Below are 47,295 nucleotides of genomic sequence, written 5' to 3'. Positions count from 1 at the left end.
GTTTGGGGGGCGGGGGGGGGGCGGCTGGGCGGGCCCCCCCAACCCGCTCGGGCCGGCCCCCCCCGGGGGGGCGCGTATTCCGCGGCCCCGGCCACCCCGCCCCCCCCCGTCGCCGCTCCCGGCGCGAAGGTCGGTGGCCATGCCTGGGCCGGCTACATCACGATCAGCTACGGCTCGGCGCACGGCCTGGACCCCGCGCGCACCACGGTCATCACCCAGGACACCCCCGGTGTGCCCGGCGACTCCGGCGACAACCAGGTCTTCGGCTACGCGATGATCTCCCGCGACCTGGACGGCGACGGTCTGACCGACCTGGCGGTGGTGGCCCGCGGTCACCGACCGGAGAACAACGTCAGCGGATCGGTGATCGTCCTGTGGGGCCGGAAGAGCGGCATCTCCGGCCAGGACGCCGTCCGCGTCGACGCACCGGCGAACGCGCAGGTCGGCGACGACATCACCGCGGGCGACTTCGACGGTGACGGGCACACGGACCTGTTCATGCGCAACGGCGAGGACTACGACTACCACGACGTGCTCTACGGCCCCTTCGGCCGCGACGGCGTCCCCGCCCGCGAGCAGCAGGTGAAGGTTTACAGCACCGACAACTTCATCAACTCGACTGCCACAGGCGACTTCAACGGCGACGGCATCGAGGATCTCGCGACCTTTTACGTGTACGAGAACCACGCCGAGGGCGGCAAGCTGTGGCTCGGCACCAAGACCGGCCTCTCCACCGTTCGGCAGCGCCTGAACTCCTCATCCAGCACCGCCGTCGCCGACTTCGATCAGGACGGCTACGCGGACCTCGCCACTCGGATCTTCCCGAACGGTGACACCGAGGGCACCGAGGAGGACCCCGGCACCGTCAAGGTCTACTACGGTTCGCCGTCAGGACCCAGCCAGACGCGTACGCAGACGATCACGCAGAACACGGCGGGCGTGCCCGGGGCGAACGAGAAGGGCGACCAGTTCGGCGGACGTCTTGGCGCAGGCGACGCGAACGGCGACGGATACCCCGACCTTGCCGTCGGCGTCCCCGGAGAAGCGATCGGCTCGAAGGCGAAAGCCGGCGCCGTGGTGCTGCTCAAGGGCGCCAAGGGCGGTCTCACCGGTAAGGGCTCCCAGGCGTTCCACCAGGACACGGCAGGCGTGCCGGGTGTCGCGGAGTCCGGCGACGTGTTCGGCGGGTCGGTACGCCTGCTCGACGTGACGGGTGACGGCAGGGCGGACCTGGTCGCGGGCGCGCCGGGCGAGAACCTGAGTGCCGTCGTGAACGGCGGCGCGGTGTGGCTGCTGCGCGGCACCGCCTCCGGCGTCACGGCCTCGGAGTCGGTCGCGCAGAACCCGACGGATGTCGGGGCACCGGCGGCGAAGGCGTTGTTCGGCTTGAACCTGAGCGGCGACAACGGCCCCGGAACGGTGATCCCCTAGAGGTCCTGGCGGCGCAGCAACCACCCCGCCCGCCCGGCGCCGAGCAGCACTCCCGGGGCGCTGCGCCGAAAGGTCAGCAGACGCTGTCCGTCGGCTTCGGGTTGCCCAGGCCGAACAGTGGGCGCAGGCGCAGACCGGCCCAGGTGCCGAGGATGGCTACGGCGCCCCAGATCCAGCCGTGGAGTGACCCGGAGGCGATGCCGGCGAGGTAGGCGCCGATGTTGCAGCCGCCGGCGAGGCGGGCGCCGACGCCCATCAGAATGCCGCCGATGACGGCGGCGAGCGCTGTGCGGGCGGGGATGTTGCGGTGCAGCTGCCACACGCCGCCCGCGGCCGCGGCGACGGCCGCGCCGACCATGATGCCGATGTCGGTGAGGCTGTTCTTGTCGGCAAGCACCGGCCCCGAAAGCTGGGCCGCGCTGTCGGGCTGCTGCCAGAATGCCCAGGTCTCCGGAACGCCGCCGAGTGCGCCCACGACCTTCGAGCCCCACAGGGCGAACGCGCTGGTGACACCCCAGGCACCGCCCGAGACGAGCAGTACGCCGGCGCCGAGCACCGCAAGGACCACAGCGCCGGCGGCCAGCGGCCAGGAGCCCCGCACCGTACGGCGCAGGGCGCCGCGCGCTGATGGCGGGGTACCGACCGGCGGGGGAGTACGCCGGGCCTGCACGGCGCGGGCGATGAACCAGATCGCGGCGAGCGCCAAGATCGTCACCGCCCAGGAGCCGAACCAGCCGACGTGGTCGGACAGCACATACGGGTCGAGCGCGGGCAGGTTGTTCCAGAGGCCGAACTGCCAGGCGGCGAGGGTGGAGCCGGTGATGAAGCCGAAGAGGGTGAGCACGATGGTGCCCTGGCCGGAACCGACGGCGAAGAGGGTCCCGGAGGCGCAGGCGCCACCGAGCTGCATGCCGATGGCGAAGAGGAAGGCGCCGATGAGCAGCGCCACTCCGATCGGCCCGGCGCTGGGTGCGGGCACCGAACCGAACAGGCCGCTGCCGGTGCCGATGATCAGGGCGAAGAGCGTCGCGGTGGTGCCGAGCAGCAGGGTGTGGGCACGCAGTCCGGTGCCGTTGCCGACGGCCACCAGCTGCCGCCAGGCGGAGGTGAACCCGAACCGGGAGTGGAACAGGGCGAACCCGAGTCCGATGCCGAGCAGCAGCAGGACGCCTGGCTTGGCCCCGTGCTCCGCGAAGACGTAGCCGGCGAGTGCGACACCGATGGTGCCGGCCACCGCCAGCGGCACCCGTCGGACCGGCGGCGAGGCCTCGGTCGGCGGGGTGGGGGCGGAGGTGGGAGCAGGGGTGAGCAGGGCGGTCCGGGGCGGCGCGCCGGCATCGGGAGCGGTGGTCAAGGGGGTCTCCGGGGAGGGGAGGGGGTTCGGACAGGCGTGGGTCGCGTGAGCGCAGAGCGAGGCGTCAGCGACGACAGAGCGCGTCGTCGACGCTCCACGGCGTGGCCGCGAAGAGCGCGAGAGCGAGCTGACGGGCGGGTCCGAACATGCGCACCACCTTAGGCATCCCTCAAAGGATCCCGGAACGCCGTCTCACATAGAGAACACATGAACGAGACGGCCGCGCATTGGTCCCGGAGCGGTTCGGTCAGCCGCGATGGCACCTATCCGCGCGACGCGACGTCGATGGCCGTCCAGGCCATGCCGGTCGCCCCGTCGATCACGGCCCGGTCCGCTGCCTGTGTGCGGCATGCGGCGGTGAATTCCGCCTGGTGGTTGACCGCGGGAAGGCAGTCAAGACCGAGCATGGGGTGGATGGTGGGCACGAGATGGGAGACGTTCCCCATGTCGGTGGCGGCCCCCACGACGCTGTTCGGCAGTTCGGGGAAGCTGCGGCCGAGTGCCGTCGCATTGGCGACCCACAGGTCAAGCAGGTCCTGGTCCGGCCGCAGGTCGGCGTAGTCGGGGCCGACCTCCGCGGTGGACAACTCGCAGCCGGTGGCCAGTGCGCCCGCCTCGAAGCAGCGGCGCACCCGCTCGGACAGCGGCTGCAGGGTGTCCATGCTGCTGCTGCGCACGATCCAGCGGCCGCGGCTGACGTCGGGGATGACGTTGGCGGCGGAGCCGGCCTCGGTGACGATGCCGTGTATGCGATCGGAGGCGCTGGTCTGCTGGCGCAGCAGCCCGATGGCCACCTGGGCGAGGGTCATGGCGTCCGCCGCGTTGACGCCGAGCTCGGGATAGGCACCGGCGTGTGCCGCTTTGCCTTCGTAGACCACATCGAACTGGCTGACGGCCAGGCCGGGCATCGCCGCCATCTCGACCGCGGCCGGGTGAACCATCATGGCCGCGTGCACGCCGTCGAAGGCGCCCTGTTCCAGCATCAGCACCTTGCCGCCGCCCCCTTCCTCGGCGGGAGTGCCAAGTACCCGTACCGTCAGGCCGAGTTCGTCCGCCAAGGGGGCAAGCCCGATACCGGCGCCGACAGCCGCGGCGGCAATGATGTTGTGGCCGCAGGCGTGTCCGATGTCGGGCAGGGCGTCGTACTCCGCGCAGATCGCGATGTGGGTCGGCCCGGTGCCGATCGTCGCTTCCACGGCGGTCGGCAGCCCGCAGTATCCGTGCTGGACATCGAACCCCGCGTCGCTCAGGGCGTCGGCGACCCATCGGCTGGCGAGATGTTCCTCGAAGGCCAGCTCGGGGTGGGCGTGGATCCGGTGGGACAGGGCGATCAGGTCGTCCGCCGCGGCACTGATGTGCCGTGCCGCGGCCTCCTTGGCGGCGGTCATCGGCCGGCCGCCGGAGCGGTGGCGGCGATGTGCACGGCGGCGGGCCGGGTCGCCGCGTCGTACGCGGCACGAGCTCCCGTGGCGCCCATGCCGCTGTCACGGGCGGGTTCGTACAGCCGCTCGGGGCCGCCGCCCTGCCACTGGTTGACCCAGACGACACCCACGGGCAGTTGTGCGGCTGCCGCGATGTGATCGGGGTCGTCGGTGTACACGGTGGCCGCGAGGCCGTAGCGGGAGGCAGCGGCGCGGGTGAGGCCCTCCTCGAAGCTCGACACGACGGTGACGGGCGCTACGGGACCGAATGTCTCCTCGGTCATCACGAGCATGGTGTCGTCGACTCCGGTGAGCACGGTCGCCGGGTAGAAGTAGCCGGGACGTTCCGGTACGACTCCGCCCGCACGCACGGTGGCGCCCTTGTGGACGGCGTCCTCGACATGGCGTCGTACGGTGTCGCGTTGCCGCGCGTCCACGAGTGGCCCGAGCACCGTGGCGGGGTCGAGACCGTCGCCGATGGTGAAGGTGCCCGCCGCGGCGGCGAGCGCCTCGACGAAGCCGTCCGCGATCCGCTCATGGACGTAGATCCGTTCCATGGAGGTGCAGATCTGGCCGGTGTTGATGAACGCGCCGAACGCGACGGCTTGCGCGGTGGCCACCGGATCGACACCGTCGTCGATCACGGCGGGGTCCTTTCCGCCGAGTTCGAGCACGCTGCGGCTCAGGCGGCCTCCGGTCGCTGACCCCACGGCGCGGCCGGCCCCGACCGAGCCGGTGAAGTGGACGAGCCGTACCTCTTCGTGTTCCGTCAGCGCCGCGCCGGTACGGCCGTCGCCGAGGACCAGGTTCAGCACGCCCGGGGGCAGTCCGGCCGAGGCGGCAAGCTCGAACAGCCGCACCGTGGAGACCGGGGACCGCTCGGAGGGCTTGACCACGACGGTGTTCCCGGCGGCGAGCAGCGGGCCGAGTGCGCCGAGGACCATGACGACGGGAAAGTTCCACGGAGTGATCACGGCGGTGACACCGAGCGGGTGGCGGACGATGTCGGTCCGCTCTCCCGCAGGCCCCGGCCCTGTCACCGTTTCGCTGAACGGGTAGGTGAGCGCCTGGTCGGCGGCGGCCTTAAGACCGGCCACGGCCCCCGCTATGAAAGAGAGCCCGATGCCGACGGGTTTGCCCATCTCCCGGCATTCCAGTTCGGCCAGTTCCTCGGCGTGTGCGGCGATCGTGTCGGCCCAGGCGTGAATCCGTTCCACGCGCCGCGCCACGGTGAGCGCGGCCCACGCGGACTGTGCCGCGCCCGCCACGGCCACGGCGCGGTCGACGTCGTCGGCACAGCTCGCGCGAAAGTGCGCGAAGGCTTTCTCAGTGGCGGGATTGACCACAGCGACGGCATCCTCGCCGACCGGCTCTTCCCACCGGCCGCCGATGAAGTTCTGGAGGGTTTCCATGGTTGTGGCCATTTCTGTTCGGTACGGGTGGGACCAGGCATCTCGATACGAGGCGGGATCAGGCGTCGAGCCGGTCGGCCATGAGTTCGCCGGTCATGATGGCGGCGAGGTTGGTGTTGGCCCGGGGCACGGAGGGGAAGATCGAGGCGTCCACGACCCGCAGACCCCGGACACCCTGCACCCTGCACGCCGGGTCGACGACCGTCTCGGCGGCCCCGGGGGCGCCCATCCGGCAGGTGCTTGTGCCGTGCTGGGCGTCGATGACCGTGGAGAGCAAGTGGTCGTCGAGATCGCTGTCGTTCGCCAGGGCCTCGAACAGCGGACGGTTCGCCTCTTCGACCGATCCGCCGAGGACGGCGGCTGTCCCGGCGCCGCCGCTCAACTCGACGAGGGCACGCACGCCTTCCCTCATCGGGGCGAGATCGCGCTCGTCGGAAAGCATCCGCTGGGCGACGTACGGGTGCGTCGATGGGTCGGTGGAGACCAGGGTGAGTTCACCGCGCGAGTGGGTCCGGTTCAGCCAGACACCGAAGGCACCGGCGTGCGCCTGGGTGTTCGCCGTAGCCATGGCAAGCACGTTCTGGTTGAGCGAGACGAACATGAGGTCGTCGGAGTGCGTACCCGTCCCGCTGGACCAGCGCACGCAGACGTTGGTGTGCCGGTCGTGCGGTGACGTGATGGCGGCTTCGGCCCGCAACGGCAGCGAGAGCACTGTCATCGCGTGGTCCTGCATACCGAGACCGACCGGCAGGTCCTGGCGGACCTCGATCCCCAGGGCCCGCAGCTGACCGGCGGGACCGATGCCCGAGCGCAGCAGGATCGCCGGGGAGTGGATCACTCCCGCGCTGAGGATCACCTCGTCCGCGTATTCGGTGACGACGGATCCGTCGATCACCACACGGACACCGATCGCGCGGTCGTTCTCGAAGATGACGCTGTCCACCAGCGCGTCGCCGCGGATGGTGAGGCCGGCCAGCTCACGTGCCGGTTCGAGGTAGGCGTCGTTGACGCTGACGCGGCGGCCGTCACGGGAGTTGATCGGGTAGGGCGAGACCCCGGTGGCGCCGGGGGCGTTGACGTCGGGCGCCCAGCCGAACCCTGCAGCCAGGGCCGAGTCGGCCAGGGCCCGGTCGATGCTTCCCCAGGCGTCCCTCGGGGTCCGGTGGATCGGGGTCGGTCCGCCGCGGCCGTGGTAGGTCTTGTCGCCGAACTCGTCGTCGTCCTCCAGCTTGGCGAAGTAGGGCAGCACGTCGTCGGGCGCCCAGCCGGTACAGCCGAGCCGGGCCCATTCCTCGAAGTCCTCCATCGGCGGCCGGATGGCGATCTGACCGTTGACGGACGAACTGCCGCCGACGCCCCGGCCGCGCCAGTACGGGGCCTGCGGCTGTTTCTCGGTGCGTGAGGAGTTCAGTCCGGTCCACACGAGATGCTCCGAGGCCGCGGGGTCCATGAGGGCCACCACAGGATTGGGCGAGCGCCACGCTTCCGGCATCTGTGCCGAGCGGTAGTCGGGGCCCGCCTCGAGGAGGAGGACCCGTCGGCCGCGAGCGGCGGCGCGGGCGGCGATCGCCGCACCCGCGGAGCCCGCGCCGACGACGATCAGGTCGCGAACGTGTTCTGCCATCTCTACTCCTTGAGGCGGGAGCGTCCCGCGCCGGTGACTCCTGCACGGATGCTGGTAATCTGACGTACTGGGAAAGTTCAGTCAAGAATGAATATTCATTTTCTTTCCGTACAGGGGGATTGGTGTCGCCAGCCGCCGACAGCAGCTCAGCCATGGGTGACGGGAGCCCAGCCGCGGGCGACGCGCCGCTGATCGAGGACTTCGGTCAGCGGATCGGGCGCGCGATGGGATGGCCGCCCATGGCCGGACGGCTTGCGGGCGCCCTGATGCTCAGTCCGACCCCCATGACACTGTCGGAAGTGCAGGCGACCCTGGGGGCCAGCAAGGGTTCGGCGTCGGAGATGACCCGCCTGCTCATCGCGAACGGCACGGTCGAACGGGTGAAGGCGCCCGGTGTGCGCCAGGCCGGTTACGTGTGGCGCGACGATGCGTGGAGCGGCTGCCTCCAGCACCAGCTCGGCCAGACCGAGCAGCTGCTCGCACTCGCGCAGACCGCGCAGGAACGGGGACGGCGCCTGCCGGAGGCTCAGCAGGCGCGGCTGCGCGACATGCACACCTACTACGACTTCATGGTGGGGAATCTGCGCCGCCTGCTCGACGAGTACCAGCGCCTGCACGCCGGATAGCGACTCGCGAACCGCCCCGGAACGCCTGCTTGCCCGGGTGGTGGTGCCACCCGGGCAAGCAGCGCACGCGGAGCGCCGCAGTCTGAAACCGCTGCTTCAGCGGCGGCTGTAGTCGATCCAGGTGCGCGGCCGCTCGTTCTGGCCCGGGCCCGGTCGGGTGTAGTCGCATACGCCCTTGGGGAAGGCTTTGTGCAGCTGGGCCCTTTCGGTCTTGGTGAAGCGTATGCGGTAGTCGTCGAAGTCCAGCGGCTGGAGCGCGCACTTGAGAGTGGTCTCTGCCAGCGGCTCGCCCGCCTGCAGCCGCGGGTCCGCGCCGATGGGGTACTTGTCCGCGCAGGGTCCGCTGGCCGGGTATGTCAGTGGAGTGTGGACCCGCTTGGAGGGGGTCAAGTAGCAGGCGTCCGAAAGGCCGTTGGGCTTGTTCGCGATGACCTTCGCCTGCTTGCCGCGGGAGGACCCGTCGGCCGCGATGTTGGTCAGCCAGCGGTCCATCGACTTCAGTACGTAGGCGTCCGCGGTCTGTTGCTCACTCAGCGCCAACTTGCTTTCGATGATCACCTGGTTGGCCGAGGTTCCGTTGGCCGCCTGCAATCGCGCCCGCGTGATGTAGGACCAGTGGGCGGTGTGGACGTCGAGTGGCACCTCCTTGTCCGTGTGGATGCGGTGGTCGATGATCGGCGTACCGCGCAGTCCCAACCGCATGCTGTTGAGCAGGTCGTCGCGGTAGGCGGCCTTCAGTGCCCGCGGGTCCGCCAGGGAACGCTGGGCCGCCGGTGCGCCCTTGTCGTCGAATCCGCCGATGGCCGAGTTGAGCGCGATGAACTGGGCCGGGCTGATCTGTTTGCTGTTGAGTGCTTTGAGGCCGTACTGCACCCCGATGTTGTCCAGGGTGCTGCGAACGAAGCCGGTCTTCGGGTCGCGGCCGAACTGGTTGGCGTACGCCTCCATCAGCGTGCATTTCACACCGCTGGGGTTGGTGGTGGCGTTCCACAGCGCTGTGACGGGGATCGACTTGTCGCAGCGCTTGGCCGGGGTGCGTATGTCGAGGGTCTGGTCCGCCCCTATGCAGCTGCCGTAATCGAGGAGCCCGGTCACCGCGTCCCGCTGCTTGGGAGTGAACGAGCTTTTGGCCCCGGCGAAGTAGCGTACGAGCAACTTGCAGTCGCTGGCGACGCTCTTCTCTATCGTGAAGGGGTCGGGGAAGCCGGCCATGGGAATGATCCCGTCCAGGATCCCTGGGTAGGAGTCGGCCATGGTGAACTGCTGGATGCCGCCGCCGGACCCGCCCCAGCCGATCGTGTGTTTCACCGGTCCGTAGGTCTCGACGAAGTGCTCCTTCACCATCATCGCCGCCTCCGCCGAGACGGGGATGCTGCAGTTGGTCTCCAGCACGTTGAGAGTGGAGGAGGCGACCGCGTAGCCCTGGGACAGGAAGGTGTCATTGAGCACCCCGCCGGTCTGCGCACCCTGGTGGTGTCCGCCCGAACAGCCACCGCCGAAGCTGTAGACCAGCCTGCCGTTCCAACTCTTCGTGTGCCTCAGAGGCGTGGGATCGGTGCCGTCGTAGAGAGCGGCGGTTTCGTAGACGGCGCGGTTGATGGTGCCGGTCTCGATGCGGACGATGTAGGGCACCTTCCGGCCGCCTACGGTCGCGGTGGCGAGGTCGGCCGGGCGCTGGTCCGGGTCGGCGAGAGGAAGGAACGCGCCGAGTTTGCTGCGGTACTTGTAACTGACCTTGGAGGGCGCGGAGCAGAGCGGCTGTCGGGCAGGGGCGAGTCCGAACGCGGTCGTCTCGCAGTAGAACGGCGTGGCCTGCCGACCGGAGAAGACGGGGCCGGTGGACCGGTGGTTGGTGACTGTGCGAGTCGACGTGAGGCCGTCGGCCTCGGCGGTGATGCGGTTGCGGCCGTTCTTGAGGTGGGTGACCAGGCCGAGCAGGGTTCCGTCGGGCTGCCGTTGAAAACCGTTGACCGCGTTCCCGTTCACCTTCACTCGTACCGGGTCTTGGTGGCCGGCCGTCGTGATCCGCAAGAGCGCGTCCCCGCCGCTGGTCAGGGCTCGGTCCGGGGTCGATGCGATCGCGATACGGGGTGGGGGCCGATCCGCGCCCGCCGCCATCTGTTCCGGCGTCAGCGCCGTGGCCGCCATGACGGCACAGGCGAAGATCACGACGCGGCGGAGTCTGCTGCGCATACGTATCCTCCTTGATCAGGGACATGACATTCAGATGCGTCGGGTGTCGGGCGCCGCGCCTTGGGGCATGGGAAGGGCGGATCGCCCACTCGCCCACTGGGCCTTTCAGTCGACGATCGGCATCCGGCAGCCGACGCGCAGTTCGTCGGGGTCGCCGCGGTGACGGGTGTCGACGTGGCGATGACTCGGAGCCGCCCTCTGTGGTCGTCGCGCGGATGCCGGTCACGGCGATGGAGGCGACGGCGGAGTGCTGGGCCAGGAGCGATTTCGACCATGCCCGAGTTGGGCGTTGTCGCCCGCCGGCGCCGGAAACGGCCGTCCTGCAGCACCGCCGCGGAGAGATTCGGCCCGCCCCGACAGCGCCTCTTTCCATCCTTCCCATTAGCTAACGGCGCTTAACTTAACGGTAGGGGTCGGGAGGGGCAAGGGGTGTGCGGCGGTGGGTTATCTACCGCGTGCAGTCATGGACGTGGAGGGAGGAGTGATCGCGTCAAGAGGTAGCTCCGCCATCTCCACGAGGATCAAATAGGGTTCTTGCAGGGCTACTGATCTTTAACTTAGGAAGGCTGCCCGAGGCGTGCGGCTGCCGCTCGTGCTTCAGGGCTGGTAGACGCATTCCGCCATGGTCGCGTGCTTCTTCCAGCCCAGGGTCTCGTACAGCGCGCGCCCCGCGTCGGTCGCACCGAGGACGCCGAGGCCGGCCCCTTCGTTCAGGGCATGGTCGGTGAGCGTTCGCATCACGAACCGCCCCAGGCCGCGACGGCGATGGGCGTCCTCGGTCCGTACCCGGTCCATGACCGACACATCCCCGAGCATCGCCATCTGCCCCTGGGCCGCCTGCTCGCCGGCCGCGTCCAGCACTCGCGCGAAGACGACGGCTCCACTGGTTTCCAGGGTCACGGTGTACCCCTCCGGCCCGGCCGGATCGGTGACCATGAGGTCGGTGACCATCAGGTGTCCGGTCTCCTCGTACGCCACCACCCACCCGGGGGACAGCCACGGCTCAACCGTCTCCGGTTCGATGGGCATCTTCATCCAGGTCCGCGGCACGGTGACCGAGGCGGCGGCGCTGCGGACCCGCAACTCATCAGCCTCGGGCAGGACATGGCGTCCCACTTCATCCCGGTTGTCGGCCACCGCGATGTAGAACCCCCAGGGCATCTCGACCGGCGGCGGCGTTCGCCGCGATGCGGCCCAGCCCGCCACCCAGGTCTCCACCAACTCCGCAACCATCAAGTCCTCCCGTGCCAGCAGTAGTTGAGTAATGGTTACTTGCCGAGGGTGGACATTACATTGCCGAGGGTTCTCCGGCATTCGTTTTGGGAACGGCTCTTCTGCGAGGGAGAGGGGGCAAGCTCGAGAAGCCTTGTCATGCGGCAGATGCGGTGGCGACGTGACCACCCCTGACCACAGTGGCAGTGAGTCGACCTTCGTGCGTGGCATGGCGATCTTCGCCGCCGTCGTCACTGCCGCCGTTTACCTGCTCGGACTGCTGAGCGTCGGTATCGCTGTCAGTGAGGTCGGGGAGCCGACTCCACGCCCATGAATGAGTGCCGCAATGCGCCCCATCGGCCGCAGGGGGATCAAGGGTGCGGTCGTATTCACGGCGGGCGCTTTTGTGCAGGCGAACCGGCGAGACCGTTTGCGGCCAGCGCCTCTCACGCTAGGTTAATTCAGAGTAGCCTAAGTGTGTGAGTACACAGCCGGTCAAGCGTCCCGCCAACCGTAGAGCCCAGATCCTGCGTGCCGCCGCCGCGCAGTTCCATGAGCGCGGCTTCCACGCGGTGGGTCTCGGTGATATCGCGGGTGCGGTCGGAATCTCGGCGCCTGCCCTCTACCGGCACTTCAAGGGTAAGCACGATCTCCTGGCCGCCGTGGTGGCCGACGGGTTCTCCGCGATGGATGCCGCGGTGCGGGAAGCCGACACGCTCGATGCCGCGGTATGGGCGATGGCCGAGCTCTCCGTCGAGCGGCGCGAGCTCGGCGTGCTGTGGCAGCGCGAGGTGCGGCACCTTCCGGAGCCGGTGCGCGAGGAAGTGCGTCAGCAGTTCCGGGGGCTCGCAGCCCGTCTGGAGGGACTCGTCCAAGATCGGCGAGCCGACCTCGGACCGGGCGACGCCGGCCTGCTGACCTGGGCGATGCTCGCCGAGCTAGGGAGCCCGTCGCACTCGCGGATCGGCGTGTCCGAGGGGCGGCTCGTCGAGCTGCTGTACGAGATCGCGCAGACGGTGCTCACGGCGGTGCTCACGACGCGGCTGCCCGAGGGTGCCGTCGGGGCCGGGCGGCGCGTCGCGGTGCCGGTGGGACTCGCCTCCGCCTCGCGGCGTGAGTCCCTGGTGGCCGCGGCGACCAAATTCTTCGGACAGCAGGGTTTCCATGAGGTGGGCCTCGTGGAAATCGGTGCGGCGGCCGGCATCGCGGGCCCGAGCGTGTACAAGCACTTCGCCAGCAAGGGCGACCTGCTGTACGCCGCCCTCAACCGGGGCGCCCAGGCGTTGCAGCTCGCCCTGGCCGAGGCCAGGGCATCCTCGAGTACGCCGTTGGAGGCACTCGCCGCCCTGCTGCGCGCCTACGTGAGCCTCGTGGAGACGCACAACGACCTGTTCATGGCGCTGGTGACCGAAGTGATCCACCTCCCGGACGAGCAGCGGCACGACGTGCGGCGCACCCAGCACGACCACGTCATGGAGTGGGTGCGGCTGTTGCGTGCAGGCCGGCCCGAGCTCGCTCAGGCCGATGCTCAGGTGCTTGTCCATGCGGTGCTCGGCATGGTCAACGACGTACTGCGGACGGGGCATCTGAAGGGTCGGCCGCGGCTCGCCGACGACGTCATCGTGCTGGGGGAGCGCATCCTGCTGCCCGCCCACTGATCGGGTTCACCTCTTGTCTTGCCCTTGACAGTCCTGCCGTGTGACGTCATAAGTTAATCACCATTAGCCAAGCGGTTCGGTGAAAGGACACACCCCATGGAAGTCGAGGTATGCCTCGCGGCGGGCCGCATCCGAGGGCGGGTGAGCGATGGATGCACGGTCTTCCGGAGCGTCCCGTACGCACAGCCACCCCGCGGGTCCCTGCGCTTCGCGCCTCCCCGGCCCGCGTCCTCGTGGGAGGGGGTGAGGGACGCCACGACCCCCGGCCCCGGCTGTCCCCAGCCCAGCGTCCCCGCCGACCCTCTGGGCAACTACCACGGTCCGGCCACCACGGGCGGCGACTGCCTGACCCTCGACGTCTGGACCCCGGACCCGAGCCGCTCGACCGCGGGCCTGCCGGTCATGGTGTGGATCCACGGCGGTGGCTACGCGACCGGCGCCGGATCCGCTCCGGCCCACGAGGGATCCGCGTTCGCCCGTGACGGGGTGGTCTACGTCGCGATCAACTACCGGCTGAACGTCGACGGCTTCCTCCCCGTCGCCGATCGCCCCGCCAATCTGGGGCTGCGCGACCAAGTGGCCGCCCTGACATGGGTACGCGAGAACATCGCCTCGTTCGGCGGAAACCCCGACAACGTCACGATCTTCGGGCAGTCCGGCGGCGCGGTCAGCGTCATGAACCTGCTCGCGATGCCCTCCGCGCGGGGCTTGTTCCGCCGGGCCGTCTCCCAGAGCGGCTGCTCGATGACAGCGGTGTCCCGGGCACAGGCCCAGGAGGCGACCGACCGCATGGCTCAACTCCTCGGCGTACCCGCCACGGTGGAAGGATTCGCCGGCGCGGACCCCGACGCGACACAGGACGCGGTGCTGCGGTTCCTCCTGGAGTTCAACGAGGCGGACCGTTGGGGCGCGCAGTCCTTCCTCATCAGCCCCTTCCGGACGGTGATCGACGAGGACTCCCTTCCGCAGGACGTGCCGACGGCCCTGGCGGCAGGTGCGTCCGCCGACGTCGAGGTCCTTGCCGGGACCACGCGCGACGAGACGGTGGGTTTCATGGCGATACGCGGTCTCCTCGGGCACACCGACGAGCACTTCGCGCGCCTGGCCCTGGACACCTTCGGACTCACCGACGGCGATCTGGCGGTCTACCGCAAGGCGTCACGCCCCGGGGCGGATCTGTCCGAACTGATCCAGGCGGCCTGGACCGACTGGGCCTTCCGCATCCCGACCCTGCGCCTTCTGGAAGCCCACCAAGGCATGCACCACGCCTATGAGTTCACCTGGCCGAGCCCCGCGCTGCCGCCCGGCTGCGGCTCCGACCACTCCCTGGACCTGCCCTTCGTCCACGACAACCTGGCCGCCTTCCCGGCCGGAACCGGACGGCTCGGCCACGAACCGCCCCAGCACCTGGCCACCGCAATGCACGACGCGTGGGTGGCCTTCGCGCACGGTCGCGGTCCCGGCTGGGAGCCCTACACCCCCGACCGCCGGGTGACGATGCGCTTCGACACCGAGAGCGGCCCTGTCGAGGACCTGGCAGGCGCGGAGCGGCTGCTGTGGCAAGGAGTCAGGTGAGCGCCCTGGCCCCACCCGCGGTCCGGCACGGACCGCTGATGGGCGCCTACTTCGGCACGCAGCTGACGATGGGCATGGCCATCTCCGGTGTCGCCAGCGTGCTCATCCCCAACCGGATCGCCGAGCTGGTCGGCGAGGACGCCAAAGTCGGTGCCCTGGGGCTTACGGTGGCGCTCGGCGCGGTGGCAGGACTGATCGCACAGCCACTGGCCGGAGCCCTGTCCGACCGCACCCGGAGCCGGTACGGCCGGCGCACGCCGTGGGTGGTGGGCGGCATGTGCGGCGGGGCCGTGGCGCTCCTGTTCATCGGCCTGGCCGACTCGCTTCTGTGGATCGCCGTGCTGTGGTGTCTGGCGCACGGCTGCCTGAATGCCGCGCTCGCCCCCTTGACCGCGGTGGTCCCGGACCGTACGCCCGTCGAGCGACGGGGTGTCTACTCCGCATTGGGGGGCCTCGCCCTCCTGGGCGGGGGGTTGGTGGGCGTCGCCGTCGCCTCGGCCTTCACCCAGCGCATGGTCGCGGGGTGTGCACTGCTGGCCGGCCTGGTCCTGCTGGGCTGCGCGCTGTTCCCGCTGCTTGTCCGTGAGGGGCCGCCCCGCGAGAGGTCGGCGCGCGAGAGGCCGGACGTAGAGCCGGGACGGCGAAAGGTCACGCCCGCCGTGGTCCTGCGCGAACTGTGGATCAGCCCCCGCCGCCACCCCGACTTCGCCTGGGCGTTCGCCGCCCGGTTCGGGATGGTGCTCGGCTACCAGTCGATCCTCTCCTTCCAGCTCTACATCCTCCAGGACCACATCGGACTGACACGGCAGGAGGCGAACCACATCTTCCCGGCGGTCGTCGCGGTCATGATGGTCGGCACTGTCATCGGCCTGGTGCCCGCAGGGGTCATCTCCGACCGCATGGGACGTCGCAAGCCTCTCGTGATCCTCTCCTCGGTGATCATCGCGGTCAGTGCACTCCTGCCGATGGTCTCGCCGACCCTGCCGACGAACTTTGTGGCCATGGCGCTCGCCGGTCTCGGCTGCGGCTGCTATCTGGCCGTCGACCAGGCACTGATGACCCTCGTCCTGCCCCGCGCGGAGGACAACGCGAAGGACCTGGGGATCCTCAACATCGCCAACTCCGGCGCCCAGGCGCTGGCCCCGGCCGTCGCCGCACTCGTCATCGGGCTCGGCGGCTACACCGGGCTCTACGGGCTCGCCACCGTGCTTGCCGTGATCTCCGCCCTCGCCATCTTGCCGATCAGGAGTGTGAGATGACCGAACTCGAGAAGGCAGGCGCGATGCTCCTCACCCAATCCCTGCACCGCATGCTCCAGCAGTCCCCCGACGCTCCGCTGACCGTGTGCGGCGACCGTGTCCGCACCGTGCGCGAGTCGGCCGACCGGATCGCCCGCCTGGCCGGTGCCCTGCGGGACCTCGGAACCGAACCGGGGGACAGGGTCGCGATGCTGGCCCACAACTCCGACCGCTACCACGAGTACCTGTTCGCCACCTGGTGGATCGGCGCCGCTGTCGTCCCCCTGAACATCCGCTGGAGCACCCAGGAGATCGGCTACTCGCTGCGCGACTGCGGCGCCGACGTGCTCTTCGTCGACGACGCGTTCGCCGACCATGTCACCCGCCTCGAAGCTCCTCCCGCCACCGTCGTGCATTGCGGTGACGCCCCGACTCCTGCCGGGATGCTCGCCTACGAGGACCTGATCGAGAACGCCGGGGCGGCCTGCGAAACGGGCGACAGGGGAGAGGACCTGGCCGGCATCTTCTACACCGGTGGCACCTCCGGCACGCCCAAAGGCGTCATGCTCAGCCATACGAACATGGCGCTGTCCGCTCTCGGCAGCCAGGTCAGCGGCAGGCTCGCCGCTCCGGGCGGGCGCACGCTGCACTCGGCCCCCATGTTCCACCTCGCCGACCTCGCCATGTGGAACGCGCAGAACCTCGTCGGCGGCACCCATGTCATCCTGCCGGGCTTCGAACCCGGGGCAGTACTGGCGGCGATCCAGACGCACCGCACCACTTCGGCGCTGCTCGTCCCCACGATGATCCAGGCCCTCGTCGATCACCCGAGCCTGCCCGAGCACGATCTGTCGAGCATGCGGTCCATCGTCTACGGGGCGTCCCCGATGCCCGAAGCGGTCCTGAAGCGCGCCATGGACGCGTTCCCCGGGGTCGCCTTCGTCCAGGCCTACGGCATGACGGAAGCCGCACCCATCGCCACCCTGCTCACCGGGGCGGATCACGTGGCGGGACGGCGGCTGCGCTCGGCCGGGCGCGCGGCCGCACACAGCGAGGTGAAGATCGTGGACCTCACCGGCCGAGAAGTGGCACGCGGAACCGTCGGTGAGATCGCCCTGCGGGGCGGCCACATCATGCGGGGTTACTGGGGCAGGCCCGAGGAGAGCGCCGCGGTCCTGCGCGAGGGTTGGCTGCACACCGGCGACGGCGCCTATATGGACGACGAGGGTTACGTCTTCGTCGTCGACCGGCTCAAAGACATGATCATCTCGGGTGGCGAGAACATCTACTCGGCCGAGGTGGAGAACGCGATCGCTCAGCACCCGGCCGTCGCCGCCTGCGCCGTCATCGGCGTACCGGACGTCGACTGGGGCGAACGGGTCCATGCGGTCATCGTCCTCAGAGCGGGGCACACCACCACCGCCGAGCACATCCGGCAGCACACCAAGACCCTGATCGCCGGTTACAAGGCCCCCCGCAGCGTCGAATTCACCGACGCCCTGCCTCTCTCACCCGCGGGAAAGATCCTCAAGCGCGAACTGCGCGCACCCCACTGGGAGCAGAGCGACCGCTCGGTCCACTGACTCCCGCACCACCGAGGCCCCCGGCAGGGACACATACGCCCGAGCGCCCGAACGCCGCCGCCTTGTCGGGCCTCTTTTCGTACGACACCACTGGATGTGAGCGCATGACTGGAACAGCACGTGTGACGGGCGTGGGAATGATCCCCTTCACCACTCCCAGCAAGGCCGAGCCCTACGACGTGATGGCCGAGCGCGCCGCCCGCGCGGCGCTCGCCGACGCGGGCATCACCTACGACCAGGTCCAACAGGCGTACACGGGCTACGTGTACGGCGACTCAACGGCGGGCCAGCGGGCGCTCTACCGCGTCGGTGAGACAGGCATCCCCGTCATCAACGTCAACAACAACTGTGCCACCGGCTCCACCGCACTGTGGCTGGCACGCCAGGCAGTCGAGAGCGGTGCCGCCGACTGTGTCCTGGCGCTCGGCTTCGAGCAGATGCGGCGCGGCGCCCTGGCCACCGTATGGCCGGATCGTCCTGACCCACTGACCCGGTTCGATGACGTGGCGACCGCGGTCCAGGGGCCCGGTGACGCGCCCACCGCGGCACGCCTGTTCGGCGGGGCCGGCGCTGCCTACGCCGAGCGGCACGGTCTGGCGCCCGACACTTTCGCCCGTATCGCGGTCAAGGCACGCGCCCATGCCGCGCACAACCCGGACGCTGTCTTCCGCACGCCGGTCACCGTCGAGGAGGTGCTTGCCGCGCCGCAGATCCACGGACCTCTGACCCGCCTTCAGTGCTGCCCGCCCACCTGCGGGGCCGCCGCAGCGGTGATCACCAGCGCGGACTTCGCACGGGCCCATGGCCTGGACGCATCCGTGTCCATCGCCGCCCAGGCCATGACCAGCGACACCCCGGACAGCTTCGCCGACGGCGACCTGATGAAGCTGGTCGGATACGGCATGACCAAGGCCGCCGCGGCCCAGGTCTACGAACGCTCCGGCGTCGATCCCTACGACCTGAAGGTCGTCGAACTCCATGACTGCTTCACCACCAACGAACTGATCACCTACGAAGCACTGGGCCTGACCCCCGAGGGCACCGCGGAGAAGTTCATCGTCGACGGTGACAACACCTACGGCGGCCGCGTCGTCACCAACCCCTCCGGCGGCCTGCTCTCCAAGGGACATCCGCTCGGCGCCACCGGACTCGCCCAATGCACCGAACTCGTACGCCAGTTGCGCGGCAGAGCAGGGGCCCGGCAGGTGGAGGGGGCCCGCCTCGCCCTCCAGCACAACATCGGACTCGGCGGCGCGGCCGTCGTCACCCTCTACGCCAAGGTGGACAAGGCATGAGCATCCCGGCCACCGCCATCGGCACCAGGCCGCAGCCGGTGACGCTGCTCGTGGAGCGCGGACGACTGCGCAGCTTCGCCAGGGCCATCGGGGAATGCGACCCCGTGTACACCGACCTGGCGGCCGCCCGCGCGGCCGGCCACCCCGATCTGCCCGTCCCGCCGACCTTCCTCTTCGGCGTCGAGCTGGAACAGCCCGACCCTTTCGCCTACCTGACCGAACTCGGCGTCGATCTGCGCCAAGTCCTGCACGGCGAACAGTCCTTCACCTACCACGCCATCGCGCACGCCGGGGACACACTGACCGCCCGCCCCGAGATCATCGACGTACTGAGCAAGAAGGGCGGAGCGCTCGACCTGCTCGTCAAAGAGACCACGGTGACCCGTTCCGACGGCAGCCCGGTCGCCGAGCTGCGCTCGGTCACCGTCGTCCGCAACGAATCGGCCACCGGCGTCCGCAACGAGGTGAACGCCCGATGAGCCGTCAGGTGACCGTCGGCACCGAACTGCCGCCTCTGGAGCTGCCGGAGATCAGCCGCACCACGCTCGCCCTGTTCGCCGCGGCATCCGGCGACCACAACCCCGTCCACATCGACCTGGACGCCGCGCGAGATGCCGGATTCGACGACGTCTTCGCCCACGGCATGCTGTCGATGGCCTACCTGGGCCGCCTGCTGACCGGCTGGACCGATCAGTCACGCATCCGCGGCTACGGCGTGCGCTTCACCGCCATGACACCGGTCCGCAGCCGACCGACCTGCCGCGGCCTGATCACCGCCGTCCACGAGACCGACGGCGAACGCATCGCCACGATCGCGGTCACCGTCACGCTCGCCGACGGCACCACGACACTGCGCGGCGAAGCCACCATCGCCCTGTAGGAGCCCTGCAGGAGCAACCACCGCCCTGTGAGGGCGCCACGAGAAAGCGAGAGACAAAAGACATGGGAACACTCGAAGGCAAGTCCGCTCTCATCTCAGGATCAGGCCGCGGCATCGGCCGCGAGATCGCCCTGCGCCTGGCCCGGGAGGGCGCCAGGATCGTCGTCAACGACCTGGATGCCGAGCCGGCCAAGGAGACCGTCGCCGCCATCGAGGCACTGGGCGGCACAGCGGTCACCTGCGTGGGCAGTGTGACCGACGCCGGGTTCGGCGAGCGGTTCGTACAGACGGCCGTGGACAGCTTCGGCGGCCTCGACATCATCGTCAACAACGCGGGATACACCTGGGACGCGGTCATCCAGAAGCTCACCGACGAGCAATGGGACGCCATGCTCGACGTCCATCTCAAAGCGCCCTTCCGCATTCTGCGGGCCGCGCAGCCGGTCATCAGCGCCGCCGCCAAGGAGGAGGCCGCCGCCACCGGCACCATCACCCGGCGCAAGGTCGTCAACATCTCCTCGATCGCCGGCCTCGGCGGAAACGCCGGACAGGCGAACTACGCCGCCGCCAAGGCGGGTGTGACAGGCCTGACCCGCACACTCGCCAAGGAATGGGGACGCTACGGCGTCACCGTCAACACCGTCGCATTCGGCCTGATCAAGACCCGGCTCACCGAGACGGCGGCCCAGGACGAGGCGACGATCGACGTCCAGGGCAACGCCATCAAGGTCGGGGTCAACCCGCAACTCCTGGCGGCGATGGAGGAGACCATCCCGCTCGGCCGCGCCGGAACACCTGCCGAGGCGGCCGGTGCCGTCTACCTCCTGTGCACGCCGGACTCGGACTACGTCAGCGGACAGACCCTGGTCTGTGGCGGCGGCTTCTCGATGTGAGGAACACCCAATGAAGCGCACTCTTTTCGATACGGAACACGACGACTACCGCACCAGCATCCGTACCTTCCTCAGCAAGGAAGTGGTCCCCCAGTACCCGGACTGGGAAGTGGACGGCATCGTGCCGCGCACCCTGTTCACCCGGCTCGGCGCACTCGGAGCACTCGGCATACCCGTCCCGCAGGAGTACGGCGGCGCCGGTATCCACGACTTCCGCTACAGCGTCGTCCTCCACGAAGAGGCGGCAGCGGCCGGAGTCTCCCCGGCCCTTCTGGGACCCGCCCTGCACACCGACATCTGCCTGCCGTACCTGCTGAGCCTGGCCGACGACGAGCAGAAGGACCGCTGGCTGCCCGGCCTCGCCTCCGGCGAACTGATCGCCGCGATCGCGATGACCGAACCGGGCACCGGATCGGACCTCTCCGGGATCCGCACCCGAGCCGTACGCGACGGCGACCACTACGTCGTCGAGGGAGCGAAGACGTTCATCACCAACGGAATCAACGCGGACATCGTCATCACCGCCGTACGCACCGGACCCCATCCGCACCGCGGACTCAGTCTCCTGGCCGTGGAACGTGACACCGTCGGCTTCACCCGCGGACGCCGACTGCACAAGGTCGGGATGCACGCCCAGGACACCGCCGAACTCGCCTTCACCGAAGCCCGCGTGCCCCGGGCGAACCTCCTGGGGGCCGAGGGCACGGGCTTCGCCGAGCTGACCCGCAACCTCGCCCAGGAACGTCTGTCCATCGCCGTCATGGGCCTGGCCCAAGCCACGGCGGCGCTCTCGTGGACCCTCACTTATGTGCGGGAGCGCCATGCTTTCGGACGGCCCATCGGAGCCCAGCAGACCGTCAGCCACAAGCTGGCCGAACTGGTCACCGCAACCGATGTCGCACAGCAGTACATCGACCGCTGCGTCAGCGACCTCAATGACGGCACGCTGACCGCGCCGGACGCGGCGAAGGCCAAGTGGTGGTGCACCGAGCTGCAGGGCAGCGTCGTGGACGCGTGCGTCCAACTGCACGGCGGCTACGGGTACATGCTCGATCAACCGATCGCCAGGGCCTGGGCGGACGGCAGAGTGTCCCGCATCTACGGCGGAACCACGGAGATCATGAAGGAGATCATCGGCCGTTCCCTCGACCTGGACCCGACCGCCGCAGCCGGGCGATAACACTCGGTCCTGAACACTCAGTTCGGAACACTCGCTCCAGGTCAGGTGGTCTCGCGTGTGATCAGCTGCGGAACGAGCAGCGTGCGCAACGGAGTCTGCTGCGGGTTCTCGATCAGGGACCGCAGCAGTTCGGCGGCACGGCGGCCGGATTCGGCGAACGGCTGCCGGACGGTGGTGAGACCGAGAACCTCTGCGAGCGGTCCGTCGTCGAAGCCCGCGACGGCGACCTCGTCGGGCGTCCTGGTCCCGGCGGCGCGCAGCCCCGAGAGGAAGCCCGCGGCAAGGAGGTCGTGGTGGGCGATGACGGCGGTCGGCCGCTCGGCACGGCGGGCGAACTCGGCGGCATGAGCCCGGGCTGAGGCCACGTCGTTGCCCGCAAGCGCGATGTCTTCGATCTCGGGCTCGGCGCCGCCCGCCTCGCGGATCGCGCGCGCCATTCCATCGAGCCGGAGCCGGCCCGCCGAAGTGTAGGCCGAGGCACGGTAGGGCTCGTGCAGGTAGGCCAGGCTCCGGTGGCCACGGCCGAGCAGGTGGGTGGCCAGCAGATAACCGGCCTGCTCGTCGTCGAAGGTGACGCTGGTGAACTCGGCGTTCAGGGAGTCGACAAGCACGGTCGGCGGCCCCCACCGGTGGAGACGGTCGGCGCCCTCCTCTCCGAGCGGGACGCCCATGATCAGCAGTCCGTCGACATCGCCGCGGACGGGCATGGTCTCGAGGAGCGGTGATGCGGACTCGGTGGCCGACGGGGTGTCGTGCACCACGACTTCGACGTTGTGGGGCCCGAACGCCTCCAGGATGCCGACAAGACGGGTCCGGTACGTCTCATAGCTGCTGAACGGCGCAAGGACGGCGATACGGCCGCTGCGGCGACGGGCTCGCTCGGACGTCGTGGCGCCGGACCGGTAGCCCAGTTCCCCCGCGACCCTGATGATCCGGTCGCGGGTCTTCGGGCTGACCCGGTCCGGGTGGTTCAGCGCGAGCGAGACCGTCGAGATGCTCACGCCTGCGGCCTCGGCCACCTGATAGATCGTCACGTCCGTACTTGCCACCCGAGCACCCTAGCCGAACAGGCCCGACGCCGGTCGCGCGGTGTTTGACCGCACCCTCCATTCAAGTTTAAAGTGGTTCGTCGAAGCACTTCGATGGAGGTTTGATGGTAAATGTTCCAGACCTCGCCCGCGCCTCGGGCTGCGAGCCGGCCGTAGTGGGCTGGCTCGTGGCCCTAGGTGAAATCGCGGCAGAACTTCCCGGCCTGCAATCGCCCGATCCGGCCCCGCGCCGCCGCGCGGCACGTGAGCTCTCCGACGCTCTTGCCGAACGGTTCACGCTGCCAGGACCCGCTCAGTGCGTGGTGACCGAGCATCGTGTTCCGACCCGCGCCGGGAAGATCACGGTCCTGCGATACCGGCCGCCGGGTGAGAACCGGCCACGACTGGCTCACCTGTCCATGCATGGCGGGGGCTTCGTCCTGGGCAGCGTCCACGAAGTGGTCAACGACCGGCTGCTCCGTCACCTGGCCGTGGCCAGCGGTACCGACATCTTCGCTGTGGAGTACCGACTGGCCCCCGAGCACCCGTTCCCCGCCGGGCTCGAGGACTGTCTCGACGCGCTGACCTGGCTCATCGAGTCGGCGCCTCAGCTCGGGATCGACCCCGGCCGGATCGGCGTCGGCGGTGTCTCGGCGGGCGGCAACCTCGCCGGCCTTGTCGCGGCACACGCCCGTGACAGTGGCCTGCGCCTTGACCATCAGGTCCTTGAGGTCCCGGGGGCGAGCCTGCACATCGACCAGGACGATTCGTACCGCGAGTTCAGCGCGTTGTCCGACTTCGGGGACCTCACCGAGATACACACGGCCTATCTGAGTACTCCCGATGTGGTCGGCCGGTGGACGGCGCCCGCTGAGATCCCCGATCTCACCGGACTGCCGCCCACTCTTGTGGTCACCGCCGAGTTCGACCCTCTGCGCGACTCCGGCGAGCGCTACGCCGCCCGGCTCGCCGAAGCCGGCGTGCCGGTCGACACCTGGCGCGCTCCCGGGCACCTCCACGGCTCGACGTCGCTCACCAGGACCTCCGCGATCGCACGTGCGGCGCAGGGCCGAGTCGTCGACTTCCTTCGCAGCCGGGTCCGCCCGACCGCAGGCACCCTTTCCTGATCGGAGACACACCATGCCCATCGACCTCAACCTGATCAGCGCGATCGCCGCACTCGACGTCCCCGCACCTCCGGCGACGGACGACCCGCAGGAGCAGCGAAAAGGTGCCTTCGCATACGAGCAGGCGGTGTACTCGCAGCTCGGAGCGGTCGGGCCCGAGCTGCCGACCCGCGAGCACATCGTGCCCGTGGAAGGCCACCCGGACGTGCTCGTGCGCCTGTACTACCCGCGTGAGCCTGCCGCGGACCTCAACCTGCCGGTATGTCTGCACTTCTTCGGCGGCGGCTGGCGCCAGGGCGGCATCCACCACCCCAGCGTCGCCACCCACTGCGCTGTGCGGGCGGCCAAGGCGAACATCGTCGTCGCGGCGATCTCCTACGCACTCGCTCCGGAGCACCCTTACCCCGCCGCGCTCGAACAGGGCTACGCCGCGCTGGAGTGGCTGGTGCGCGAGGCCGGTTCGCTCGGTGTCGACCCGACGCGCATCGCGCTCTCGGGACAGTCCGCGGGCGGGAATCTGGTGGCCGCGCTGACCCACGTCAACCGCGACCGGGCACGGCACCCGCTGGCGATGCAGATCCTCGAAGTCCCCGGACTCGACCTGACGCTGGCGCACACCGACCGAGACGCCATCGAGCTCCCCGACGAGCAGTGGGCGGTTCTGGAGCACATGATCGCCGACTACGTCCCGCGGGCCGAGGACCGACTTTCCCCCTACGCCTCACCGCTGCTCGCCGAGGACTTCCGCGACTTGCCGCCCGCATACATCGTCACCGCTGAATGCGATCCGTTCCGCGGCGACGGCGAGGCGTACGCGGCGGCCCTCGCCGGTGCCGGGATCCCCGTGGCAGCGCTGCGTCTTGTGGGCCTGACCCACGAAGGCGGCCTGTACGAGCGGGCCTCCCTGACCGCACGAACGGGGCAGGCGGCCATCGCCACGGCCCTGCGCACACTCCACGACTGATCAGAGCAAGCCGCAAGAGAACAGAGGACGATGATGTCCGGATCCATAGAACTGGCCCAGGACGCCGATCCAGCCGATTTCGCCGACCCGGCCGACCCAGCGGCGTTCCGGGGCCGCCGACAGCCCGCGCTCTTCCTGCCGCTGTTCGTGTTCGCCTACTTCGGTGTCGCACTCGCAGGCGTTTCCGCGCCGGCGGTCAGTATCCCGCTCCGCCTGTCGGAACTGGATCCCGCGCACAAGACCCAGACGCTCTCCCTGACCGTCGCCCTCGGCGGCGTTCTGATCGTCCTGGTGACGGCGCCGCTCGGCCGCTTCAGCGATGTCTCGACCTCCCGTGCCGGTATCCGGCGGCCCTTCATCCTCGGCGGCTCCCTGGTCGGAGCGTCGGGGATGCTCGTACTCGCACTCGCGCCGAACGTCGCGTTCGTCATCGCCGGCTGGGGAGTCGCCCAGGCCGGGTTCGCCGCCACGAGCATGGCTCTCAACGCGCTGCTCGCCGACCAGATCCCGACCAGGATCCGGGCCCGCGTCGCGGCGACGTTCGGGCTCAGCACCGGGATCGCGCCGGTCATCGGCAGTTCGCTGGTGGGGGCGCTGCCCGGGAATCCGCTGTACTGGTTCGGCATACCGGCCGCGATCGCGCTCGTCGCCAGTATCGGCGTGGTGCTGGTCCTGAGAGACATCGTGCGCACCGAGCCAGTGCCGGTGGACTGGCGGAGTCTGCTGCGCAGTTACTGGATCAACCCGCTACGGCACAAGGACTTCGCCTGGGCATGGACGTGCCGGCTGCTCGTCACCATCTCGCTGGTCTCGGTGGTCACCTACCTGCTCTACTTCCTCACCGATCGGCTCGGCATCGCCTCAGATGACGCCGCATCGAAACAGGGGACCGTACTGGGCGTGTTCTTCGCGTTCAGCGTCGTCACGACCCTCGTGTTCGGCTGGATCTCCGATCGCACCGGCAAACGCAAGACGATCGTGTGGTGCTCGGCGCTGTTCACCGCGGTCGGACTGCTGATCAGCCTCTTCGCCCACGACCTGACCACATTCGCCGTGGGGATCGCCCTCGCCGGGATGGGCCAGGGAGCCTTCGTGTCCGTCGACGTCGCCATGATGACGGAGCTGCTGCCGGACTCCGCCGACGCCGGGACCGGCCTGGCCGTCATCGCGCTCTCCTACCAGCTCCCCAACCTCCTCGTCCCCGTCCTGGCGACGCTGCTGCTGGCGATCGGGGACGCCGGGCCGAACTACGTCGCGCTGTTCGGCGCCGCAGTGATCGCCTCGACGCTCGGCGCACTCGCCGTCCTGCCGATCAAGAGCGTGCCCTAGAGGCGGGCGCGCCGATCTTTTTGTACCAAGCACTACCGAGCACCAACCCTGTGAACTGGAGAACCACGTGGCAGCCCGCATCGAGGACTACGCGCTCATCGGCGATATGCAGACCGCCGCCCTGGTCAGCCGGGACGGGGCAGTCGACTGGCTGTGCCTGCCCCGCTTCGACTCCCCGGCCGTCTTCGCCGGGCTGCTCGGCACCGATGAGCACGGCTTCTGGCGGATCGGCCCGGCCGACTCCGCCGCGGCCCCCGCCCCACCGGCGGACCGCCGCCGCTACCGCGGCGACTCCCTCGTCCTCGAACAGGAGTGGGACACCCCGCACGGCACCGTCCGGGTCATCGACTTCATGCCCCCGCGACACCTCACCGAGGGCATCGGCAACCCCACCATGGTCCGCATCGTCGAAGGAGTTTCCGGCCGCGTCCGGATGCGCTCCGCCCTGCGCATGCGCTTCTCCTACGGACGTGTCGTGCCCTGGGTGCACCGAATCGAGGACGGGCACGGGTGCCGTACCGCGGCGGTGGCCGGTCCCGACTCGGTGTGGCTCGACGGTGAGGCCGAGACCTACGGCCGGGACCTGACCACCTACTCCGACTTCACTGTCACGTCAGGTGAACGCGTCGCCTTCGCGCTGACCTGGCAGCCTTCCCACCTGCCCCCGCCGGAGCGCACGGACCCGGAGGCCGCGCTCGCCGCGACCGAGGAGTTCTGGCGCGAATGGGTCGCGCACTGCACCTATCAGGGCCCCTACCGCGAGGCCGTGGTGCGCTCCCTGATCACTCTCAAAGCCCTCACGTACGCCCCCACCGGCGGCATCGTCGCCGCCCCCACCACGTCCCTGCCCGAGGACATCGGCGGGGTGCGCAACTGGGACTACCGCTACACCTGGCTCCGCGACGCCGCCATCACCCTCTCCTCCCTCATGCGCACCGGCTACCGCGACGAAGCCCGTGACTGGCGCGACTGGCTGCTGCGCGCCGTCGCCGGTGACCCGGAGAACCTACAGATCATGTACGGCATCGCAGGCGAACGGGAGTTGACGGAGACGGAACTCGACTGGCTGCCCGGCTACGAGAACTCCGTTCCCGTACGCCTGGGCAACGGCGCCGCGTCACAGCTCCAACTCGACGTCTACGGCGAAGTCGTCGAGGCCCTCCATCTCGCCCAGGTGTCCGGCCTGGCCCACAACGACTACGCCAACCTCCTCCAACTGCGCCTCATCGCCTATCTGGAGCAGCACTGGCGCGAACCGGACGAGGGCATCTGGGAGATCCGCGGCCCGCGCCGGCACTTCGTCCACTCCAAGGTCATGGCCTGGGTCGCCGTCGACCGCACCGTCAAACTCCTCGAAGCCACCACCATCGAGGGCCCCCTTGACCGTTGGCGCACACTGCGCGACGACATCCACGACGACGTCTGCGCACGCGGCTACGACCCCGACCGCAACACCTTCACCCAGTCCTACGGCTCCGCGGAACTGGACGCCGCCCTCCTCCTCATCCCCCAGGTCGGCTTCCTCCCGCCCGACGACAAACGTGTCATCGGCACCATCGAGGCCATCCAGAGCGAACTCCTCACCCCCGACGGTTTCGTCCTCCGATACCCCACCTCAGGCGGGGAAGCGGGCGTCGACGGGCTTCCCGGTGACGAGGGCGCCTTCCTCGCCTGCTCCTTCTGGCTCGCCGACGACCTGGCCCTGATCGGCCGCGTCGACGAAGCCCACGAACTCTTCGAGAAGCTCCTCGCCATCCGCAACGACCTCGGTCTCCTCGCCGAGGAATGGGACCCCCGCCGCAAGCGCCAGGTGGGCAACTTCCCGCAGGCCTTCAGCCACGTACCCCTGATCGACACCGCCCTTCGCCTCAGAGGTCCCGCGGGCTGCCCGCCGGGATGAGCCGGGCGGAGCACCGTCGGGTCCCGTCAGCGGTCTTCGGTGGCGAGGTTCTGCAGCATCTGTTGCTGGTGGCGGTGGCCGATCGTTTCGTAGCCGATCACGGTGACGAGGGGGGCGAGCATGATGAGGAGGAGGCAGACCGCGATCGCGACTCCGGCGGCGGCCAGAAGGACGGCCACGAGCAGTACGGCGAGGGTGAGGGAGATCAGGAGCAGGTGGAATCGGTCCGTCGCGGACAGCAGCAGGGTGTGCAGCAGGTAGACCATCAACAGGTAGAGGCCGACCGGGATGGCCAGGGACAGGGCCACGGCGGCGTCGCTGAGCTCGGAGTGGTGTTCCAGCTGCAGTCCGGCCACGTGCAGTCCTGCGCCCGCGCCGGCGATGCCGATGAACAGGGGGATGTGCCCGTAGCCGAAGAGGTAGCCGCGACCCCGGCGGTGTGCGAGGACGTCACCGAAGGGGGTGGCGAAGTAGACCCACCACATGCCGAAGGTCAGTCCGACACCGGCGACGACGACGGCGATCGCGTTCCCGCTCCAGTGTGTGCCGTCCTCGCCGCCGAGGAGGCCTCCGGAGGAGGCGACGGTGCCGACGACACCCTCGCCGAGCACGATGATGGCGAACAGGCCGTAGCGCTCGGCGACGTGGTGGGGATGCCAGGGCGTGCCGCCCGCGCGTCCCTGGGCGAGCAACGGCAAGGCCAGTTCCAGCGCCCCGAGCACGATGAAGGCGGTGAACACGGCGGCCAGCGGCAGGTGGGTGAAGGCGACCACGATCCAGCCGAGCTGGACGATCGAGATCCAGCGGATGTTGGCCATGCCGACGTCGTGGAAGGCGGGGGAGTCGTGGGCGGCGCGCCACCACTGGAGCAGCATGGCGATACGCATCACGACGTAGCCGATGACCATGACCCGCAGTTCGAGGTGCCCGCCCTCTTCGACGGAGTGGAACATCGCCGGCAGACCGAGCGAGAAGACGACGACGCCCATCATCTGCACCATCGTCAGGGCGCGGTAGAGCCAGTCGTCGGTGCCGAACGCGGAGGCGAACCAGCTGAAGCTGATCCAGGCGACGCTGATCGCGAACATCGCGAGGACGAACGCGGTGACCGCCTGACCGGCGTGCCCGGCGGCGACCATCTCGGCGAAGTGGGACGCGGCGGTGCCGACGGCGACCACGAAGGTGAGGTCGAACAGAAGCTCAAGGGGCGAGGAGACCCGCCCGTGTTCTTCCGGGTCACGACCGGTCATCGGGATCAGTCGGCGTGACAGACGTGACAGAGGCGTCTTGCCGAGGGCGTCGGAGTTGCTGGGGCGCTGGGGGTCATCCATGTGCAGCATCATTTCTGATGTCGTCCGCTACAGGGCTCGCGCCGCACGGCGCCGGTCTGCACGGCTGCTTTCGCCCTGCCATGCCCTGCCGACGCGGACGCGCGCCCGTCTCACGTCGCGAGGAGCAGGGCGTCCGAGGTCGCGTCGTCCGCCGGGTGGAAGGCCCAGATCCTGTGGCCTTCGCTTCCCGGCAGTTCCAGGACGTGCTGGTCGAGTGCGAGCGATCCGACCCTTGGATGTCGGAACAGTTTGTGGTCGATCGCCTTCTCATAGAGGTGGTGCTCACCCCAGGCGTTTCTGAAGACATCGCTGTGCGCGGCCAGTTCCTTCACAAGCCGTGTCAGGCGGGCTGACCCCGCTTCGGACCCGGCCTGTACGCGGAGGGCCGCCACCATGCAGCGGGCGAGTTCGGGCCACTCGGTGAAGAATGCCTGTGCTCCGGGGGCGAGGAAGACCAGGCGGGCGTAATTGTCCCGGGGTGCCAACCCTTCGTGGAGAAGATCGCCGAGTGCGTTGCTGTCCACGATGTCGAGCCATCGGTTCACCAGCAGGGCGGGCACCGTCATGGAGCCGAGCAGTTGGTGCACGGCATCCAGGCGATCCGTGTTCATGTCCATACAGGGCGTCTCTGCCTCTCCGCCGACGGCAGCCCCTGTATCGGAGAGTTCGCGCAGGTATCGCGCTGCCACGGCGTCAAGCAGCAATGCCTTGCTCAGGCCCTGCACCACAGCGCGGGACGGTCGGCGTTCCCTCCCCTGTTCGAGGCGCACGTAGTAGTCGGTGCTGATCCCGGCCAGGAGCGCCACTTCGTCCCGCCGCAGCCCGGGGACCTGGCGCTGTGCCCCCGCGGCCAGCCAGTGATGTTCGGGCCGCACCTGATTCCGCCTGGCACGCAGGAAGGCCGCCAATGGTTCGCCGCCGCCGTGCTCCTTTGAAGCCTTCATGCCACCAGCGTAAGGACTGGGCCTCCGGGGTGGGTGTATCGCTCCTACCCGCCCGGCTCGCCGGGTCACTAGCTTGTCGAACGCTTACCGAAAGGTCGGGGATCTCAGCGGAGCCACGGCCTCGCTTCCCCTGCCCGCACCAGTACAGAACGACAAGGAAAAGAGATACATCGATGTTCGTCATTACCGGCGCCAGTGGCCGCACCGGACGGGCCGCCGCCGTGCACCTGCTCGCAGCCGGACACCGCGTCCGAGCCGTCGGCCGGTCGGCCCAGCGGCTCGCCGACCTCGCCGCACGGGGCGCAGAGGTGTGGGCAGCCGACCCGACAGACCCGGCCGCGCTGACGCATGCCTTCCGTGGTGCTGAGGGCATCTACGCGGTGATCCAGCCCAACTACATTCCCGACCACCCCGACTTCGGCGCCTTCCAGGACCAGGTGGCGGCCTCGCTGACCAAGGCAGTCACCGAATCCGGCGTAACCCGCGTCGTCGGGCTCAGCAGCTGGGGAGCCCGACACCCCAGAGGCACCGGACCGGTCATGGGGCTCCACCGCTTCGAGCAGCGCCTCTCGACCGTCCCCGGAGTCGACACGCTGTGGCTGCGGGCCGGGTATTTCATGGAGAATCTGCTGGACCACGTCGACGCTGCCAGGGCCCACCACCGCATCAGCGCCCCCTTCGATCCCGACATCCCCCTGCCCTTCGTCACCACCCCTGATATCGGGGCCCGAGCCGGGGAGGAGCTCGCCACCGGGACCTGGCACGGTACGGAGGTCCTGGAGCTCCAAGGGGAACGCGACGTGAGCATGCGGGAAGCCGTGGGCGTGATCGCGGACGCCGTGCGTGCAGACGACCTCACCTATGAGCAGACCAGCATCGCCGACTTCCATGCGGAACTCCGCAGTAAAGGCGTGTCCGTCAACGTCGCGGACATGATGGCCGAGGTCGGCGAAGCCATCAACTCCCGGTACACGCGGACGGAGCAGCCGCGTACCGCCCGCACCTCCACCCCGACCTCCATCGAACGGTTCATCGAGGAGGAATTCGCTCCCCGGTACCGCGCGGTCCGGCCGGATTGACCTGTTGCGGAGGTCGTAACGTGCGCATGGCAGGCCCATGGCGGGGCCGTTGCAACATGGTGGCGCTGCACAGGTCTGCCTTGACCGGGGTTTGGTGCGGGGATAGCTTCGGCGGCATGTGGATCTGCCAGCGGTTTCGGAAGCGACGGGCCATCGATCTGATGCGCGTCGCCACCGCGCTGTGTAGCTGACCTTCCTTCTGCGCCGAGCCGGCCTGCTCAGTGTCCTGCCGCCCGCGCCCTGCGCAGCCTCGGCACTCCGAAGTACGCGGCCCTGTGGGGTCGCCTTGCCGAGCACTCCCCCCTCGATGGGTTCCGCGCCAAGCGTGTGGGCTCTTGGCGCACTCAGGCGCAAGCCGCACCGCCCCGCACCGCACAAGGAGGAGAAGAAGACCATGACCACCGTCGCCACTTTCGACATCCTCAAGGCAGGACCGCGCTTCGGCGCGGAGATCACGGGCGTCGATCTGACCGCCCCCGTCGATGAGGCCACCGCCGACGCACTGCGGCAGGCCTTCCGGGACCACAAGGTCCTTGTGTTCCGCGGCCAGCACTTGACTCCCGACCAGCACGTCGCTGCCGTACGGATCTTCGCCGAGCCCTTCGACCACCCGACCGCGGTGAAGGACCAGGCCAATCCGCTGGTCTACCCGTACAACGTGCAGCGGACCGGCAAGGCCAGCAGCTGGCACATCGGCGGTCTGTGGCGCGACCCGGTCTTCGCGATCGAGTCGCTGACGTACGAGGTGGTGCCCGAGCTTGGCGGCCACACGCTGTGGGCGGATCTTCAGGCCGCGTACGACGATCTGTCGGCGCCGTTCAAGCAACTCATCGAGTCCGTGCGCGCGGTGTACGACGGCAACGCGGAGAACTACGCGCAAGGCAGCAAGAAGACCGCGAGCGGACCGACCATCGAGCATCCGGTCGTCCTGACCCATCCGGCCACCGGCCGCAAGGGCCTGTTCATCAGTACCTCGGCGACCGGCCTCACGGGCGTGACGCCCGCGGAGAGCAAGGTTCTGCTCGACCATCTCCTGCGGCACGCCTCCTCGCCGAACTACACGATCCGCTTCGGCTGGCGGCCCGGTGACTTCGTCCTGTGGGACAACCGCGCCACGTGGCACTACGCCGTCGACGACTACGGCGACGGGGCGCGCGTCTACCGCAAGGTCATCGGCGTGGAGCCGGAGGCCGGCCTCGTGCCGGAGGCGCGTTCCTGAATGCTCCCGGGAGAAGACCGCGCCGCCCGGCGTGTCCTGCTGGTCTGTCTGGCCGCGGGCGCGACGACTCTGCTGGACCAGGCGGTACTGAACATCGCGGTACCGAGCATGCGGCAGTCGCTCGCGGCCGGTGCCGCGGACGTGCAGTGGATCGTGGCCGGCTACTCGATGGCCTTCGGTCTCGCCCTGGTCCCCGGCGGCAGCCTCGGCGACCTGTACGGGCGCAAGCGGTTCTTCCTCATCGGCGTGGCCGCCTTCCTCCTCGCGGGCGTGGCGGCCGCGACCGGTGGCGGTCCGGGCACCGTTATCGTGGCCCGGCTGGTGCAAGGGGCCGCGGCGGGGCTCGTCAACTCCCAGGTGATCGGCACGCTGCAGGATGTCTTTCACGGCCACGACCGGGGTCGCGCGCTTGGCCTGTACGCGGTCACGGCCGGCGTGGCCACGGCACTGGGTCCACCGCTCGGCGGCGCGCTCGTCGCGGGCCTCGGTCCCGAACTGGGCTGGCGCTGCTGCCTCTTGCTCAGCGCGCCGTGCGCGATCCTCACGCTGGCCCTGGCGGCGCGTTGGCTGCCCCCGCCCCGGCGCACCGCCCGTGACCCTGGCCTCGACGTCCTCGGGCTCGCCCTGGCATGCGGCTGCACGCTGACGCTGATGGTGCCGTTCATCCGTACTCCGGGCAGCGGGGGAGTGGCCCTCCTCTGGGCGGCCCTGATGGGCGCTCTGGCGGTCACCCTGACCATGCACCAACGACTGCGGGTACGACGCGGACGCCGACCTCTGCTGCATCCCGCGCTCAGATCGTCGAAGCCGTACCTGCTGGGCACCGCCGTCGCCATGGCCCAGTTCGGCGCCTCACTCGCCTCGGGGCTGGTGCTCACCGTCTTCCTCCAGGAGGGACTCGGCCTCTCCGCCCTGTCCACGGCGGCCGTCAGCCTCCCCTCGGCGCTCGCGATGGGCGTCGTCTCGGCACTCGCGTGGCGGATGGTGCGCCGCATCGGACCGCACACGGTGACCCTCGGCCTCGCCCTGGGTATCGGTGCCGCACTGGCGGGGGCGGCGGCCGCGCTCACGGTGCCATCGGCGGTGCTCCCGTTGGTGTGCGCCGCCGTGCAGCTGCTGGCCGGAGCTGCCGCGGGGCTCACGGTCTCGCCCAACCAGACCCAGGTCCTGCATCACGCGCCTGCTGAGGCGGCGGGAGTGGCAGGCGGCATCCTGCAGATGGCGCAGCGCATCGCGGCAGCGGTCTGCCTCAGCGCGGTCTCGGCGGTGTATCTGCATTCCGCGCCGATGCCGCCGGGAGGAAGCGGTCCTCGCTTCGCGTATGCGCTCGCTTCGTGCGTCGGTGCCGGGCTCCTCTCGATGGCCCTGGTGCTCTCACTGCTGCGCGGGGCCACGACCGGTCGACCTGCGATGCCCGCGGACAAGCCAGGACAGCAGAGCCCCGCACCGCAGAGACACCGAACGACGTGAACCCACCACGCTCCAGCACCACAGGACGAACAACGATCGGAAGCTTGATGAGCCCGGAATTCCTCTGGTACATCCCGAACACCGTGCGGCCCGGTCATCGCGGTGACGACACGACATCCGGCTGGGGGTCCATCGAGTACTCGACCGAACTCGCCCTGACGGCAGAGGACCACGGCTGGGGTGGCGCGCTCCTCGGCACCGGATGGGGGCGCCCGGACACCTTCACTGTCGCCACCGCCCTGGCCGCGCGTACCACGACGTTCAAGCCCCTGATCGCCGTCCGCCCCGGGTACTGGCAGCCCGCTCACTTCGCCAGCGCGGCCGCTACGCTCGACCAGCTCAGCCGCGGCCGCGTCCTGGTCAACATCGTCAGCGGCCTGGACAGCCCGGCCGCCTACGGTGACGACAACGTCGATCCCGCCGCGCGCTACGCCCGCACCCAGGAGTTCCTGCATCTCGTGCGGCGCCTGTGGACCGAGGAGAACGTCACGTTCCAGGGCGAGCACTTCCACGTCACCGGCTCGACGGTCAGCCCGCAACCTTTCGTCAGCGACGAGCGGGCGCACCCGACCCTCTACTTCGGCGGCGCGTCCGAGGCGGCCGAACGTGTTTCGGCGGCCGAGGCCGACGTACAGCTCTTCTGGGGTGAACCGCTCGGGGGAATAGCCGAACGCATCGCACGCCTGAAGGAGCTGAGCGAACAGGTGGGGCGCCGCCATGAGCCGTTGGAGTACGGGCTGCGGATCACGACCGTGGTACGCGACACCACCGAGGAGGCGTGGCGCGCGGCGGAGGAGAAGGTCGCGAAGATGGCGGCCGACTCCGGTGAGATCGGCTCGTGGATGGGCAACCGAAGGACGGCGGTCGGTCAACGGCGGCTCCTCGACCTGGCCGAGCGTGGCGAGGTCCTCGACACCTGCTTGTACACCGCGCCGGGCAGGTTCGGCGGCGGGGGAGCGGGGACCACGTGGCTCGTCGGTTCGCCCGACGACGTGGCTGCGGCACTCAACGCCTACCGGGCGCTCGGCGTCACGCACTTCGTGCTGTCCGACACGCCCTACAGGGAGGAGACCCGACGGATCGGCGACCAGCTGTTGCCCAGGCTGCGGTAGGACCACGGCTGAAACAATCCTCAGCCCGGGCTCACGGCCCGGGATGCCCTGACGTCGACCACGAGCTTCCCGCGGACTCCGCCCGCCTCCAGCGCGCGGTGCGCACCGGCGATGTCGGCCAGTGGGTACACGCTGTCCACGACAGGGCGTATGGCGCCACTCTCCGTCAACCGGGTCAGTTCCGCGAAGAGTTGGTGGCGGGGGTTGCCGCTGAAGAACCGTACGCGTCGCGAACCGAACACCGTGGACCCCGCGATGTAGGAGAGCGACGCGGCCATGCGCCGGTTGTCGAAGGCGACCGACACCATGCGGCCTCCCGGTGCAAGCAGTCGGCGGTACGCGCTCAACTCCGTGCCGACCGTGTCGAGTACGACGTCGTAGGGACCGAGGTCGGCCGCGCCGGTGGTCGCGTAGTCGAAGGCCTCATCGGCTCCGAGGTCCCGCACGAGGTCGAGGTTCTTGGCACTCGCGAGCGCCGTGACCTGTGCGGCGTACGCCCGCCCGAGCTGGACGGCCACGCTCCCGACGCCGCCGCTCGCGCCACGCACAAGGAGCCGCTCACCCGCCGCCAGACGGGCCTTGTCCCGCAGCGCCGTGATCACCGTGGTGCCGACACCGGGCAGGGCCGCGGCCCGGACCAGCTCAAGACCGGCCGGAGCGAGGGCCAGCTGCCGAGGGCGTACGACCACGAACTCCGCGGCGCTGCCGAACCCTTGGGACCGTGCCATGGTGCCCCACACCCGGTCGCCCTCCGTGAGGCCGGGCACGGGGGAACCCAAGGTCTCCACCTCACCGGCGAAGTCGACCCCCATGCGCTTGGGGAAGCCCCGTCCGGCAAGTCCCGTCACCAGCCGCACCTTCCCCGCCCGGCCCATCAGCTCGCCACCGTTCACGCTGGCGGCGTGGACGCGCACCAACACCTCGCCCGGGCCTGCGACCGGCTTCGCCAACGTGCCTTCGTACAAGACCTCCGGAGAGCCGTACCTGTCGTAGAGCGCCGCGCGCATGTCACTCATCGTTTCCGTATCCCTGTCTGTGGTCGCCGGATGTCACTGTCAGCGACGTTAGCGCGCTAAACGGAGAGAGGCGTCCACTTGAGCTAATGTGAGAAACATGCCTGCTGATTCTTCTCGGATGCGGCTGCGTTCGGACGCGCTCCACAACCGCCGGCTCGTCCTCGAAGCCGCCCGCGACCTGTTCGCCACGCGCGGCCTCGACGTGCCGATCGCCGCCATCGCCCGCCGGGCAGGCGTCGGCGTGGCCACGCTCTACCGCCGCTTTCCCACCCGGGACTCCCTGGTCACGGAAGTCTTCGCGGACCAGTTCGCGGCCTGCGTGGCAGTCGTCGACGACGCCCTCGCGGACCCCGACCCGTGGCGCGGGTTCCGAACGGTCATCGAGAAGGTGTGCGCCATGCATGTGGCCGACCGCGGATTCACCGCGGCGTTCCTGACGGCATTCCCGGACGCGATCGACCACGAGCGGGAACGCGAGCGCGCCGAGCGGGGCTTCGTGCAGCTGGTGCGGCGCGCGAAGGACGCCGGTCGGCTGCGCGACGACTTCGACCCGGCGGACCTCGCGCTCCTCCTCATGGCCAACTGCGGCATCACCGTGGGCTCCGCCGAGGAGGCAGCGGCCGCGTCCCGGCGCTTCGTCGCCTACCTCCTCGATTCCTTCCGCGCCGACCGCACCGCCCCGGCCGAGCCCCTGCCTGCGCCGGTTCCGCTGGAGCTGCGCCACGTAGGGTCCGGCAGGTGAGGTGACACACGCACGATGCGCCGGGGACACCTGACACATCTGACGGCTCCGATGGGTCGACATTCAGCCTCCGGCGGGAGCCGCCTCGCAGCGTATTGCGTCCGCGTCCCAGTCGTACGACAGTCAAAGTGCCCTTTGTAGGGGCGAGTTGACGGCTCGCCACGGAGGGCTCGCCCCGGACCCCGGCGACAGATCACGCCAGTGATGTGGACCCTGCCCGCCGAGCGGGCATCCCGCCGGGGGAGCCGGGACATGGACCGACGCGAACGACGTGAACGACGCGAACGACGTGAACGCAGTGAGCTGACCGAGCAGGAATGCCGCGAGCTGTTGGCCTGTGCCTTGGCCGCTCGACTGTCCGTCGTCCATCGCGGCCTTCCGTACATCGAGCTGGTCAACCTCATCGACCTCGACGGGGAGCCGGTGGCCCTGCTGCCCGACGACAGCGACATCGCCCGGGCCCTATCGGCCGTCATCTCCCCGCGCAGACTGGTCGCCATGCAGACCGACGACCTGACCGAGGCCCACCGCTGGGTGCGCTCCGTCACCGTCGTGGCCCGGCCCCGCTGGATCGTCAGCGTCGACGGACTGCGCGCGTGCCGTCGCGCCGCCGCGGCCTGCGGTGTGCACGCCGCCCTGGACGCCTGGTTCCTGGCCCTGACCCATCCCGCGCTCTCCGGCCACCGCACCGCACTGCGCGGGGCGGCGCACCTCAGGCTCGCGGCGCCGCAGGCCCCCAGGAGCGCCGTAGCGAGGTGACCGGCTGCCGCGCGGACAATTGCATCCCCGCCGCCGGCAGGGAACTCAGATCTGCGGAGCCTTGCTCGCCGACCGGCCCCGGCCCTCGACCGGCACGTCGAGCGGGCGGGCGAGGCCCACCACTCCTTCGTCGAGGCGCTGCAGGTGGCGCAGGACGCGGTAGGTCACCGTGCCCGAGCGGGGAGCGCCGGATCCCTCGGCCTCCAGCATCGAGGCGATACTGGCACCCGACTCGACCTCGCCCGTGGCCTTGTCGTCGTCCACGTACTCGGCGATGACCTCGATGTTGTGGGCGATGCGCAGGCCGGCTCGCTCCAGACGCGGATCGGCCGCGATGTTCTTGCTGTACGGCACGAGCTCGGCCGTCGCCGCCAGGGAACGGGCGTGATAGGCGCAGGTCTCCAGGAGCGCCACCAGGTAGCGGGCGGTCCTGCGACGGCCGCGCAGCGGAGTGATCGGGTGGGTCAGCGGCTGGATGGAGGCGCGCAGATCGTCGAGCGCCGTGTCCAAATCCCGCGCCTTGTCCAGGAGATCGGCCGCCGGGCCACCGCTGAGCTGCTCGACCGACGCGGAGATGACGTCGGCGAGCCTGGTCAGGACCGTGTTCAGGAGTTCGTCCGTGCGCCGGTCGGTGTGCACGGGCAGTACGAGGACCGCCGCGATGATGCCGCAGGCCGCTCCGAGCGCCGTCTCCTCGATGCGCAGCCAGAGCACGGAGAGGCTGTAGGTGTTCAGGAGTGTGTAGAGCAGGCCCAGCATCGCCGTGACGAAGAAGGACATGAGCGCGTACGACAGGGGAGCGGTGAAGAACATCGCGAAGATGAAGACCAGGACGAGCGCGAACGCGACCCAGGTGTGGTTGCCGACCAGGCCCGCGAGCGCCACACCCGCGACCACCCCGAGCACCGTGCCCAGAAGCCGTCGATAGCCCTTGACCAGGATCTCGCCCGTGGAGGCGGTGTTGAGGAACACCACCCAGCAGGTGAGCACCGCCCAGTACCAGCGCTGGGTGGAGAGGAACTCGCCGCCGATGATGGCCAGGGTCGAGCCCACCGCGACCTGGAACGCGGCCCTGGTGGTGGGGCGCCGCAGCCCGGTGCGGTCGTCCGCGTCGTCCTCGGCGGCCTCCTCGGCACCGGCGATCGCGATGTCCTCGGCGTCGAACTCCTCACGGGAGCGGGTCGTCGCCGGTGAGTCGTCCGACTCGTCCTGGGGGCCGTCGAGCGCGATCCGCAGACCGAGCACGGCTCGCGCGGCCTCACCGATTCCGCGGAAGACGTCCTGTACGGCCATCGAGGCCCGCGGCAGATTGTCCTCGTCGCGGTAGCCGAGCAGCCGGTTGCGCACATGGGCGAGGGCGGTGCCCCGGTCGTCGGCGACGGGGCGGCCGACCAGCAGGTGCAGGGCGTTCAGATCGCGGCGCAGGGTGACGGTCGCGTCGTCCTCGGCGCGGATGCGCGTCCCCGTCGCCGGTACGGGCGCGTGCGGCAGGTGCAGCGTGAGGGTGTCCGCGCGTTCGGCGCTGCGCGCGTTCAGGAGCAGTACGCCCAGACGTTCGGCCGCGATCTCCGCGTCCGCCACGCGGCGTTGGACCAGCGTCGCCGTGGCCGCGTCGGGGGTGCCCTCCTCAAGGCGGCCCTGGATCATCAGGGCGGTCTCGTGCAGCCGGGCGGTGCCCCGGCGCAGCTCTCCGAGGACCTTCTCCAACTGCTCGGGCGTGGCGTCCAGAAGCTCTGTCTGCGTGGCCACCAGCTGCGCGAGCCGTGCTCTGAAGGCGACGCGCAGCCGCCCCAGATCACGCCCGGGTGTCTCCGGTACGACGGCGAACCGTACGACAGCGCTGCACGCGAAGGCGACGGCAAGAGCCAGATACAGGCTGGGCAGGGCGGACGTCGTGGCGCCCACGAACAGCGAGACGAAATAGACCTGAAAGCCGATCAGACCGAGGGCCGTGCCCCGGTCGCCGAACCGGCGGCTGTAGACGGCACCGAAGATCAGCGCGACGAAGAAGATGTCACCCGCGACCACCTGAGCGTGCAGCAGCGCACCCAGGGAGATCGCCGTGAGCGCGACGGGCAGGCCGAGCGCGAGCGTGACCGCCTGGCCGCGCACCTCCTTCTCCTTGATGGCGAAGGTGGAGACCATCGCGGTCATGGCGCCCGCGACCATGTGGGTGACGTCGGTGCCGAGCAGCGCGAGAACGACGAGCGTGAGCGCGATCGCGCCGACCGTCCGCAGCCCCGCCATCAGTCGCAGGAGCCCGGGATCCGACGCCACAAAGCGGTCCCATGTGCCGGTCCTGGTCCGCCGTGTCACTGCGCTCACACCCTCATCTCCGCTGTTCAAGGCGAGATTCTGTCATGGCGGGTGCAACCGGGGCTTGAGGGTTCACAGCGTGATACGCCCAGGGCGTCGGCCGGACGTGCGCAGAAGTCTCCGGGGCGAGTTCAACGAAACACTTGAAGTCATGAATCCAGCAGACGACGAACTGACCGGGGCAGAGCGGTGCGCCGCCGAGACCCCGGAGCTCCATGACACAAAAGGCGAGACCGCTCCCGAACCCGCCTGGCGGCGATGGTGGACGCTCCTCGCGGTGAGCGCGGCCCAGCTCCTCGTGGTTCTGGACGGGACCATCGTGAACATCGCGCTGCCTTCCGCGCAGAGCGCGCTCGGCATGTCCGACGCGAGCCGCCAGTGGGCGATCACCGCGTACGCGCTGGCCTTCGGCGGGCTGCTGCTGATCGGCGGCCGGGTCAGCAGTGCGCTGGGCCACCGGCGTACGTTCCTCATCGGTTTGATCGGCTTCGCCGCCGCGTCCGCGCTCGGCGGTGCCGCCGTGGACCCCGGGATGCTCTTCGGCGCCAGGGCCCTGCAAGGAGTGTTCGCCGCGCTTCTCGCGCCCGCGGGCCTTTCGTTGCTGACGATCACCTTCACCGAGCCGGGCGAACGCGGCCGGGCGTTCGGCGTGTTCGCCGCGGTGGGCGCCGCGGGTTCGGCGGTCGGCCTTGTCGCCGGTGGACTCCTTACCGAGTACGCGAGCTGGCGCTGGTGCCTCTACGTCAACGTCCCCGTCGCCCTGCTCGCGGTGCTCGGCGCGACCTTCGTGCCGCGGGACCGGCCGGTCCGGGGCGAGGGACGGCTCGATGTGGCGGGCGCCCTGCTCAGCGCCACGGGCTTCGCCGCGATCGTGTACGCCTTCAACGAGGCCGAGCCGCTCGGGTGGGGTTCTCCGAAGGTCCTCGCCCTGCTCGCGGGCGGTGTCCTGCTGCTCGCCGCGTTCGCCGCCGTCGAGGTCCGGGCGCCGCGGCCGCTGCTTCCGATGCGGGTAGTCGCGCACCGTGTCCGCGCCGGCGCGTTCGTCTCGATCACCCTGCTGTTCGTCGCGATGTTCGGCTTCTACCTGTTCATGAGCTACTACACACAGACGATCCTCGGCTACTCACCCGTCGAGGCGGGCCTGACTCTGATCATCAATGCCGTGGCTGCCCTGGTCGGCGCGACACTGATCGCCGGAAAGCTGCACGGGCGCGTCGCGCCCGCCGCACTGATCGTGCCGGGGCTGCTCGCCGCGGCGGCGGGGATGTTCCTCCTGACCCGCCTGACAGCACAGAGCACGGATGTCTTCCCGCTCTACTTGGTACCTGCGCTGCTCCTCACCGGCCTCGGCCTGGGCTGCGTCCTGCCGCCCACCGCGAGCCTGGCCACCGCCGACATGCCCCCGCACGACATCGGCGCCGCGGCGGCGGCCTACAACGCATCGCAGCAACTGGGAGCCGCGCTCGGCACGGCCCTGCTCAACACGGTCGCGGCCAGTGCCACCGCCTCGTATCTGGCGTCCGCCGTGGACGCCACTGCCACGGCGGCCTCCGTGCACGGCTACACCACGGCCCTGATGGTCGCCTTCGTCATTCTGGTCGCCGCCGCGTGCGTCGCGGCGGCGCTGACCAGGACCCCACGATCCCGCTGACCGTACGGCGCCTCAGCGCCCGGGCGCCCCGGCGCGCAGTCCGTCCATGACCAGATCCATGAGCCGTCCGGCGCGCGCCTGCCAGTCGCTGTGCGGATCGATCTGCCAGAGGCCCGCGATGGCGAGCAGGAAGTCATCGGGGGTGAGGCCGGGGCGGACGGTGCCGGCCTCCTCGTTCGCCTTCAGGAGGAGCGCGACGGCCGAGCTCACCGGGCCGTGCCCCACTCCGGCCAGCGTGCCCTGCGTACTGGTGGCCTTGCGCATCGCGTCGGCCAGGCCTGCCTTGGCCATGGCGTACTGCGCGAGACGGTCCATCCACTCCCGCAGGGCCTGGTCGGGGGCGCGGGTCTGAAGGAGCTGGCAGGCGGTGTCGGCGACCTGCTGGACTTCGTAGCGGTAGACCTCGAGGACGAGGGCTTCGCGGTTGGGGAAGTTGCGGTAGAACGTCCCTTGTCCGACGCACGCCTTCTTCGCGATCGCGCTCAGCGGGGCGTCCGCCGAGCGCGTCAGCTCGGTCAGGGCCACTTCCAGGATGCGCTCGCGATTCCGTTGCGCGTCCGAGCGCAGCTGTGCGTCCTTCTTCGGGTGCACTCGACCTCCTACCGAGAATCACGGCCCGGGCCGCTCTTGCTAAGCGGACAACTGTCCGTTAAGTTTTGAGGCTAACGGACAGCTGTCCGCTTAGGGTCACCATACCGGCAGACTCAGCTGGTGGGGATGGTCGGTCGCGATCGCCGTGGACCGCTCGCCCCATCACATACGCCATGGGTGCCCCGAGCGGACCCCCCTCACGCACAGCGCCATCTCCTCCCGGGCTCTCGGCCGGGATCGCCTCGCACGACGTACCCCCTCTCACGTGACAAATAGCTGACAGAAGCGAAAGAAGGCTGATCGTGGCCCTATCGACGTCCAGCGCCATCACCCTGAACATCAACGGCGAAAAGCACACGCTGCCCGTCGACCACCGCACCACCCTGCTCGACGCCCTGCGCGAGCGCCTCGATCTGACCGGCACCAAGAAGGGCTGTGACCAGGGGCAGTGCGGCGCCTGCACGGTCCTCATCGACGGGCGCCGGGCGGTCTCCTGTCTGCAACTCGCCGTCGCCTCCGAGGATCGCGAGATCACCACCATCGAGGGCGTGGCGGACGGAGAGCGGCTGCACCCGGTGCAGCAGGCGTTCCTCGACCTCGACGGATACCAGTGCGGCTACTGCACACCGGGGCAGATCTGTTCGGCCATCGCCGTCATCGAGGAGCACGCGGCGGGCTGGCCGAGTGCCGCGACCACCGACGTACGGCCGGAAGCGGGTGTGCCCGAGCTGAGCGCCGACGAGATCCGGGAGCGCATGAGCGGCAACCTGTGCCGCTGCGGCGCGTATGTGTCGATCGTCCAGGCAGTCGCGCAGGCGGCAGCCACCGAGACCGAGAGCGCGGAGGTCGTGGCATGAGGGAATTCGGCTACCAGCGGGCGCACGACGTCCCCGGCACGGTCGCGCTGCTCGGCACCGACCCCGACGCACGCGTCCTGGGCGGCGGCACGAACCTCGTCGACCTGATGAAGAGCGGCGTAGAGCGGCCCGGACTGCTCATCGACGTACGCGAGTTGCCCCTCGACAGGATCGAGGTCACGGACGACGGCGGTCTGCGGATCGGCGCGACCGTCACCAACAGCGACCTCGCGGCCGATCCCGAAGTGCGCCGCCGCTACCCGGCGTTGTCGGAGGCCGTCCTGGCCGGCGCGTCGGGCCAGCTGCGCAACATGGCCACCGTCGGCGGAAACCTGCTCCAGCGCACCCGCTGCGGCTACTTCGCCGACCTGTCCAAACCCTGCAACAAACGTGACCCCGGCAGCGGTTGCCCCGCTGTCGGGGGTGAACACCACAACCACGCCATCCTCGGCGCCACCGAGCACTGCGTGGCCGTCCACCCCTCCGACATGGGGGTGGCGCTCGCCGCCTTCGACGCCGTGATCTCGTACGAAACGGCTGAGGGCACCGGCGAGTTGCCGCTCGCGGACTTCTATCTGGCCGTGGGCAGCACCCCACACCTGGAGACCGCGCTGCCCTCCGGCGCACTCATCACCGGCATCACCCTGCCGCCCGCGCCGGTCGCCGCCCACTCCCGCTACCGCAAGGTGCGCGAGCGCGCGTCGTACGCCTTCGCGATCGGCTCGATCGCCGCCGCGCTCGACGTCCAGGACGGTGTCGTACGCGAAGTGCGCCTGGCCTTCGGCGCGGTGGCGTCCCGGCCATGGCGTGCCCGGGAGGCCGAGCGGGTCCTGACGGGGAGCCCGGCGACCGCCGATGCGTTCGCCGCCGCGGCGGACGCCGAGCTGGCCGCCGCGCAGACACTGCCCGACAACGGCTACAAGGTGACGCTGATGCGCAACCTCGTCGTCGCCCTGCTGACCGAGCTCACCGAGGAGGCCGCACGATGACGACGACGACCACGTCCACCGGGTCCACGAGCGCCGTCGGCGCCTCGTTCACCCGCGTGGAGGGCCGGGACAAGGTCACCGGCGTGGCCCGGTACGCGGGCGAGATTCCCTTCGCGGAACTCGCCCACGGCTGGCTGGTGCTTTCCACGATCGCCCGCGGCAAGATCCTGTCGGTCGAGTCGGATGCCGTGCGCACGATGCCCGGCGTGCTGGCCGTCATGCACCACGGCAACGCGCCGCGCGTCGACGGGGACTACGTCAGCATGCTCGGCCCGCCCGACCCGATTGTCGAGGTCTTCCAGCACGACCGGGTGCCCTTCGTCGGCTGGCCGGTGGCGCTGGTCGTCGCCGAGACCTCCGAGCAGGCGCGAGAAGCCGCCGAGGCGCTGGTGGTGCGGTACGAGGAAGAGCCGCACGACGTCGCGTTCTCCGCCGGGCACCCCGGCACGTACACGCCGGACGGCGACGGCCATCTGGTGGAGAAGGGCGACCTGGAGGCCGAACTCGCCGCGTCCGCCCACGTCGTGGACGCGGAGTACACCACCCCCGAAGAGCATCACAGCTCGATGGAACCGCATGCGGCGATGGCCCGCTGGGACAACGGACGCCTCGAGGTCGTCGACTCCAACCAGGGCAGCACCTGGGTCGCGGACGAACTGGCGAAGCTGTTCTCGCTCGACCCTTCCTCGGTACGGGTGCGGTCCGAACACGTCGGCGGCGCCTTCGGGTCCAAGGGCGTACGCGTGCACCAGATCCTCGCCGTGATGGCGGCGACCCAGCTCGACCGCCCCGTCAGGGTCGTCCTCAGCCGCCGCCAGCTGTTCACGCTCACCGGCTACCGCAGCCCCACCGCCCAGCGCGTGCGGCTCGGCGCCGACGCGGACGGACGGCTGCGCGCCGTCGACCACCAGGCGCACAGCCTCTCATCGACGGTCCATGAGTTCGTCGAGGCGAGTGCCGGGTTCGGACGTCCGATGTACGCCTCCGACGCCCATCGCAGCGTCAATCGCGTGGTGCGCCTGGACGTGCCGACGCCGACCTTCATGCGCGCGCCCGGTGAGGCTCCGGGTTCGTTCGCCCTGGAGTCCGCGCTCGACGAACTCGCCGAGCGGAGCGGCGTGGACCCGATCGCGCTGCGCGCCCGCAACGAACCGGACGTGGGCCCCGTCTCCGGGCTGCCGTTCGCCAGCCGCAACCTGCTGACCTGTTTCGAAGAGGGCGCCCGCAGGTTCGGCTGGGCGGACCGGAACCCGCTTCCCGGCCTGCGGCGCGAGGGACGCTGGCTGCTCGGCACCGGCACGGCGGCGGCCACCTTCCCGGTGATCGTCATGCCGTCCACGGCGGCCGTGACGGCGGAGGCCGACGGAACCTTCACCGTGCGGATCACCGCCGCAGATGTCGGAACGGGAGCGCGTACTGCCCTGACTCTCATCGCCGCGGAAGCCCTCGAGGTGCCCCAGGACCGTGTCCATGTGCGCATCGGCGACAGCGACTTCGGCCAGGCGGCGATCTCGGGCGGCTCGATGGGCACCCGCTCCTGGGGCTGGGCGGTCACGGCCGCTGTGGGTGAGCTGCGGGAGCAACTGGCCCTTGGCGGTGACATTCCGCCGCAGGGGATCACCGTGCGCTCCGACACCAGTGCGGCCGTCGGAGCCCTCTCGCAGAGGGAACGGCACTCCTACGGCGCGCAGTTCGCCGAGGTCGCCGTCGACGTCACCACCGGTGAGGTGCGCGTTCGGCGCATGCTCGGCATGTTCGCGGCGGGCCGCATCATCAACCCGCTGACCGCACGCAGCCAGTTCGTCGGCGGCATGACCTGGGGCCTCTCCATGGCCCTGCACGAGGAGGCCCACCGCGACCAGGCGACGGGCGGCCACGTCGGCGCCGACTTCGCGGGCTACCACTTCGCCGCCAACGCCGACGTGCCGGTCATCGAGGCGGACTGGGTGGAGGACACCGACGCGGACGACCCGATCGGCATCAAGGGCATCGGCGAGATCGGCATCGTGGGAGTCGCCGCGGCGATCGCCAACGCGGTCTGGCACGCGACCGGCGTACGCCACCGGAACCTGCCGATCAGGCCCGACCGCGTCCTGAACGGGGGAGGAGCCCTGGATGCTTGACATCGCCGATGCGCTGCACCGCTGGGTCGAGGAGGGCCGGGACTTCGCTGTCGCCACCGTGGTGACGGTGGGCGGCAGCGCGCCGCGCGCGCCCGGCGCCGCCCTCGCCGTCGACAGCGAGGGCACAGCCATCGGTTCGGTCTCCGGCGGCTGTGTGGAGGGGGCGGTCTACGACCTGTGCGTCCAGGCGCTCCAGGACGGCCAGGCCGTGCGTGAGCGGTTCGGCTACAGCGACGAGGACGCCTTCGCGGTCGGCCTGACCTGCGGCGGCGTCATCGAGGTCCTGGTCACGCCGCTGGGAGCGGACGCGCCGGCCAGACAGGTCTTCGCGGCGGCGCTTTCGGCCGCGGCCCAGGGACAGGCGGCGGCGATCGCCCGCGTGTCCCTGGGCCCGGCCGAACTCCTCGGCAGGGTAGTGCTCGTGCACCCCGACGGATCGTACGAAGGAGGTCTGGACGGCCATCCGGACCTCGACCGTACGGTGGTGGGGGAGACCCGCGCGATGCTGGACGCGGGCCGCACCGGCGAGTTCGTCGTCTCGGAGAGCGGATCGCGCTGCGGGGTGCCTCTGACTCTGTTCGTCGAGTCGAGCGTGCCCCCGCCCCGCATGATCGTGTTCGGTGCGATCGATTTCGCCGCGGCCCTGGTGCGCACGGGCAAGTTCCTCGGTTACCACGTGACTGTGTGCGACGCCCGTCCCGTCTTCGCCACGCGGACGCGTTTCCCCGAGGCCGACGACATCGTGGTCGACTGGCCGCACCGCTACCTCCGGGACACCGCGACCGACGGCCGCACGGTCTTGTGCGTACTCACCCATGACGCCAAGTTCGACATCCCGTTGCTGGAGGTGGCCCTGCGGCTCCCCGTGGCGTTCGTCGGAGCGATGGGCTCGCGCCGTACCCACGAGGACCGCAACCGGCGCCTGCGCGAAGTGGGCGTGACCGAGGGGGAGTTGGCTCACCTGCACTCCCCGATAGGGCTCGACCTCGGGGCCCGCACCCCGGAGGAGACCGCGCTGTCCATAGCGGCGGAGATCGTCGCGGCGCGGCGGGGCGGGACGGGCGTTCCGCTGACCGACTCCGGGATGCCGATCCACCACGAAGCGAGGGCGGGCGGCTCCACCGCGGCCGCGTGACCTGACTGAACGTGAGGGCGGCCGCAGTGCTTGGGTAC

At 69.9% G+C, this 47,295-nt stretch carries 39 protein-coding genes; 27 read left to right on the top strand and 12 right to left on the bottom strand.

Annotated features, from left to right (window positions below; all coding sequences use genetic code 11):
• The first annotated feature begins 231 nt into the window (after positions 1-231).
• Positions 232-1,431, top strand: coding sequence for an FG-GAP and VCBS repeat-containing protein (locus tag ACFQ7F_RS02630; protein ID WP_383264961.1), 1,200 nt, complete (start codon positions 232-234; stop codon positions 1,429-1,431).
• Between the two features lie 73 nt (positions 1,432-1,504).
• Here ACFQ7F_RS02630 and ACFQ7F_RS02625 read toward each other — a convergent pair whose 3' ends face one another.
• From ACFQ7F_RS02625 to ACFQ7F_RS02610, 4 genes are all read right to left on the bottom strand, one after another.
• The gene (locus tag ACFQ7F_RS02625; protein WP_383264958.1) at positions 1,505-2,785 is read right to left on the bottom strand and encodes a YeeE/YedE family protein; all 1,281 of its coding nucleotides are present in this window, start codon (positions 2,783-2,785) and stop codon (positions 1,505-1,507) included.
• Positions 2,786-3,048: 263 nt separating this feature from the next.
• Positions 3,049-4,173 carry a M20 family metallopeptidase gene (locus tag ACFQ7F_RS02620; protein WP_383264956.1) on the bottom strand — a complete coding sequence of 375 codons (1,125 nt, stop codon included), beginning with the start codon at positions 4,171-4,173 and terminating at the stop codon, positions 3,049-3,051.
• Entirely contained in the window at positions 4,170-5,630 is a 1,461-nt protein-coding gene (locus ACFQ7F_RS02615) for an aldehyde dehydrogenase family protein (protein ID WP_383264954.1), read from the bottom strand. The genes ACFQ7F_RS02620 and ACFQ7F_RS02615 overlap by 4 nt, the downstream gene beginning before the upstream one ends.
• Before the next feature lie 46 nt (positions 5,631-5,676).
• Positions 5,677-7,242: a GMC family oxidoreductase gene (locus ACFQ7F_RS02610; protein ID WP_383264951.1), complete on the bottom strand. Its 1,566-nt coding sequence runs from the start codon at positions 7,240-7,242 to the stop codon at positions 5,677-5,679.
• Between the two features lie 152 nt (positions 7,243-7,394).
• Here ACFQ7F_RS02610 and ACFQ7F_RS02605 point away from each other — a divergent pair, with 152 nt between their 5' ends.
• Complete coding sequence (locus tag ACFQ7F_RS02605) at positions 7,395-7,868, top strand: GbsR/MarR family transcriptional regulator (protein WP_383264949.1); 474 nt, start codon at positions 7,395-7,397, stop codon at positions 7,866-7,868.
• Between the two features lie 96 nt (positions 7,869-7,964).
• Here the strand turns inward: ACFQ7F_RS02605 and ACFQ7F_RS02600 are convergent, their stop codons facing one another.
• Together ACFQ7F_RS02600 and ACFQ7F_RS02595 are read right to left on the bottom strand one after the other, a co-directional pair.
• Positions 7,965-10,061 carry a DUF6351 family protein gene (locus tag ACFQ7F_RS02600; RefSeq protein WP_383264946.1) on the bottom strand — a complete coding sequence of 699 codons (2,097 nt, stop codon included), beginning with the start codon at positions 10,059-10,061 and terminating at the stop codon, positions 7,965-7,967.
• Positions 10,062-10,658: 597 nt separating this feature from the next.
• Positions 10,659-11,294: a GNAT family N-acetyltransferase gene (locus tag ACFQ7F_RS02595; protein WP_383264944.1), complete on the bottom strand. Its 636-nt coding sequence runs from the start codon at positions 11,292-11,294 to the stop codon at positions 10,659-10,661.
• 160 nt (positions 11,295-11,454) lie between these two features.
• Between ACFQ7F_RS02595 and ACFQ7F_RS02590 the strand changes: the two genes are divergently transcribed.
• The 10 genes from ACFQ7F_RS02590 to ACFQ7F_RS02545 all read left to right on the top strand — a co-directional run bounded on the left by ACFQ7F_RS02590 (position 11,455) and on the right by ACFQ7F_RS02545 (position 21,575).
• Positions 11,455-11,607: a hypothetical protein gene (locus ACFQ7F_RS02590; protein WP_383264942.1), complete on the top strand. Its 153-nt coding sequence runs from the start codon at positions 11,455-11,457 to the stop codon at positions 11,605-11,607.
• Between the two features lie 145 nt (positions 11,608-11,752).
• Positions 11,753-12,931 (top strand): TetR/AcrR family transcriptional regulator, encoded by a 1,179-nt coding sequence (locus ACFQ7F_RS02585; RefSeq protein WP_383264940.1) that lies wholly within the window; start codon positions 11,753-11,755, stop codon positions 12,929-12,931.
• Between the two features lie 96 nt (positions 12,932-13,027).
• Positions 13,028-14,506, top strand: coding sequence for a carboxylesterase/lipase family protein (locus ACFQ7F_RS02580; protein ID WP_383264937.1), 1,479 nt, complete (start codon positions 13,028-13,030; stop codon positions 14,504-14,506).
• Positions 14,503-15,765 (top strand): MFS transporter, encoded by a 1,263-nt coding sequence (locus ACFQ7F_RS02575; protein ID WP_383264934.1) that lies wholly within the window; start codon positions 14,503-14,505, stop codon positions 15,763-15,765. The genes ACFQ7F_RS02580 and ACFQ7F_RS02575 overlap by 4 nt, the downstream gene beginning before the upstream one ends.
• On the top strand, positions 15,762-17,327 hold the full coding sequence (locus tag ACFQ7F_RS02570) for a long-chain fatty acid--CoA ligase (RefSeq protein WP_383264931.1): 1,566 nt from the start codon (positions 15,762-15,764) through the stop codon (positions 17,325-17,327). The genes ACFQ7F_RS02575 and ACFQ7F_RS02570 overlap by 4 nt, the downstream gene beginning before the upstream one ends.
• 104 nt (positions 17,328-17,431) lie before the next feature.
• The gene (locus tag ACFQ7F_RS02565; RefSeq protein ID WP_383264929.1) at positions 17,432-18,622 is read left to right on the top strand and encodes a lipid-transfer protein; all 1,191 of its coding nucleotides are present in this window, start codon (positions 17,432-17,434) and stop codon (positions 18,620-18,622) included.
• Positions 18,619-19,101 carry a MaoC family dehydratase N-terminal domain-containing protein gene (locus tag ACFQ7F_RS02560; protein ID WP_383264927.1) on the top strand — a complete coding sequence of 161 codons (483 nt, stop codon included), beginning with the start codon at positions 18,619-18,621 and terminating at the stop codon, positions 19,099-19,101. Before ACFQ7F_RS02565 ends, ACFQ7F_RS02560 begins: the two co-directional genes overlap by 4 nt.
• On the top strand, positions 19,098-19,502 hold the full coding sequence (locus ACFQ7F_RS02555) for a MaoC/PaaZ C-terminal domain-containing protein (protein WP_383264924.1): 405 nt from the start codon (positions 19,098-19,100) through the stop codon (positions 19,500-19,502). Before ACFQ7F_RS02560 ends, ACFQ7F_RS02555 begins: the two co-directional genes overlap by 4 nt.
• A 62-nt stretch (positions 19,503-19,564) precedes the next feature.
• Positions 19,565-20,395, top strand: coding sequence for an SDR family NAD(P)-dependent oxidoreductase (locus ACFQ7F_RS02550; protein WP_383264922.1), 831 nt, complete (start codon positions 19,565-19,567; stop codon positions 20,393-20,395).
• Positions 20,396-20,405: 10 nt separating this feature from the next.
• Positions 20,406-21,575 carry an acyl-CoA dehydrogenase family protein gene (locus ACFQ7F_RS02545; protein WP_383264920.1) on the top strand — a complete coding sequence of 390 codons (1,170 nt, stop codon included), beginning with the start codon at positions 20,406-20,408 and terminating at the stop codon, positions 21,573-21,575.
• Between the two features lie 41 nt (positions 21,576-21,616).
• On the opposite strand, the gene ACFQ7F_RS02540 is transcribed toward ACFQ7F_RS02545, so the two are convergent.
• Positions 21,617-22,624: a LacI family DNA-binding transcriptional regulator gene (locus tag ACFQ7F_RS02540; protein ID WP_383264917.1), complete on the bottom strand. Its 1,008-nt coding sequence runs from the start codon at positions 22,622-22,624 to the stop codon at positions 21,617-21,619.
• A gap of 104 nt (positions 22,625-22,728) precedes the next feature.
• Between ACFQ7F_RS02540 and ACFQ7F_RS02535 the strand changes: the two genes are divergently transcribed.
• The 4 genes from ACFQ7F_RS02535 (at position 22,729) to ACFQ7F_RS02520 (ending at position 27,923) form a co-directional block, all read left to right on the top strand.
• Positions 22,729-23,730: an alpha/beta hydrolase gene (locus ACFQ7F_RS02535; RefSeq protein WP_383264914.1), complete on the top strand. Its 1,002-nt coding sequence runs from the start codon at positions 22,729-22,731 to the stop codon at positions 23,728-23,730.
• 13 nt (positions 23,731-23,743) lie between these two features.
• The gene (locus tag ACFQ7F_RS02530; RefSeq protein WP_383264911.1) at positions 23,744-24,694 is read left to right on the top strand and encodes an alpha/beta hydrolase; all 951 of its coding nucleotides are present in this window, start codon (positions 23,744-23,746) and stop codon (positions 24,692-24,694) included.
• Between the two features lie 33 nt (positions 24,695-24,727).
• A complete protein-coding gene (locus ACFQ7F_RS02525) occupies positions 24,728-26,023 on the top strand; it encodes an MFS transporter (RefSeq protein ID WP_383264909.1) in 1,296 nt (431 codons plus the stop codon).
• A gap of 67 nt (positions 26,024-26,090) precedes the next feature.
• Positions 26,091-27,923, top strand: a complete 1,833-nt coding sequence (locus ACFQ7F_RS02520; protein WP_383264906.1) for a glycoside hydrolase family 15 protein — start codon at positions 26,091-26,093, stop codon at positions 27,921-27,923.
• 26 nt (positions 27,924-27,949) lie between these two features.
• On the opposite strand, the gene ACFQ7F_RS02515 is transcribed toward ACFQ7F_RS02520, so the two are convergent.
• Positions 27,950-29,254, bottom strand: coding sequence for a low temperature requirement protein A (locus ACFQ7F_RS02515; protein WP_383264904.1), 1,305 nt, complete (start codon positions 29,252-29,254; stop codon positions 27,950-27,952).
• Between the two features lie 110 nt (positions 29,255-29,364).
• Positions 29,365-30,198, bottom strand: a complete 834-nt coding sequence (locus tag ACFQ7F_RS02510) for a helix-turn-helix domain-containing protein (RefSeq protein ID WP_383264902.1) — start codon at positions 30,196-30,198, stop codon at positions 29,365-29,367.
• Between the two features lie 173 nt (positions 30,199-30,371).
• Between ACFQ7F_RS02510 and ACFQ7F_RS02505 the strand changes: the two genes are divergently transcribed.
• The 4 genes from ACFQ7F_RS02505 (at position 30,372) to ACFQ7F_RS02490 (ending at position 35,078) form a co-directional block, all read left to right on the top strand.
• A complete protein-coding gene (locus ACFQ7F_RS02505) occupies positions 30,372-31,277 on the top strand; it encodes an NAD(P)H-binding protein (RefSeq protein ID WP_383264899.1) in 906 nt (301 codons plus the stop codon).
• A 394-nt stretch (positions 31,278-31,671) separates the two neighbouring features.
• Entirely contained in the window at positions 31,672-32,496 is an 825-nt protein-coding gene (locus ACFQ7F_RS02500; protein ID WP_383264896.1) for a TauD/TfdA dioxygenase family protein, read from the top strand.
• Entirely contained in the window at positions 32,497-33,966 is a 1,470-nt protein-coding gene (locus ACFQ7F_RS02495; protein ID WP_383264894.1) for an MFS transporter, read from the top strand.
• A gap of 47 nt (positions 33,967-34,013) precedes the next feature.
• Positions 34,014-35,078, top strand: coding sequence for an LLM class flavin-dependent oxidoreductase (locus tag ACFQ7F_RS02490; RefSeq protein ID WP_383264891.1), 1,065 nt, complete (start codon positions 34,014-34,016; stop codon positions 35,076-35,078).
• A gap of 20 nt (positions 35,079-35,098) precedes the next feature.
• Here ACFQ7F_RS02490 and ACFQ7F_RS02485 read toward each other — a convergent pair whose 3' ends face one another.
• Positions 35,099-36,085: an NAD(P)-dependent alcohol dehydrogenase gene (locus tag ACFQ7F_RS02485; protein WP_383265326.1), complete on the bottom strand. Its 987-nt coding sequence runs from the start codon at positions 36,083-36,085 to the stop codon at positions 35,099-35,101.
• A gap of 127 nt (positions 36,086-36,212) precedes the next feature.
• Between ACFQ7F_RS02485 and ACFQ7F_RS02480 the strand changes: the two genes are divergently transcribed.
• On the top strand, positions 36,213-36,836 hold the full coding sequence (locus ACFQ7F_RS02480; protein WP_383264888.1) for a TetR/AcrR family transcriptional regulator: 624 nt from the start codon (positions 36,213-36,215) through the stop codon (positions 36,834-36,836).
• A 252-nt stretch (positions 36,837-37,088) separates the two neighbouring features.
• Complete coding sequence (locus tag ACFQ7F_RS02475; RefSeq protein ID WP_383264885.1) at positions 37,089-37,595, top strand: hypothetical protein; 507 nt, start codon at positions 37,089-37,091, stop codon at positions 37,593-37,595.
• A gap of 45 nt (positions 37,596-37,640) precedes the next feature.
• Here ACFQ7F_RS02475 and ACFQ7F_RS02470 read toward each other — a convergent pair whose 3' ends face one another.
• On the bottom strand, positions 37,641-39,920 hold the full coding sequence (locus ACFQ7F_RS02470; protein WP_383264882.1) for an FUSC family protein: 2,280 nt from the start codon (positions 39,918-39,920) through the stop codon (positions 37,641-37,643).
• 142 nt (positions 39,921-40,062) lie between these two features.
• Between ACFQ7F_RS02470 and ACFQ7F_RS02465 the strand changes: the two genes are divergently transcribed.
• Positions 40,063-41,562, top strand: a complete 1,500-nt coding sequence (locus ACFQ7F_RS02465) for an MFS transporter (protein ID WP_383264879.1) — start codon at positions 40,063-40,065, stop codon at positions 41,560-41,562.
• Positions 41,563-41,574: 12 nt separating this feature from the next.
• Here the strand turns inward: ACFQ7F_RS02465 and ACFQ7F_RS02460 are convergent, their stop codons facing one another.
• Complete coding sequence (locus tag ACFQ7F_RS02460) at positions 41,575-42,153, bottom strand: TetR/AcrR family transcriptional regulator (protein ID WP_383264877.1); 579 nt, start codon at positions 42,151-42,153, stop codon at positions 41,575-41,577.
• A gap of 302 nt (positions 42,154-42,455) precedes the next feature.
• Here ACFQ7F_RS02460 and ACFQ7F_RS02455 point away from each other — a divergent pair, with 302 nt between their 5' ends.
• From ACFQ7F_RS02455 to ACFQ7F_RS02440, 4 genes are read left to right on the top strand one after another with little or no spacing between them, the layout of a single operon-like run.
• A complete protein-coding gene (locus tag ACFQ7F_RS02455) occupies positions 42,456-43,010 on the top strand; it encodes a (2Fe-2S)-binding protein (RefSeq protein ID WP_383264874.1) in 555 nt (184 codons plus the stop codon).
• Positions 43,007-43,999 carry an FAD binding domain-containing protein gene (locus ACFQ7F_RS02450; RefSeq protein WP_383264871.1) on the top strand — a complete coding sequence of 331 codons (993 nt, stop codon included), beginning with the start codon at positions 43,007-43,009 and terminating at the stop codon, positions 43,997-43,999. The genes ACFQ7F_RS02455 and ACFQ7F_RS02450 overlap by 4 nt, the downstream gene beginning before the upstream one ends.
• Positions 43,996-46,122: a xanthine dehydrogenase family protein molybdopterin-binding subunit gene (locus ACFQ7F_RS02445; protein ID WP_383264868.1), complete on the top strand. Its 2,127-nt coding sequence runs from the start codon at positions 43,996-43,998 to the stop codon at positions 46,120-46,122. The genes ACFQ7F_RS02450 and ACFQ7F_RS02445 overlap by 4 nt, the downstream gene beginning before the upstream one ends.
• Positions 46,115-47,257, top strand: coding sequence for an XdhC family protein (locus tag ACFQ7F_RS02440; protein WP_383264865.1), 1,143 nt, complete (start codon positions 46,115-46,117; stop codon positions 47,255-47,257). Before ACFQ7F_RS02445 ends, ACFQ7F_RS02440 begins: the two co-directional genes overlap by 8 nt.
• Positions 47,258-47,295: the final 38 nt, after the last annotated feature.

This window comes from Streptomyces sp. NPDC056486 (genome assembly GCF_042795295.1).
Lineage (GTDB): Bacteria > Actinomycetota > Actinomycetes > Streptomycetales > Streptomycetaceae > Streptomyces.
This window is presented reverse-complemented; position numbering and strand designations above follow the sequence as displayed.

Excerpts from the sequence above, each read along its gene's own strand:
- ACFQ7F_RS02620 (WP_383264956.1), bottom strand. The coding sequence starts at position 4,173 with ATGACCGCCGCCAAGGAGGCCGCGGCACGGCACATCAGTGCCGCGGCG.
- ACFQ7F_RS02615 (WP_383264954.1), bottom strand. The coding sequence starts at position 5,630 with ATGGCCACAACCATGGAAACCCTCCAGAACTTCATCGGCGGCCGGTGG.
- ACFQ7F_RS02610 (WP_383264951.1), bottom strand. The coding sequence starts at position 7,242 with ATGGCAGAACACGTTCGCGACCTGATCGTCGTCGGCGCGGGCTCCGCG.
- ACFQ7F_RS02605 (WP_383264949.1), top strand. The coding sequence starts at position 7,395 with ATGGGTGACGGGAGCCCAGCCGCGGGCGACGCGCCGCTGATCGAGGAC.
- ACFQ7F_RS02600 (WP_383264946.1), bottom strand. The coding sequence starts at position 10,061 with ATGCGCAGCAGACTCCGCCGCGTCGTGATCTTCGCCTGTGCCGTCATG.
- ACFQ7F_RS02595 (WP_383264944.1), bottom strand. The coding sequence starts at position 11,294 with ATGGTTGCGGAGTTGGTGGAGACCTGGGTGGCGGGCTGGGCCGCATCG.
- ACFQ7F_RS02580 (WP_383264937.1), top strand. The coding sequence starts at position 13,028 with ATGGAAGTCGAGGTATGCCTCGCGGCGGGCCGCATCCGAGGGCGGGTG.
- ACFQ7F_RS02570 (WP_383264931.1), top strand. The coding sequence starts at position 15,762 with ATGACCGAACTCGAGAAGGCAGGCGCGATGCTCCTCACCCAATCCCTG.
- ACFQ7F_RS02565 (WP_383264929.1), top strand. The coding sequence starts at position 17,432 with ATGACTGGAACAGCACGTGTGACGGGCGTGGGAATGATCCCCTTCACC.
- ACFQ7F_RS02560 (WP_383264927.1), top strand. The coding sequence starts at position 18,619 with ATGAGCATCCCGGCCACCGCCATCGGCACCAGGCCGCAGCCGGTGACG.
- ACFQ7F_RS02555 (WP_383264924.1), top strand. The coding sequence starts at position 19,098 with ATGAGCCGTCAGGTGACCGTCGGCACCGAACTGCCGCCTCTGGAGCTG.
- ACFQ7F_RS02550 (WP_383264922.1), top strand. The coding sequence starts at position 19,565 with ATGGGAACACTCGAAGGCAAGTCCGCTCTCATCTCAGGATCAGGCCGC.
- ACFQ7F_RS02545 (WP_383264920.1), top strand. The coding sequence starts at position 20,406 with ATGAAGCGCACTCTTTTCGATACGGAACACGACGACTACCGCACCAGC.
- ACFQ7F_RS02535 (WP_383264914.1), top strand. The coding sequence starts at position 22,729 with ATGGTAAATGTTCCAGACCTCGCCCGCGCCTCGGGCTGCGAGCCGGCC.
- ACFQ7F_RS02530 (WP_383264911.1), top strand. The coding sequence starts at position 23,744 with ATGCCCATCGACCTCAACCTGATCAGCGCGATCGCCGCACTCGACGTC.
- ACFQ7F_RS02525 (WP_383264909.1), top strand. The coding sequence starts at position 24,728 with ATGTCCGGATCCATAGAACTGGCCCAGGACGCCGATCCAGCCGATTTC.
- ACFQ7F_RS02515 (WP_383264904.1), bottom strand. The coding sequence starts at position 29,254 with ATGGATGACCCCCAGCGCCCCAGCAACTCCGACGCCCTCGGCAAGACG.
- ACFQ7F_RS02510 (WP_383264902.1), bottom strand. The coding sequence starts at position 30,198 with ATGAAGGCTTCAAAGGAGCACGGCGGCGGCGAACCATTGGCGGCCTTC.
- ACFQ7F_RS02505 (WP_383264899.1), top strand. The coding sequence starts at position 30,372 with ATGTTCGTCATTACCGGCGCCAGTGGCCGCACCGGACGGGCCGCCGCC.
- ACFQ7F_RS02500 (WP_383264896.1), top strand. The coding sequence starts at position 31,672 with ATGACCACCGTCGCCACTTTCGACATCCTCAAGGCAGGACCGCGCTTC.
- ACFQ7F_RS02495 (WP_383264894.1), top strand. The coding sequence starts at position 32,497 with ATGCTCCCGGGAGAAGACCGCGCCGCCCGGCGTGTCCTGCTGGTCTGT.
- ACFQ7F_RS02490 (WP_383264891.1), top strand. The coding sequence starts at position 34,014 with ATGAGCCCGGAATTCCTCTGGTACATCCCGAACACCGTGCGGCCCGGT.
- ACFQ7F_RS02485 (WP_383265326.1), bottom strand. The coding sequence starts at position 36,085 with ATGCGCGCGGCGCTCTACGACAGGTACGGCTCTCCGGAGGTCTTGTAC.
- ACFQ7F_RS02480 (WP_383264888.1), top strand. The coding sequence starts at position 36,213 with ATGCGGCTGCGTTCGGACGCGCTCCACAACCGCCGGCTCGTCCTCGAA.
- ACFQ7F_RS02475 (WP_383264885.1), top strand. The coding sequence starts at position 37,089 with ATGGACCGACGCGAACGACGTGAACGACGCGAACGACGTGAACGCAGT.
- ACFQ7F_RS02465 (WP_383264879.1), top strand. The coding sequence starts at position 40,063 with ATGAATCCAGCAGACGACGAACTGACCGGGGCAGAGCGGTGCGCCGCC.
- ACFQ7F_RS02450 (WP_383264871.1), top strand. The coding sequence starts at position 43,007 with ATGAGGGAATTCGGCTACCAGCGGGCGCACGACGTCCCCGGCACGGTC.
- ACFQ7F_RS02445 (WP_383264868.1), top strand. The coding sequence starts at position 43,996 with ATGACGACGACGACCACGTCCACCGGGTCCACGAGCGCCGTCGGCGCC.
- ACFQ7F_RS02440 (WP_383264865.1), top strand. The coding sequence starts at position 46,115 with ATGCTTGACATCGCCGATGCGCTGCACCGCTGGGTCGAGGAGGGCCGG.